The following is a 55432-nucleotide window of genomic DNA, read 5'->3' on the forward strand; positions in this document are numbered from 1 at the left end:
GCCGTCCGCCGCGGTCGAGCCGAACCACGCGAACAGCTCGTCCCAGCTCAACCCCATCGCACCGGTCGCGGCCATCCAGACGAACACAGGATGCGCCACCGTCCCGCCGGGCTCGTCGAGCACGACGTCCGCGACCAGCCACGCCCGCCACGGCTCGATGACGAACTCCCCTCCCGGGAAGCGGCGGCCCACCTGCCCGCTCGGGTCCTCCGCCACCGGTGCCTCAGACATGACGCCCCCGTCCGGCCCAGTAGGGCTCCCGCAGCGCGCGCTTGAGGATCTTCCCGGTCGGTGCTTTCGGCAACTCGTCGACGAAGTCCACCGAACGCGGCTTCTGGTAGCCGGCCAGGTGCCGGCGCGCCTGCTCGATGATGTCCTGCTCGGTCACGTCGCTGCCGGGCTTGACCACCACGACCGCTTTGACCGACTCTCCCCACTCGTCGTCCGGTACTCCGATGACGGCGCATTCGAGCACGGCGGGGTGCTGGGCGACGGCCTCCTCGACCTGGACGCTGAAGATGTTCTCGCCGCCGGAGATGATCATGTCCTTCGCGCGGTCCACGATGAAGATGTAGCGGTGCTCGTCCCAGGTGGCCACATCCCCGGTCCACATCCACCCGTTGCGCAGCGTCTGCGCGGTGAGGTCGGGCCGGTTCCAGTAGCCGAGCATGTTCGCCTCGGACCGCACGATGATCTCGCCGGGCGTCCGCCCGTCCTGCGGGACGTCGCGCCCGTCGTCGTCGACGACGCGCACGGAGGTGCCGAACCCCTCGCGGCCGCAGGACCGCAGCCGCTCCGGCCGGTTTCCCGCGAGGGCGTCCACGTGGTCCTCCTGGGAGAGGAAGCACATCGTCGAGCCCTCGGTCTGCCCGTAGCCCTGGATCAGGGTGCAGGGGAACGAGTCCAGGGACTGGCGGACGATGCTCGACGGCATCGGACCGCCGCCGTACTGGATGTTGCGCAGGCTGGACAGGTCGTACCGGTCGAAGCCCTCGACGGCCATCATCCAGTTCAGCATCGTGGTGATGCCCAGGAACGCCGACACCCGTTCGGCCTCGATGACCTCCAGCGCCTGCTTCGGTTCGAAGTTCACCAGCACCAAGGGGCATCCGTGCTTGAGGTAGTTCATCGCCAGCACGACCGGGATGTGGTACATCTGCCCGGTCAGCATGTACACGTCGGTGGGCACGATGCGCTCGGCGACGGTCTGGTTGAGCATCCCGGCCGCGGCGCTGCGGTGGGAGTGCAGGGCGCCCTTGGACTGCCCGGTGGTCCCACCGGTGTAGAGGATGAAGAACGGATCGTCGTCGCCCACCTGCGACGACCACTCGGGTTCGTCGTCCGAAGCGGCGTCCATCAGCCGTTCCAGGCTGCCATCGCCGTCGGCGCCGAACTCCAGCCAGTGCGGGATGTCGACGTGCCGCTGGAGCTCCGCGACCGCGCCCGCCCACTCGGGCGAGCTGATGACCGCGCTGGGACGCGCGTCCCCGACGATGGCCACCAGCTCCGGGCTCGCCAGCCGCCAGTTCAGCGGCTGCAGCACCAGCCCCGCCCGGCCTGCGGCGAAGTACAGCGCCTGGTACTCGGCGCTGTTGCGCGAGAGCACCGCGACGCGGTCACCCGGCTTCAACCCCAGGTCGACGAGACCGTTGGCCAACCGCCGCACCATCGAGTCCAGTTCCCACCAGGTGAGCCGGCGGTCGTTCGGGACGTCGAACACGGCGTGCTGACCGGGGCACAACGCAGCCCACTTGGCAGGTATGAGTCCCTGGTTCACGCTTCCGCTCCTCGTCGCATCGGTCATCACCTCAGTACGGGAGATCGAGCTGGACGTGGCGCTTGCTGAACCGCCACGCACCGCCGTCGTGCACGAGCCGGTCCTCGTACCGCGCGGTCGACAGAACGGTCAGCTTCGCGCCTTCGACGGAGATGAGCGTCAGGTAGGACTCGACGGACACCGCGGCCGCGTCGGCCGCGCGGATCACCGCGTTGGTGACGATGTGACGCCGCTGGTCCGTCTGCGAGGCCAGGGAATCCCGCATGAGCTTCACGATCGCGTCCCGGCCTTCGAAAGGTCCTACGAGATCGCCGTCCTGGACGCGCAGGCTCATCACGGCGTCCTGCGTGAAGCAGTCCGCCATCGTGCTCATGTCGTTCTCGTCGTAGGCGATCGCGTACTTGTTGAGCACGTCCTCGATCGCTCCGCGGTCCGGAGCGCCGCCATCCGCCACAGCACCTGCCTCCATGGGCGCCGGCGACACCGTCCCGCCGAGCGCCTCGACCAGCGGGATCGGGTCGAAGTACTCCGCGAACCGGGCGATCCTGTCGCCCCGGACGGTCACCCGCGCGACGTAGTTGTTGCGATAGGCGGCACCGGTCGCCTTGAACGACGAGTCCGAGCGGTACTCGGCGACGTACTCCCCGTCCTCGTCCAAGGCCCAGATCCGGTAGTCGGAGAAGTTCAGCGGCGTCGCCATCTGCGGGAGGGCCTGGTAGAAGTCGTCGATCGCGGCCCGGCCCTCGATCGTGCGCGGGATGCCGTCCGGGGCGTAGGGGATGTCCAGCCGGCCGTCGACGTGGAACAGCGGTGCGATGTCGTCGACGGCGAGCGAACCAACAGCGTCCAAATAGGACTTGATCAGCTCTTTCCCTCGGTCCGTGGTGCTCATGCGTCGAATCCGTCCAGTTCGGGCGGGATCAGGGCGGAGATCACCCGCGATGCGATGCGCCAGCCGTCCGGCGTCGCGACGTAGCGGTCCTCGTTGAGAGCCACCGCCTTGAACTTGGCTCCGCTGTTCGTCTGCCCCTCGGAGAACACGTAGTTGGTCCCGTGCGCGCGATCATCCGAGTCGAACTCGATCACGTGGTTGGTGATGATGTGGAACTGGCTGGCGATCGCTTCGGCGTCGCGCTCGAAGAACCCGCGGATCTGCTCGTGGCCCTCGAAGCGCTCAAGGCCGACGGCGGTGGCGTCCCAGACGGCGTCCTCGGTGAACGCGGACAGCGCTTCCTCGGGATCGAGCCGGTCCAGACCGCGCGCATAGCGATGCGTCGCCTGGACGATCTGCAGTTCGGCGGCCGTCGTGGCGGAAATCTGCGTGCTGGTCATATGCTCTCGTTTCCGGACTGGCGAGTCCTGGCTGACGTGTCGAGCTTCGGCGCTCGGCGGCGCGATCCTTGGGGAGCGGCCGACCGAAGTCGCGCGAAGCGACCATCGGCCGACCCGAGCACTGCGCCCTCAGTCGTAGACGATCACGCCGCGAATGTTCTTCCCCTCACGGAGGTCCTGGAACGCGGTGTTGATGTCCTCCAGGGAGTAGGTGCGCGTCACGAGTTCGTCCAGCTTGAGCTCGCCCCTGCGGTAGAGGTCGGCGATGAGCGGGATGTCGTTGCGCGAATTGGTGCTTCCGTACAGCGTTCCCTGCAACCGCTTGCCGGACATGGCGAAGGTGAACAGGTCGATCTCCACGTTCCGCTGGGTCACCGGCGCCGCTGCGGTCAGGACCACCGTGCCGCCGCGTCGGGTCATCGCCTGCGCGGGTTCGATGAGCGACCCGTGCGCGACGCCCACCGTGATCAGGACCCGGTCGGCGCCCTGCCCGTTGGTCATCTCCGAGACCAGCTCCGCGGCCTGCTCGGCGGTTTCGGCCGTGTGCGTCGCTCCGAACTCGGGGGCCCGTTGGCGTTTGTACGCCACGGGATCCACGGCGATGATGTTCTTGGCACCCCGGTGACGAGCACCCTGAACGGCGTTCATGCCGACACCGCCGACGCCGAAGATCACCACGGTGTCCCCGAGCTGCATGTCGGCGGCGTAGGCCGACGAGCCCCAGCCGGTCGGCACGCCGCACCCGATGAGCGCCGCCTTGTCCAGCGGGATGTCCTCGTCGATCTTCACCAGGGCGTCCACCGGGACGGTCACGTACGGCGCGAACGTTCCCAGGTAGGACATCGCCCCGACACCCTTGCCCCTGGCGTGGATGCGATGGGTGCCGTCGGGTGAGGTGCCGCCCAGCACGCCCGCGCCGAGGGCGCACATGTTCGAGCGTCCGCTGACGCACATGGTGCACCGGCCGCACGAAGGCAGGAACGAGCACACCACGTGGTCACCCACCTCCAGCCCTTCCGCGCCGGGCCCGATCTCGGTCACCACACCGGCCCCCTCGTGCCCGCCGAGGATCGGCGCCCAGGGCAGCGGGATGTCGCCGGTGTCCAGGTGGTCGTCGCTGTGGCAGATGCCGGAGGCGGCCAGCTTGACCGTGGCCTCCCGCGCCTTCGGCGGATCGAGTTCGATCTCCTCCACCGACCAGCCCGAGCCGGTTCCCGGCTCCCACAAGAGCGCGCCTTGGGTCTTCATGTCGTGTCTCCTCGTGCCGAAGGGATGAGCGACGCCGACGTCCGCGCGGACGGCAGCGGAAAGAAGCGGGATTCAGCTGATCGAGTCGAGGGCGGTGTCGCCCGCCGTCTGCAGCGCGAGACCTTCGTACCCGTTGGCGGCGACCTCGTCGCACTTCTCGCGGTAGGCCCCCACACCCCCGATGTAGGGCATGAAGACGCGCGGCTTGCCGGGCACGTTCGCGCCCATGTACCAGGAGTCCGTCTTGGTGAACAACGTCGCCTCACCGCACTCCTGCACGTGATCCGACCACTGCTTCTCAGCGGATTCGGTCGGTTCCACCACGGCGAGCTCCTGCTGCGACATGTGCGAGAGCAGGTCGCTGATCCAGTCCACGTGCTGCTCGATCGACACGATCATGTTGCTCAGCACCGACGGGCTGCCGGGGCCGGTGATGGTGAACAGGTTGGGGAATCCGGCCGTGGTCAACCCGAGGTAGGTGCTCGGCCCCTCAGCCCACTTGTCCCGCAGGGCGAGTCCGTCCCTGCCCACGACGTCGATCGACAGCAACGCACCGGTCATCGCGTCGAAGCCGGTCGCGAAGACGATGCTGTCGAACTCGTACTCCTCCTCGGTGGTGCGCACGCCGTTCTCGGTGATCTCCACGAGCGGGGTCGCCCGAAGATCCACCAGGTCGACGTGGTCGCGGTTGAACGTGTCGTAGTAGCCCGTGTCCAAGCACGGCCGCTTCGTCCCGAAGGCATAACCCTGGGGGCAGAGGATCTCCGCCTTCTCGGGGTCGCGCACCATCTCCCGGATCTTGCCGCGCACGAACTCGGCCGCGGTGTCGTTCGCCCGCTCGTCGACCAGCAGGTCCGTGTACGCCTGCAGAACACCGGTCAGGTTGCCCCGGTTCCACCGCTGCGTGTACTTGGCACGGCGTTCGTCGTCATCGACCTCGAGGGCCGACTGGGTGGGCTCTTCCACCGCGATGCCGAAACCCGACATCCGCGCCTCTTCCCGGACCTGCGGGTACTCGGACTTGATCCGCGAGACCAGGTCCTGGTCGATGGGGCCGTTGAAGGTCGGGAGGCTGAAGTTGGCGGTGCGCTGGAAGACGGTGAGCGCGTCCGCTCGCTCGGCCAGGATCGGGATCGCCTGAATCCCCGACGATCCGGTGCCGATCACCGCGACCCGCTGACCGCTGAAGTCCACGCGCTCCTCGGGCCAGTGCGAGGTGTGGTACCAGTTGCCGGTGTAGTTCTCGATCCCGGGGATCTCGGGCAACTTCGGCTTGGACAGGCACCCCACCGCCATGATGCAGTACCGCGCGGACACCTCATCGCCCTGATCGGTGCGCACGGTCCAGCGGGACGACTCCTCGTCGAAGCGGGCTCCGGTCACCTTGGTGTTCAGCACGATGTCCTTGCGCAGATCGTGGCGATCGGCGACATGGCTGATGTAGGCGTGGATCTCGGGCTGACCGGGGTACTTCTCGGTCCACTCCCACTCCTGCTCCAGCTCCCGGTCGAAGGAGTAGGAGTAGTGCATGCTCTCCACGTCGCAGCGGGCGCCCGGGTACTTGTTCCAGTACCAGGTCCCGCCCACGTCGCCACCGGCCTCGACGACCTTGGCGCTCATCCCGAGCCGGCGGAGCCTGTAGAGCATGTACAGACCGGAGAAACCGGCACCGACCACGACGGCGTCGAGTTGCGCGGGAATGTTCCTCTTGTCGTTCATAAGATCCCGTCCTCGCAGAATTTCGGTTCATCCGTTGGGAGTTCTCGGGGCCGTCATCGGGGCGCAACCCGGTAAGCGCTCCATCCACGCGGATGGACGCTGCGAATTGCTTTGCTGCGCTTGTGCGTTCAGCTGATCGCGCGGAGCCGTTCGTCGATCTCGTCCACGACGTAACCGATTCCCTGTTCGCTGCCGGGCAGCAGGTTCACCATGGTGAAGAAGCCGTGCATCTGGCCCGGGAACTGCCGCTGGGACACGCGCACGCCGGCGCTCGCCAGCGCCTCCGCGTAGGCCTGGCCCTCGTCGCGGAGCACGTCGTGCTCGGCGGTCACGACCACGGCGGGCGGCAGGCCGGTGAGATCGAGTGCGCGCGCCGGGGAGGCGTCCGGGTGCTCCCGAGTTCCCGCGGGGGCGTAGTGGTTCCAGAACCAGATCATGCTGTCCCGGCTGAGCATGAGCTGGTTCTCCGGGTCGATGTAGGACGCGGTGTCGAAATCGCAGTCCGTCACCGGGTACACCAGCACCTGCTGGGCGAGCGGGAGCTCGCTGTCGCGCGCCTTCCTGCTCATGATGGCCGCCAGGTTCCCGCCGGCGCTGTCTCCCGCCACGATCAGCGGAACCCGCTTACCGCAGATCTCCTCGACGTGGCGGTCGACCCAGACCAGCGCGTCCCAGGCGTCCTCGACGGCGGCCGGGTGCGGGTGTTCCGGTGCCAGCCGGTAGTCGACCAGCACCACGGCGCAGTCCGTGCGGACGGCGAGCTGCCTGCCCAGCGTTTCGAACTCGTCGATCGCGCCGATCACCCAACCGCCGCCGTGGTAGTAGACGACCGTTCCACGGGGCTCGTCGTGGGGCACCAAGATCCGCACCGGGATGTCGCGGCCCTCAGCGGGGACCTGGATCAGTTCGCTCCGGGCTACTTCAGGGCCCTCACCGAACATGTCCTTGAGCATGGCCGTCATACCGCGCGCCTGCTCCGGTTCCATCTCGTGCAGCGGAGGCAGTCCCGTCTCGGCCATCTGGGCGAGGAATCCGGATGTTGCTTCATCAAGAGCCATGGCGGACCTCTTCGCGTGGAGGAAAGGGGAATTCTGCGAGTGGCGTCGAAATCGGATCTCCGACGAGCTCACCCGTACTGGATCAACTTCGTTTCGAGGTAGGCGGAAAGACCTTCGACGTTGCCTTCACGGCCGAGTCCGGACTGCTTGTAACCGCCGAACGGCTGCACCACGCACATGCCCCACGTGTTGACCGAGATCTGCCCCGTCCGCACGCGGCGCGCGACCTGCTCGGCCAAGGCCGTGTCCGACGCGTACACCGCGCCGGAGAGCCCGTAGTCCGAGTCGTTGGCGATGGCGACGGCCTCGTCAACGCTGTCGAACGGGATGACGCAGATGACCGGGCCGAAGATCTCCTCGCGTGCGATGCGCATGTCGTTGCGGACATCGGCGAAGACGGTCGGCTGGACGTAGTAGCCGCGGTCGAGTCCTTCGGGACGGCCACCGCCGGTGACCAGCCTCGCCCCTTCCTCGACGCCGATGCGGATGTAGTTCTCCACCCGGTCCCGCTGCCGCTCGGCGGCGAGGGGGCCCAGCACCGTCCCTTCTGCCAGGGGGTCGCCGACCGGAAGACCTTCCAGCATCGGCACCATCTCGTCGAGCAGTTCCTGCTGCCGCTCGCGCGGCACGAGGATCCGGGTGAGCGCGGCGCAGACCTGGCCGGAGTGCCCGATCCCGGCAGGCACGAGGGTGGGCAGCACCTCGCTCAGCGGGATGTCGTCGGCGATGATGCCCGCCGACTTGCCGCCCAGTTCCAGGGTCACCCGGGCGACCCGTTCGCCGCACAGGCTCATGATCCGCTTGCCCGCGGCCGTGCTGCCGGTGAAGGCGACCTTGTCCACGTCGGGGTGACTCACGAGGTGCTCGCCGACCTCCCGCCCGGCGGGCAGCACGCTGACGACTCCCTCGGGCAGGCCCGCAGCCTCCAGTGCCTCGGCGAGCATCATGACGCTGACCGGCCCCTCGGGCGCGGGCTTGAGCACCACCGAGCATCCGGCGGCGAGGGCCGGGCCGATCTTCAGCGACGCGGTGGCCACCGGCCCGTTCCACGGGATGATCGTGGCCACGACGCCGACCGGTTCCCGGACGAGCCTGCCACGCCCCTCGGCCCACTCGCGCTCCTCCTCGAACACGGCGCGCTCGTGCAGGGTGGACACGTCGCCCCACATCTTCAGGGCGTTCTGGTGGAAGGCTTCGCTCACCGCCGCCGGAGCTCCGATCTCCGCGGTGAAGGCCTCGGCCATGTCGGCGAACCGCTTCTCGACCTCCTCGCCGACGCGAGCGAGGACCTCGCCGCGCTCCGCCGGAGTCATGCGCGGCCACGGCCCCTCGTCGAACGCCTTCCGCGCGGCGGCGACCGCCGCGTCGACATCCGCTTCGAGCGCCTCGGGGACGGTCGCGACGACCTCTTCGGTGCTGGGCGACACGACCTCGATGACGCGGTCGCTGGACGGGTTCACCCAGCGCCCGCCGATGAACAGCTTCGAGTAGTTCTTGAGCGGGGTGCCGACGGCCACGGTTGTGGACATGTGCTCTCTCCTGGGGGTCTCGCTCAACCGACCGCGGCCGTGTCGACCGCACGGGGTTCTTCACTCGTGGTGGGCCAGTCGGCCGGCCGCTCGCGGGGCGGGAGGACTCCCTCACTCCCGGCTCCGGCGGTGATCGTGGTGGTCGACATCCGCCTCACTCCTGTTCTCCACGTTGAAAACAGCTGGAACACGCGGCGATGACCGGATCCGCGAGCCGGGTGCGACTCACCTCGGGCGTGACGGCCAACACAGCCACCTTGGCCCGCGATGTGACCGAAGTCAATACCGTTCATTATATTCATAGTCATTGTTTTGAGGACGCTTGAGTTCCGCTCGCGCACCGCCGCGACCTCGAAGATCAGGCGGCACCCGACCGACGCTCCCGCAACACCGGGAACGTCGGGAGATCAGGCTTCGACAGCCTTGACAGGGGCATAATTCAATATAATGATCTGCAAGATTTCAGGGAGCGTGGATGGAGACGGCGTCGAGGCCGCGAGCGCCTCATCCGATGAAAGGGCAGATCCATGATCATCGACGCGCACACGCACGTCTGGCCCGACGCGATCGCTGAGCGGGCGCTGACCGCCAACCGCCTGCCGGGGTTGCAGGCGGTCGGCAACGGCAAAGCGAGCTCGCTGGCGACCGAGATGGAGACCAAGGGCGTCGATCACAGCATCGCTCTCGGGGTCGCCGGGGCCGCGAAGAACGTCGACCGCACCAACGAGTTCATCGCCTCGCTGGACGGCGAGACCTTCACCCCGTTCGGCACCGTGCACGTCGATCTGCCGGTCGAGGAGAACATGGCGAGCCTGCGCCGCCACGGCCTCCACGGCGTGAAGGTGCACCCCCTGTTCCAGAACTACGGGCTGATGAACGAGCGGCTGTGGGAGCTCTTCGAGGCCTTCGGGGACGAGATCGGCGTGATCGTGCACGTCGGCGCGGGAGGCAGCGGAGCGGTGAACGAGCTGAGCACGCCGCGCATGCTGCGCGAGATCGTGCGCACCTTCCCGCGGCTGCGGCTGGTGGCGTGCCACTTCGGCGGCTACCACATGCTGGCGGAAGCCGAGCAGGAGCTGCGCGGACTGGACGTCGTGCTGGAGACCTCGTGGCCCCCGGCCCTCAGCGAGGTCGACCCCACGACGGTACGACGCCTGATCACCCAGCACGGGACCGAGCGGATCGTGTTCGGCTCGGACTGGCCCATGACCGATCCCGCGAAGGAGATCGCGGCCATCCGCGCGCTGAACCTCGGCGACGACGCGGAGTCCGCGGTGCTGGGCGGCAACCTCGCCCGCGTCCTCCGGCTCGACGTGTAGGCGCCGGTCCGGTCGGGGTCGGGCACGCCCGGCCCCAGGTCGACCGGCGGCTAGCGCCAGTCGACGACCTCGTTCATGAGCTGCGGCTCACGCTTGGCGATGGTCTTGGCGTACTCGCTCATGTGCTCGCGCATGAGCTGTTCGGCCACCTCGGGCTCACCGGAGATGATCGCTTCGGCGATGTCGGCGTGGACACGACGCACCGGGTCGCGGCGGCGGGCGACGTACACACCGGACGCGCGCTCGGTGAAGAGGTCCTTCAACGCCCGCGCGAACAGGCTCAGCAGGCCGTTGCCCGACATCGACAACACCTTCGCGTGGAAGGCGTTGCTCGCCGTGAGCCACTCGTCGTCGGTCTTCGCGGCGAAGCCGCGCTCGACGATCTCGCGCAGCTCCTCGTCGTCGGAAGCATCGTGCCGTTCCGCGGCGAGCCGGGCGACGAGCGGCTCCAGGATGAGCCTGGCCTCGACCAGCTCGCTGAACTCGATGCCCTGCACCTGGAAGAAGAGCGTGGCCATCCGGCCGAACTCGCGGCTGTCCACTTCCGACACGACCGGGCCGCCGCCGGGCCCCGGCTTCATGCGGATGAGTCCGTGCACCTCCAGGACGCGCAGCGCCTCCCGCAGGGACGCCCGCGCCACCTGGAAGCGCTGGAGCATCACGCTCTCGGACTCCAGCATGTCGCCTGGCGAGAGCTTGCGCTGCGCGATGTCGCGCACGATTTCACGCGCGATGATGGACGACACCTTCTCGCCACGGCGTTCCCACGCTACGCTGACCGATTCACTCATAATGGTTCGCAGCATACCGGCCGGAGGGCGCGGAGTTCACATGACCGTCCACGTGTCCGCTCCGCTCATGTGGGCCCGGAACTCGGCATCGCTGCCGGCCTCGTCGCTCCGGGCGTTTCGCAGGTGTTCGCGCACGAGGTCGTCGTAGACGGGGCGGGACACGCTGCGCAGCACACCGGTCACCACGTGTTCGAGGTCCTGGCTCGACACGCGGCTGAGCGCATAAGCGTATTCCGGGTCATCGCTGACCGCATCGTGCACGAGGAGCTCGTGCCGCTCGACATCGGCCGTGGGCCGCACGCGCAGCCCGAAGCCGTCGCGGATCACGCAGTGCTCACCGTCGGCGCCGAAGACGATGGGCTCGCCGTGGACGAGCGGGATCAGCCGGTTCGGCGCCTCGTCCTTCGCGCGGAGCAGGTCGAACGAACCGTCGTTGAAGATCGGACAATCCTGCAGGATCTCCACCAGCGCCGTACCCCGGTGCGCGGCCGCCTGGCGCAGCACGTCGGCCAGTCCTCTGCGGTCCGAGTCCAACGCCCGGGCCACGAAGGACGCCTCCGCTCCCAGCGCCAGCGACAGCGGGCTCAGCGGTGAGTCGAGGGAGCCTCCCGGGGTGCTCTTGGTGATCTTGCCGGTCTCGGAGGTCGGCGAGTACTGGCCCTTGGTCAGCCCATAGATCCGGTTGTTGAACAGCAAGATCTTCAGGTTCACGTTGCGGCGCAGCGCGTGGATCAGGTGGTTGCCGCCGATCGACAACGCGTCGCCGTCACCGGTCACCACCCAGACGGACAGATCGGGCCGCGAGACCGACAACCCGGTGGCGATCGCCGGAGCACGTCCGTGGATCGAGTGCATCCCGTAGGTTTCGAGGTAGTACGGGAAACGCGACGAACAACCGATACCTGACACGAAAACGATGTTCTCGCGCCGCAATCCGAGTTCCGGCAGCAGTCCGCGCACCGTGGCGAGGATCGGGTAGTCACCGCAACCGGGACACCACCGCACCTCCGATGCCGACGTGAAGTCCTTCGCCGTGAGTCCCAGGTCGATACCGGCCGCAGTGGTCACTTCGCGGTGTCCTCTCCTCGCGCCGCAGCGACCGCCGCGGCCATCTTGTTCCGCTCGGTGGCGGCCATCGTGCCGGCTTCGACCTCGAGCAGGACTTCTTCCAGCTCCTCAGCGAGGAACGCCTGCCCGGCGACCTTCGTCACCGGCTGCGCGTCGACGAGGTAGCGAGCGCGCAACAGCATCGACAGCTGCCCGAGGTTCATCTCCGGCACGACCACTCGCTCGTAGCTCCGCAACACCTCGCCGAGGTTCGCGGGCAGCGGGTTCAGGTGGCGCAGATGCGCTTGAGCGATCGGCACGCCCCGGTCCCGCACCCTGCGGCACGCCGCGCCGATCGGTCCGTACGAACTCCCCCAGCCCACGACGAGCGTGCGGGCACATCCGCCGGGGTCGTCGACGACAACGTCCGGCACATCGACGCGGTCGAGCTTGGCCTGCCGCAACCGGACCATCAGGTCGTGGTTGTCCGGGTCGTACGAGATCGCGCCGTCCTGGTGCGACTTCTCCAGCCCGCCGATGCGGTGCTCCAGCCCCGGGGTGCCCGGCACCGCCCAGGGACGCGCGAGCGTGTCCGGATCCCGCCGGTACGGAGCGAAGGCCTCCGCACCGGCTTCGGCGTACGCGGGTTCGATCCGGGGAAGGTCGTCGAGTTCCGGGATCCGCCAGGGCTCCGAGCCGTTGGCGATCGCGCCGTCGGAGAGCAGCAGCACCGGCGTCCGGTAGGTCACGGCGATCCGCGCGGCCTCGACGGCCGCGCCGAAGCAGTCCGCGGGTGATCTCGGCGCGACCACCGGAACCGGCGATTCGCCGTTGCGGCCGAACAGGGCCTGCAACAGGTCGGCCTGCTCGGTCTTGGTCGGCAGCCCGGTGGACGGCCCGCCCCGCTGCACGTCGACGACGAGCAATGGCAGTTCGGTCATCACCGCCAGCCCGATCGTCTCGCTCTTGAGCGCCAGTCCCGGGCCCGACGTGGTCGTCACGCCCAAGGCCCCGCCGAAGGCCGCGCCCAGCGCTGCGCCGATCCCGGCGATCTCGTCCTCGGCCTGGAACGTCGTCACCCCGAACCGCGTGAGCGTGCTCAGCTCGTGCAGGATGTCGCTGGCCGGCGTGATCGGATAGCTGCCGAGGAACACCGGCAGCCCGGCGCGCCGACCCGCCGCCACCAGCCCCTGTGACAGGGCCACGTTCCCCGTCACCTGCCGGTACGTGCCCGCCGGCAGCCGCGCGGGAGCGATCTCGATGGTGGAGGCGAAGGCCTCGGTGGTCTCGCCGTAGTTCCAGCCCGCGCGGAAGGCCAGCACGTTCGCCTCGCCGATGTCCGGTTTGCGCGCGAACTTCTCGCGCAGGAACCGCTCGGTGCCCTCCGTCGGCCGCTGGTACATCCAGCACAGCAGACCGAGCGCGAACATGTTCTTGGCCCGAGCCGCGTCGCGCTTTCCCACCCCGGCCGGCTCGACCGCACCTCGGGTGAGCGTTGACATGGGCACTTCGTGCACCACCAACCCGGTGAGCTCGGCCAGCGGATCACCCTCGTAACCGGCCTTGGTCAGGTTCCGCTTGGTGAACTCGTCGGTGTTGACCAGCAGCACGCCTCCGGCGCGGAGGTCTCCGACGTTCGCCTTCAGCGCCGCCGGGTTCATCACCACGAGCACGTCCGGACGGTCTCCGGGCGTGAGGATGTCGTAGTCGGCGAAGTGGATCTGGAAGCTCGAGACACCGGGCAGCGTTCCCTGCGGGGCCCGGATCTCGGCCGGGAAGTTCGGCTGCGTGGCCAGGTCGTTGCCGAAGGCCGCGGCCTCGGCGGTGAAGCGGTCACCGGCCAGTTGCATCCCGTCCCCGGAGTCACCGGCGAAGCGGACGACGGCCCGTTTCGGCGCAGTCACCGGGTCACGCCCTTCACCAGCTGCTTGGCCAGGGAGTCGAGGATGACCTCGGTGGACCCCTCGTAGATCCGCATCGGACGCGCCTCCCGGTAGAGCCGCTCGATCTTGCTGCCCTGGACGAGGCCGAACCTGCCCATCGTCTGGACCGACCGGTCGACCACGCGTCCGGCGATCTCGGTCGCACCCACCTTCGCCATGGACGACAGGTGCAGGTTGGCCAGCGGGTCGCGTGCCGCGGCCTCCGCGGCGCGGTAGGTCAGCGCGCGGGCCATCTCGATCTCGGTCCATGAGGTCGCCAGGCTGCCGGGCACGGAGCCCAGCCGGGCCAGGTTCACGCCGAACTGCTCGCGTCCCGCGGCGTGCCGGACGGCTTCCTCCAGCGCGGCGGTGGCGAGTCCGACCGCTGCGCCCGCGACCGAGACCCGGAAGGTCGCCAGCGTCGAGAGCACCAGGGTGAACCCCTTCCCCGGCGCTCCGAGCCGGTGGCTCTCCGGGACGCGGACCTCGTCGAGCACCACGTCGCCGAGCACGTGCGGTGCGATGATCTGGTGCGGCTTGGCCACCGAAACCCCGTGGGCGGTGGCGGGCACCAGCACCAGCGAGTAGCTCTCGCCCTCGCGTGCCAGCACGCAGTAGAAGTCCGCGTCCCCGGCGTTGGTGATGAACGACTTCCGCCCGTTGAGGACGAGATCGCCGTCGCGAGCGACGAGCGTCGTCGACAACGCCTTGAGGTCCGAACCCACGTCAGGTTCCGTCAGGGCCAGCGCGGCGATGGCTTCCAGCCGGCCGACCGCCGGGAGCCACTCGTCGCGCACCGCGTCACTGCCCCCCGCGCTGATCGCGTAGCTGCCGATGCCCTGCATGCCCAGCAGCGAGTCGAGGTGGGCGCTCTCGGCCGCGAAGGCCTCCCGCGCCAAGGTGACGGCGAGCGAATCGACCCGCTCGTAGCGGCCCCCGAACTGCGCCGGAACCATGATCGAGCCGATGCCGCTGGCGGCGAGGCGCTTGCGCATCTCCGGGTCGATGTCGCCGGCTTCGTCGGCCCGCTCGGCGATGTCGCGCACGGACGCCGCGAACTCACGGGCTTCCCGTTGCAGCGCAAGGTACTTCTCCGACAGCTCGAAAAGCCGTCCGTCCTCCGCGTCAGCCACCGCAGCTCCTTCAACTTCCGGCATATTTATGATTACCATAACAAGGAATTGTCCCGCGTCAACTAACGCCGAGGTGACCTCATGACCTTCGATCCGACCAGTGCGTTCGACCTCAGCGGCCGCGTGGCGATGGTGACCGGCGGCAGCCGCGGGCTGGGCAAGGCCATCGCCCTGGGGCTGGCCCGAGCGGGCGCCGACGTCATCATCTCCAGCCGCAAGCAGCAAGCCTGCGAGGAAGCCGCCTCCGAAGTGGAGCGCGAAACGGGCCGCAGGGCGTACCCGATCAGCGCCCACGTCGGCCGGTGGGACCGGCTGGACGCACTCGTCGACGACGTCTACCAGCGGGTCGGGCGCGTCGACGTGCTGGTCAACAACGCGGGCATGTCACCGCTCTACGACCGCGTCGACGGCATCACCGAGGAGCTGTTCGACAAGGTGATCGCGGTCAACCTCAAGGGACCGTTCCGGCTCTCCGCCCTGGTGGGCAGCAGGATGGCCGAGAGCACCGGAGGGTCGATCATCAACATCAGCAGCGCGGCCGCCACCCGCCCGCGGCCCTCGGTGCTCCCCTACGCCGCGGCCAAGGCCGGCCTGAACGCGATCACCACGGGCTTCGCGCACACCTTCGGCCCTTCGGTGCGCTGCAACGCCATCATGGCCGGAACCTTCCACACCGACGTCAGCGCGTCCTGGGACCCCGCCGAGTTCGCCACCCGAGCCCAGCGCTTCGCCCTGCAACGCGGCGGCCGACCGGACGAGATCGTGGGCATGGCGGTGTACTTGGCCTCCGACGCGTCCAGCTACACCACCGGCGCGGTGCTCGCCGTCGACGGCGGACAGCCGTAGACCCACCGGCCGGGCCCACCCCAGGGCGGGCCCGGACGGGAGCCGTTTCAGAACCGGCCGGTCACGCTGAAGCGTCTTCGCGACCGGTGATCACACCCCCGGCGACGAGTTCCCCCAGCTCGTCGCCGGAGAGCCCGAGCCCCGCCCCCAGCACCTCGTGAGTGTGCTCGCCGATGCGGGGCACGCCGTCGTAGGCCGGCCCCTCGTAACCGGCGAGGTGCAGCACCGGACCGGGCGTCATGACCGAATCCCAGCCGCCGGGACCGGTGATGCCCACGAGCGTGCGCTCCAGGAAGTGCGGATCGGCGACGATGTCGGAGGCGTCGTTGACGGGCGCGCACACCACTTCGTGCTCCTCGAGCACGGCGAGAGCCGCATCCCTGGACAACGACTCGACCCAGTCGCTGACGTACTTCTGCAGCAGATCGTTGTGCTCCAGCCGTGCCGGCCCGGTGGCGAACCTCGGATCCTCGATCATGTCCGGCTGCCCCATCGCGGTGAACAGCCTGGTCGCGATCACCTGGTTCGACGCGGCGATCGACAGGAACTTCCCGTCCGCCGACTGGTAGATGCCGCGGGGGGACGCGGCACCGGTGGCGTTGCCGATGCGACCCTGCACCTCGCCGAGCCCCGTGTACTTCAGCACCATGTCGCCGACGATGAACAGCAGCGGCTCGTACAGCGCGACGTCCACCACCTCGCCCTTGCCGGTGCGCTCCCTGCGGAACAACGACATCGCCGTGCCCATCGCCGCCGAGATGCCCGCGATGGAGTCCGCGAACCCGAACGGGGGCGAGGTCGGAGGGTGCTCGGGCCAGCCGTTGATGTGGGCGAACCCGCTGGACGTCTCCGCGACGGTGCCGAAGCCGGGCCGATTCCGGTACGGCCCGGTCTGCCCGAAGCCCGAGATCCTGGTGAGGACCAGGCTCGGGTTCTGCTCGCTGAGCACGTCGTACCCGAGCCCCCAGCCCTCCAGCCGCCCCGGCCGGAACGACTCGACGACGACGTCCACCTCGGCGGCCAAGCGGCGCACCAGATCCCGGCCGCCCTGCTGGCGGAGGTCGATGCCCACGGAGCGCTTGCCGCTGTTGAGGCGGCCGAACCCGAGCGACAGGCCGTCCTTCTGCGGCACCCACTGGCGCGCGTAATCACCGTTCACCGGGTCTTCCGCTTTGATGACCTCGGCGCCGAAATCCCGCAGCATCCTCCCGGCGGTCGGCGCGGCGTAGCCCGCACCGAGTTCGAGCACGCGCACACCGGCCAGCGGCGCGTCACCGGCTTCAGCCATGACCCCTCCCCTTCGATCGCCCGCTCACTGCACGCGCCACTGGACGTGCCTGGGCTCCAGGTACTCGTGGATGCCCCACTCGCCGATCTCCCGGCCGACACCCGAACGGCCGGATCCGCCGAACGGCGCGTCCGGCCGCATCGCACCCCCGCCGTTGATCCACACGGTTCCGGCTCGCAACCGCTCGGCGACGCGCCGGCCCTCGTCGAGGTCCGGTGTCCAGACGTTGGCCGCCAGCCCGTAGGCGGTGTCGTTGGCCAGGTCGATGGCCTCCTCGGCGTCCCGGAACGGGACCACGACCGCCACCGGGCCGAAGATCTCCTGCTGCACGGCGCGCGCGGTGTGCGGCAGCCCGCCCAGCAGCACGGGGTTGATGAAGTAGCCCTTGTCGGGCACCGGCTGGTCGACCGACAGCAGGACCCGGCCGCCCTCGTCGAGCGAGCCGTCGACGAAGCTCTGCACCCGGTCGCGGTGCTCGGGCCGGATCATCGGCCCGATGTTCGTCTTCGGGTCCCACGGGTCGCCGACGTGCATCTGGTCGAACGCGCCGGTGCTCGCGGCAAGGAACCGGTCGTAGAGATCGTCGTGCACCAGCAGCCGGGCCAGCGCGGCGCACCCCTGGCCTCCGTTGCGGGACCAGCGCAGGTGCATCTCCTCCGCGAAGGATTCGACCTCGCAGCCGGGCAGCACGATGCTGGCCGACTTCCCGCCGAGTTCGAGCGTCACGCCGCTGAGGTTCGCGGCCGCCTGCTCCATGATCTTCGCGCCGACCGCGTCGGACCCGGTGAAGGAGACCTTGTCCACCCCCGGGTGGGAGGACAGCCGCCGCCCCACCTCGGCATCACCGACGATCACGTTGAACACGCCGTCGGGCAGGTCCGCCTCGCGGCTGAGCTCACCGAGCAGCAGGGTGGTCAGCGGCGTGCGCGGTGACGGCAGCAGCACCACCGTGCAGCCCGCGGCCAGCGCGGCGCCGAACTTGAAGATCGCCAGGTTGAGCGGGTAGTTGTAGCCGGTGATCGCGGCGACGACGCCCACCGGGTAGTGGGAGACCTCGCTCATGGTCGGCACCGGCTGGTCGTAGCCCCCGAGGTGCACCGTGCGGTCCTTCTTGGCCGCCTCCGCCTGCCAGCGGAGGTGCCCCAGGCCCATCTTGACCTGGAGCCCTTCGGCCAGCGACACCGGTGTGCCGACCTCGTTGACGATCGACGCGAGCAGTTCGTCGACGCGCGCCTCCAGCACATCGGCCAGCCGGTGGATGGCCGCCGAGCGCTCATCCGGCCGGAGGGCGGCCCAGCCGCCGAAGGCGTCCCGCGCGGCGCGCACCGCCTGGTCGACCTGCTCGGAGGAAGCACCGCCGACTTCGGCCAGGACCTGCTCCGTGGCCGGGTTGACGACCTCCCAGCGCTGCCCGGCCGGCTGCACCGGCTTGTTGGCGATGGTCAGCGTGCGCACTCCGGGCACGTAGTCGCGCATCGACTCAGGTGTCTTGGTCATCGGGCGCCCTCTTCTTCCTGTTTCTTCGCCATCAAGCCGACTCGGTGCAGCAGGCAGACGAGCGTGTCGTCCTGGTTGAAACCGCGATGCTCGAACCACACGATCCCGGAGTCGTCGCGGCTGGTGGACTCCCGCTTGTCCAGGATCGTCGTCTCCGCGCGCAAGGTGTCACCGTGGAACACCGGGTGCGGGAACTCGATCTTGTCGTAGCCGAGGTTGCCGAGGGTGGTTCCCATCGTCAGCTCCGGCACGTGGAACGCCCCGATCAGCGCCACCGTGAACAGGCTGTTGACCACCCTGGCCCCGTGCACGCTCTTCTTGGCGAATTCCTCGTCGAGGTGCAGCGGCTGCAGGTTCATCGTCAGCGAGGTGAACATGACGTTGTCCATCTCGGTGACCGTGCGGGTGAACGGATGTGCGTACTCCGCACCGATCTCGAACTCCTCGAAGTACAGACCGCGCATGTCATTCCCCGTTTCCCGCGATGGCTTCGGCCCGCGTCAGCCATTCCACCGCCTTGTCGTAGTGCGCTTTGTCGATGTGCAGGCCGCGATAGCGCAGCGCCCCCGTGCCCTCGGCGCGGGCCTTCTCGTACGCCTCGACGAGCCCCCGGTGGAACTCGATGTCCTCAGTGGCCGGTGAGAACACCTCGTTGATCGCGGCCACGTGGCTCGGGTGGATCGCGATCATCCCGCGGAAGCCGAGTTGCCTGCCGCGCGCGGCGAACTCCCGCAGGCCGTCCAGGTTCGCGAGGTCCTCCCACAACCCGGTCAGCGCGTGGATCCCGGCTTCCCGGCACGCCAGGAGAATCCGGCTGCGGTGGTACAGCGTCTCGGTCCCCTCGGGGGTCCACTCGTACCCGACGGCCTTGGCGATGTCCGCGTGCTCAGCGGTCGGGCCGATCATGGCCCCGACCCGCGGGGACGCGGTCGCGATCTCCAGGCAGCCGTGGATCGCCCGGACCGTTTCGACCGGCACGATGTACTCCAGACCGGAAACCCCGTTGCGCTCCTCGAAGTGGTCGAGCAGCGCGTCGTAGCGCAGCACGTCGGTGCTCCGCTCGATCTTCGGCGCGAAGACACCGGTCAGGCCGGGAACGACGACCTCCTCGAGGTCACCACCGGTGAGCCGGGTGTCCAGCGGGTTGACCCGCACGAACAGACCGACCTCGCTCCCCGACTCCCGGACCCGCCGGATGGAACCGGCGACCGCCTCCCGCGCGGCGACCTTCTCCCCGGAGGGCACGGAATCCTCCAGGTCGAGCACGATCGCGTCCGCGTTGGCGCGCAACGCCTTGTCCACCCACGTCGTGCGGTGACCCGGGAGGAACAGCACGGAACGGTAAGGACGCATCAGTAGCTCCTCGGCAGGCCGAGCACGTGCTCAGCCACGTAGTTGAGCACCATCTCCTGGCTGATCGGCGCGATGCGCATCAGCCGCGCCTCCCGGAAGTACCGCTCGATGTGGTACTCCTTCGAATAGCCGTACCCACCGTGCGCGCTCAGGGCCGCGTCCGCTGCGAAGAAGCCGGCCTCCGCGGCCAGGAACTTCGCCTCGTTCGCGTCCTTGCCGCTGGGCTGGTCGTTGTCGATCAGCCACGCCGCCCGCTGGCACACCAGGTCCGCGGCGTCGAGCTGGACCAGCGCACGCGCGAGCGGATGCGAGATCGCCTGGTTCTGCCCGATGGGGCGGCCGAACACCGTGCGGTCCTTCGCGTAGGTGGTCGCGCGGCGCAACGCTGCGCGTCCGATGCCGATCGAGGCGTTGGCCGAGATGACGCGTTCGGCGTTGAGCCCGGCGAGGATCGCGCGGAAGCCGTCGCCGACCTCGCCGATCACATCCGATTCGGGGACGAACAGCTCGTCGATGAACAGCTCGTTGGTGTCCACGGCGTTGCGCCCCAGCTTCGGGATCTTGCGCACCGTCACGCGTTCGCGGTCCATCGGCGCGAAGAACAGCGTCATCCCGTCCGTCCGCTTCGGACTGTCCTCACGCGGGGACGTCCGGCACAGGATGATGAGCCGTTCCGCCTCCTGGGCCTTGGTGATCCAGACCTTCTTCCCGGAGATCGACCAGCCTCCTTCGACCTTCTTCGCGAACGTCGAGATCGTCGAGGTGTCGGTTCCGGCGTCCGGTTCGGTGACCGCGAACGAGACGTGCAGATCGCCCTCGACGAGCCGTGGGAGGAACCTCTTCTTCAGGTCCGCGCTGCCGTGCCTGATGATCGACTCGAACCCGAAGATCCCGATGTGGACCGAGCTGCACCCGTTCATCCCCGCGCCCGAGGCCGCGATCTCCTGCTCGACGATCGCGGCCTCGGTGACGCCCAGGCCACCGCCGCCGTACTCGGCGGGCACGGTCAGACCGAGCCAGCCGCCGTCCACCACGGCTTTGTAGAAGTCCCAGGGGAATTCCTCGTCCCGGTCGTGCTGGGCCCAGTAGTCGTCGGGGAATCCGGCGCACAGCGCGCGCACGGCCTCCCGGATGTCCGAATGCGTCGTGTCAGCGCTGAAGTCCATGTGCCTTCTCCTGGCGGTCGAACGTGTCCGGGGAGATCCCCTCCTCGCGCAGCACCGCCTTGCGCACCTTCTCCGAAGGCGTTTTCGGCAGCGCATCGACGAACCGGACGAAGCGGGGGATGGCGAACTCGGGAATGCGGCCCTTGCACCAGTCGATGACCTCGCCGGGATCGACGGGTTCGGTGGCGACGATGGCGGCGAGAACCTCGTCCTCGCCGGCTTCGACCTCGGCCGGAACACCGATCACCGCGCACTCGGCGACCGCCGGGTGCCCCAGGATCGCCTGCTCCACCTCGTAGGAGCTGATGTTCTCCCCGCGTCGGCGCAGCGCGTCCTTGTAGCGGTCGACGAAGTAGAACCACCCGTCGGCGTCCTTCCGCAACGCGTCACCGGTGTGGAACCACAGGTTTCGCCACGCCTCGACGGTCTTCTCGGGCATCCCGTAGTAGCCCATGCTGCACGTCCACGGGTGCTTCGGCCGCACCACGAGCTCACCGATCTCACCGACCGGCACCTCCTGGTCGGTTTCCGGGTCGACCAGCCGGATGTCGAACCAGTCCGCGGCCTGCAGACCGGCCGCGCCGGGCGGGCGCTCGACGGCGTACGGCGACATGATCGGTGCGCAGGTCTCGGTGAGCCCGAACGCGTCGACGAACGCCTCGATGCCGTAGCGCTCCTGGAAGTCCGCCACGATCGAACTCGCGGTGGGTGCGGCGTAGACGCACCGGAGCTGGTTGTCCCGGTCGTCCGGCCGCGGCGGCTGCTTCCACGCGAAATCCATCATGACGCCGACGAAGTTGGTCACCGTCACGCCGGACTCGCGCACCTGGTCGATCCACCGGCTGGCGCTGAACTTCGGCCGCACCACGGCGCCGGCACCGGCGACCAGGGCCGGGTACACCGCCATGAACTGGGCGTTCCCGTGGAACAGCGGCGTCGTGGTCAGGTAGGTGTCCTCCGGGGTGAGCCGGGTCAGGGACACGACGATCTGCGCGAAGAAGTACAGCTGCGCGTGCGGCATCGCCACGCCCTTGGACGGGCCCGTGGTGCCGGAGGTGAAGAAGATGGCGCCGAGGTCCTGGGGCCGGGGCGCCGGGAGCTCCAGCTCCGGCCCTTCTTCGAGGTCGTCCCACAGATCGGCGGCCCAGCCGGCGCGCCGCAGCACCTCCACGGCTTCCTGCCCGCGACCGCTGTCGATCACCCAGAAGTGCTCGATGCCCCGTGCGTGCTCGGCGATCGCGACGAACCTCTCGGCGAAGGTGTCGTCGATGACCGCCCATCGCGCCCCGACGGTGATCACCTGGTGTCGCAGGAACTCGCCTTCGTAGTTGGTGTTGATCGGTACTTCGACCAGCCCTCCCACGGCGGCGGCGAACCAGCTGCGCACCAGCCGCGACGAGTTCGCGGCCATGATGACCAGCCGATCACCGGCCTCCGCGCCGGTCTTGATCAGCGAGCCGGAGACCCGTTGCGCCGAGGACAGCATCTCGGCGTAAGTCCAACGCAGCCCTTCCTCCGGCGTCATCAGGAAGGTCGCGTCCGGCCGCTCCTGGGCGTGGTGCCGCAGGACGGTGCTGAGCGTCCAGTCCGCCGGATCGGCGAACGTGGGAACGAGATCGCGGTAAACCCGGGTCATGCTCGGCCTCCACAGTGGTCGCTACTTCGCCGTCAATCCGCCGTCGACCGGGATGGTGACGCCGGTGACGTAGCTCGCGTCATCGCTGAGCAGGAAGGCGATCACCGCCGCGACCTCCTCGGGTTCCGCGCCCCGGCCGAGCGGGATCCCACCGACGAAGTCCTTGGTCAGCTCGGAGACGTCGGCTCCGGCCTCCCGGCCGAAGAACTGGGCCAGCATCGGGGTGTGCACGGTGCCGGGGCACACCACGTTGGCGCGCACCCCGTCCGGCGCGCCGTTGAGCGCCAACGACCGCGCGAACGGCACGAGCGCTCCCTTGGTCAACGAGTAGATCGGGCTGAACGGCGAGCCCACCAGCGCGGAGGTCGACGAGGTCATCGTGATCGAACCGGTGCCGCCGGCCGCCTTGAGCAGGTCGAAGCCGAGCGTGCAGGTGTAGTAGGCGCTCTTGACGTTGACATCGACGTTGGTGGCCCACTGCTCGTCGGACACCTCGAGTCCGGCGGGGCCGGGCATGCCGACCTGCGCGTGCAGCGCGTGCAGCACACCGCGCTCGTCGCGAATGCGGTCGAACAGGGCGCGCAAGCTGTCGTTGTCGGTCGCGTCGACCTGCTGCGCGACCGCGCTGCCCCCAGCGGCCACGATCTCCTTGGCCACCCCCTCGGCGGCGTCGGCACCGAGGTCGGCGACGTAGACGTGAGCGCCTTCGTCGGCCAGGCGCAGCGAGATGGCCCGGCCCATGCCGGATCCACCGCCGACGACGGCGGCGGTGCGGTTTTCGAAGCGACGTGTCATGAGTGTTTCCCTTCGCGTCGGATTGGTCAGCGGCGCTGGTCGAAGGAGCGGCCGAGCATTTCGGAGACGATTCGGATGCGTTGCATCGCCGGAGTGCCTCCGGCCAGCGCCCACCCGTGCGAGTCGCGGTGCAGCCTCTCGAGGCCGAACTCCTCGGTGTAGCCGTTCCCGCCGTGCAGCTGCATGGCGAGATCGGTGACGCGCTTGGCCATCTCGTTCGCGGTGCACTTGGCCAGCGACACGTCGAGCGAGTTCGGCAGGTTCTCGCCGACACCGGCTGCCGCGCGCTGGATGAGCAAGCGGGCCGCCTCGACCTGCAGCAGCATGTCCGCCAGCGTCATCTGGACGTTCTGGAACTCCACGAGCGGCTTGCCGAACTGGTCGCGTTCCTGCACGTAGCGCTTGGTCCGGTCGAGCGCCGCCTGCCCCAGCGCGAGGCTCATCGTGGCGTTTCCCAGGCGTTCGATGGAGAACGCGCCGAAGAGCTCGCGGAAGCGCCCCGGACCGATCACCAGGTTCTCCGCGGGAACCTCGACGTCGTCGAAGCGGATGTCGGCAGACGGGATGCCGCGGAAGCCCATCAGCCGTTCGCGCTCACCGAAGCTCACGCCGGGGCGGTCGGCTTCGACGATCACCGCACCGATGGCCTTCGACCCGGGTGCGTCGTTCATGCGCGCGTAGACGAGGTAGTGATCTGCTTCGCCACCGTTGGAGATCCACCGCTTGGAACCGTTGACCACGACCTTGTCGCCCTCGACGACGGCCTTGGTCTTCATGTCGGTGGCGGCCGAGCCCGCGTCCGGCTCCGAGATCGCGACCGCCAGCGTCGCCTCCCCGCTGATGATCGCTGGCAGGAAGCGCTCGCGCTGCTGCTCGCTGCCGAGCCTCGCGACGACCTGCGCCGGCCCCGTGTTGGACTCGAAGACCTGGAACGCCGCGGGACGGCATTCCTTGGCCAGCTCCTCGATGACGGTCAACGCGTGCTGCAGCGGTGCACCCCCGCCACCGTGCCGTTCCGGGAGCGCGATGCCGAGCAGTCCCAGCTCCCCCAGGTAGCGCCGCTCCTCGTGGGGAAAAGCGGTCCGCTCGCGGTCCCATTCCTCCGCGCGCGGCGCGTAGCGCTCCGCGGCGAGTTTGGCCGCGACCTCCTTCAGGGCGCGCTGTTCGTCGGCGTCGATTGCGGATCCCACTGGCCCACCACCCTCATTTTATCGTAATCATCATAATAGTCTTACCGGCAGCGCGGTCAAGCTTGCTCCTCCGATCAGCCCCGTGCAAGATGCAGTTGTCTCTGCTTATCATCATCATGGTTTAGGGAGGAAACAATGGGCCGGGCAGTGATCGTCGACGCGGTCCGCTCCCCGATGGGGCGCGGCAGGTCCACCGGCGCGCTCGCCGGGCTGCATCCGGTGGACCTGCTCGCGCAGGTCCTCAGCCGGCTCGTGGCCCGCAACGACCTCGACCCCGGGCTGATCGACGACGTGCTCGTCGGCTGCGTCGGCCAGGTCGGCGAGCAGTCCGCCACCCCCGGTCGCCAGGCGGTGCTGGCGGCGGGATTTCCCACGCACGTCCCCTCCGTGACGATCGAGCGCAAGTGCGGCTCGGGCCAGCAGGCCATCGACTTCGCGGTTCAGGGCGTCCAGGCCGGCGCCTACGACATCGCCATCGCCGCAGGCGTGGAGTCGATGAGCAGGGTGCCGATGGGGTCCGCGCGCGGCGACGCCGATCCGCACGGACCGGAGGTGCGCGCTCGGTTCCCCGGGCTCGTTCCCCAAGGCATCTCCGCCGAGCTCGTGGCCGCGAAGTGGAAGCTCAGCCGATCCGAGCTCGACGAGTACGCTGCCCGCTCGCACGAACGCGCCGCCGCCACGCCCGTCGCCGAGGAATTAGTGCCGGTCAAGACGCCGGACGGCACTGCGGTCGCCGCCGACGAAACCATCCGCGAAGGCACCACCCCGGAGCGGCTCGGGCAGCTGGCCCCCGCGTTCGCGCGAGAGCCCTACCTGGATCGCTTCCCCGACCTGGACTGGATGATCACAGCCGGAAACTCATCGCAGATCACCGACGGTGCCAGCGCGCTGCTGGTGATGTCCGAGGAACGCGCCGTCGCACTGGGCCTGCGACCTCGCGCGGCAGTCGTGGCCTCGGCGGTGGTCGGTGACGACCCGACGCTGATGCTCACGGGCCCGATCCCCGCCACGCACGCCGTGCACGCGCGATCCGGGCTGTCACCCGGCGACATCGCCGCCTTCGAGGTGAACGAAGCCTTCGCCTCGGTTCCGCTCGCCTGGCAGCGGGAGTTCGAGGTGCCCGACGAACGGCTCAACCCCTGCGGTGGCGCGATCGCCCTGGGACACCCGCTCGGCGCATCCGGCTGCCGACTGATGACGACGTTGATCAACCACCTGGAGCGCACCGGCGGCCGCTACGGCCTCCAGACCATGTGCGAAGCCGGCGGCATGGCCAACGCCGCGATCGTCGAGAACCTGTCCGCGTAGCGCGCGGCGCCGCTGGAAAACGCACGGGAACAACGTGTGAGAACGGAGAGAAATGAAGCTGGACAACGCGACAGCAGTCGTCACCGGAGGCGCCTCCGGCCTCGGCCTGGCCACCGCGCGCCGGTTCGTCGAACGGGGCGTCCCCACGGTCATCATCGATCTGCCCACCTCCGACGGAGAACGAGTCGCGAAGGAACTGGGCGATTCGGCCCGATTCGGCCCCGCCGACGTCGCCGATGCCGACGCCGTGAGCAGGGCGCTCGACCTGGCCGAAGGCCCGATCCGAGCGCTCGTGCACTGCGCGGGCCGCGGCGGAACGGTGCGCGTCGTCGAACGGGACGGCCAACCGGGATCGCTGGAGTCCTACGAGTCCATCGTGCGCACGAACTTGATCGGCTCGTTCAACGTGCTCCGGCTGACCGCCGCCCGGATGGTGACCAACGAGCCGGTCGACGGCGAGCGCGGAGCCTGCGTGCTCACCGCCTCGGTCGCGGCGTGGGAGGGCCAGATCGGGCAGATCCCGTACGCCTCGGCGAAGTCCGGGGTGGTGGGCATGACTCTCGTAGCGGCCCGCGACCTCGCGCGGAAGCTGGTCCGCGTGTGCTCCATCGCTCCGGGCACCTTCGACACCCCCATCCTGGCCCGTTTCTCCGACGAGATCCGCGACGGGCTGGCGAAGCAAACACCGCACCCGCAGCGCTTGGGGGACCCGGACGAGTTCGCCGCGCTCGCCCACCACATCATCGACAACCCGATGCTCAACGGAGAGACGGTCCGCCTCGACGGTGCGATCCGGATGCCGCCGAAATGAGGAGAGCAGCGTGACCGAATCCAGCACTTCCACAACGAGCGATGCCGAGTCCGGCGTGACCGAGCCGGTCGTCCTGACCGAGAACATCGACGGCGTTCTGGTGATCACGATCAACCGGCCTCAGGCCCGCAACGCCATCAACACCGCGACCGCCACGGCGATCGCCGCCGCGATGGACGAGTTGGACAGCAGGGACGACCTGGCCGCCGGCGTGATCACCGGCGCAGGGCAGAGCTTCTGCGCGGGTATGGACCTCAAGGCGTTCCTCGCCGGGGAGCGGCCGTCGCTACCCGGCCGCGGTTTCGCCGGGATCGTGCAGCAGCCACCCACCAAGCCGCTGGTGGCGGCCGTCGAGGGCCACGCCATCGCGGGCGGCTTCGAGATCGTCCTGGCCTGCGATCTCATCGTGGCCTCCGACGAGGCGAAGTTCGGACTGCCCGAGGTCAAGCGCGGCCTCGTGGCGGCGGGTGGCGGGCTGCTCAAACTGCCCGAACGCGTGCCCTACCACGTGGCGGTCGAGTGGGCGCTGACCGGCGAACTCGTCTCGGCGCGGGCGGCGCACGACGTCTCCCTGGTCAACCGGCTCACCCCACCCGGCCAGGCCCGGGCGACGGCGGTGGAACTGGCGCGGACGATCGCGGGCAACGGCCCGCTCGCGGTCCGCGCCACCAAGGAGATCATCAACGCCGCCCGCGACTGGCCGTCGGACGAGGCGTTCGACCGCCAGCAGGCGATCAGCGAGCCGGTGCGCAGCTCGGAGGACGCCCGCGAAGGTGCTCTGGCGTTCAAGGAGAAGCGTTTGCCGGTCTGGAAGGGCCGCTGACCGGCGGGGAGATCGACGGACGCGGGAACCAGCGCGCGCCGCACCGGTCCCCGCGTCCGCCCCGGTGGCCCGCACATCCCGCACCACCGAGCCGAACGACCGGCCTCACTGCGGCGGGGGGAAGTTCGGCTTGCGCTTCTCCAGGAAGGCCGCAGCGCCTTCGGTCATGTCGGGGCTGCCCACCGCCTGGACGAGCATGCCCAGGCCCGCGCTGAACGAATCGCGGGCAGCGTTCCACCAGACGTTCGAGCTGACCTTGGTGATCTCCAGGTAACGGGGGCTCAGCGCGGCCAGCTCACCGCACCACTCGGTGACGGTCTGCTCCAGCAGGTCGTCCTCGACCACGGCATTCACCAAGCCCATCCGCTCCGCCTGCTCGGCGGTGTAGCGGCGGCAGAACAGCGACAGCTCCTTCGCGCGCTTCTCACCGATCTGCAGGCCCATCACGTTGGTGGCCCCGGTCACCGGCGAACTGCCGACTCGCGGCCCGGTCTGCCCGAAGGTCGCCGAACGGGCGGCGATGGCCACGTCGCACGCGACGACCAGCTCGTTGCCCCCGCCGGCCGCGGCTCCGTTCACCGCGGCGATGACCGGCCTGGGGCACTGCCGCACGGCGTCCAACATCCGCAGGGTCGACTGGTAGAGCTGGCGCATCTCCCCCACCGTCGGCGTGCTCAGCTGCTGCAGCGAACCGCCGGCGCAGAAGCTGCCGCCGGACCCCGTGATGACCACCGCGCGCGCCGAGGCAGCGCCCTCCAGCGCCTCCACGACGGCTGCGGACATCTCGGGATCGAACGCGTTGCGCCGCTCGGGCCGGTTCAACCGGATCCACACGGTCTCACCGGCACCACGCTCCACGAGGACGTCGCTCATCGGTCTCCTCCACACCCACCCGGGGACATTTCCTTATAATGATAATCCTTGTATTCGCGATCTCCAAGGACGCCCGGGAGGGGCACCGCCGACCGAGCGAGCGCGCCGCGAGCCGCTCAGGGGTCAACCCGCGGGCGCGCAGCTCGCCCGCCGTCATTTCAGGGTGATCGCCCGCTCCGGGCACGCATCCGCACCGTCGCGAGCAGCGTTTACCAGAGCGCCGTCGACCTCCTCGGTGATCGGATAGGCGTGCCCGTCCTCGTCCCGGAGCGCGAACACTTCGGGCGAGGTCATCTGACACAGCCCGTGCCCCTGGCATTGGTTGGCGTCGACCTGAACTCGCATGAATCCTCCTCGACCGACTCGGCTCGCATCGTTGACAGCCGACCCATCTAGTATAACCATTATCATGCCAAAGCGAAGGGGTGGAGAGACGCGAAAGCATGGCAGGTCGGCGGCCTCTCCGGAAGCCGTCGCGAACTGGGACCGCACTCACGACGACCCGCGCCACGCCCTTCTCTCCCCGAGTTCACACTCGGGGACCGCACGTCCAGCTACGTCATGACCTCGGCGGGCCTCGCCGCACTGCGCCGACGCCCGCAGAAGGAGCCAACATGGGTTTGCAGAAGTCCGCCCGCTTCCCCGCTCACCAGGGCGTTCCGCCGATGGGCAACGGTTCATGAACAGGATCGTCGTCGCCGGCGGAGGCCTGGCAGCCGCCCGGGTGTGCGAACAGGTCCGCGCGAAGGGGCACGACGGCGAGCTGCTGGTGCTCTGCGCCGAACCCTCCCCGCCCTACGACCGGCCACCGCTGACCAAGGCCGCACTCCTGGAGGAGCGTGACACGACCCTGCGCACCGACTTCGAGCTGCTCGAAGCCGATCTCCGGCTGGGCGTCGCTGCGACCGGCCTCGCCCCGGATCGGGACGTGGTGCGGACACCAGAGGGCGAGGTTCCGTTCAGCACCCTGGTCATCGCGACGGGCGCGGCACCCATCTCGCTGCCCGGATCGGGCCCGCAGCACGTCGTGCGCACCGCGCAGGACGCGGCACGGCTCCGCTCCGGACTGCGCCCGGGCGCCCACGTCGTGCTCGCAGGTGCGAGCTGGATCGGCGGGGAGGTCGCGACGGCGGCGCTCCGGCTGGGGTGCCGCGTGACCTGCGTGGAACCGGGGCCGGCACCGCTGGCCGCCGCGCTCGGCGACGAGGTCGGCGCACAGTTCCTGCCCTGGTGGTCCGACGTGGACCTGCGCCTCGGGGTGAGCATCATCGAGGTGACCGCCACCGGCGTGCGGCTCGGCGACGGGTCGCACCTCACGGCGGACGTCGTGGTGGCAGGTATCGGAGTGCGCCCGCAGACCGACTGGCTTACCGGCTCCGGAATCGAGGTCGACCGCGGCGTGGTGGTCGACGAGCACCTGCGCACCACCAGGCCGAACGTGTACGCGGTGGGCGATGTCGCCGCCCGGTGGTCGCGGCGGTGGAACAAGCGCCTGCGCGTCGAGCACTGGGACGACGCGCGAACCAGCCCCGACGTCGCCGCAGCGATGATCCTGGGCGGCCACGGCGGCCCGGAACCGTTGCCGGTGCACGACCCGGTTCCCTACTTCTGGAGCGACCAGTTCGGGCACAAGATCCAGTACGTCGGCCAGCACGGCGCCGAGGACGCGGTCGTGATCCGCGGCCGGGGTTCGGCGAAGTGGGGAGCGGCCTGGCTCACACCGGACGGCACGCTCAACGCCCACCTCAGCGTCGATCAACCCAAGCAGATGATCCACGCCAGAGCGGCGATCGATGGCGGCGCGAAACCGACCCCGGAATCGCTGGCCGACCCGGATGCCTCGATCTGAGCACGTGATCATGAACTGCGCCTGCGTGCTGGACCGGTGGCGGAGGTTCCTCCCGGGATCCGGGCCATGACGCAGCACAGCACGCGGGGTCCTCGAGAGCACTCTCGAGGACCCCGCGTGGAATCGATGGCGGCAAGGTCAGCGAGCCAGGTACCCGCCATCCACGTGCAATTCCGAACCGGTCATGAACGAGGCATCGTCACTGGCGAGGAAGGCGATGGCGGCGGTGATCTCGGACGGCCGAGCCAGCCTGCCCATCGGCATCACCGAGACCATGCCCGCTTCGATCTCGGTTCCCTTCACGTTCTCGAGGATGGGGGTGTCCACGAACCCCGGATGCACCGAGTTCACCCGCACGCCGTCGCCGACCCAGCGCATGGCGGTGTTCTTCGTGAGCAGCCGGACAGCCCCCTTCGCTGCGTGGTAACCGGGCGAGGTGCCGAACCCGCCGCCCACGCCGTAGATCGAACTGACGTTGACCACGGAGCCGCACCGGGACGCCTTCAACTGCTCCGCAGCCGCCTTCATGCCCAGGAACACGCTGGTCTGCGTGACGGCGATCGTTCGCTCGTACTGCTCCTTCGTCGTCTCCTCGAGCGGGGCGACGTCCCCGATCCCGGCGTTGTTCACCAGGATGTCGAGCCCTCCGAACTCCGCGACGACGTGGTCGATCGCCTCCTGCCACGACTCCTCGGAGGCCACGTCGTGGTGCAGGAAAGCGGCCCGGGATCCCGACTCCCTGAGCCCGGCCGCGACTCCCTCGCCGGCAGCGTCCTGGATGTCGGTGACGAGCACCGCCGCGCCTTCCTCCGCGAAACGCTCAGCGGTCGCCCTGCCGATGCCGCTCGCGGCACCGGTGACGAGGGCGACTCTGCCCTGAAGTCTGTCCACCATGGGCTCCTTGAAAAGGTTGGGAGTGTGGGCCGTGTTCAGGTGAGGGACTCAACCCGCACCACCGCTGAGGTCCTGCCACTAGCACCGCCAAGCAACGCAACCCTTAAACAGCCCCTAGGCCGCCTTGATGACCTGGGAGAAGGACATCTGGAACGCGTCTGGCGTGGTGAAGTTCGCGATGTCGGCCGAGGCGGCTTCTCCCTCCGGCGACTGCAGGGCCGCCAGGGCGTCTTCCTTGCTGTCGAAGTCCAGGACCGCGACCAGGAAGTGCGCGGGCTTCGATCCGTCCGGAAGTTCGGTCACGCCCCATTCGTAGTTCTTCAGCTTCGGCAGTTTGGTCGCCAGAACCGCGTGCACCTCGCGGTAGTGCTTCAGGAACTCCTCGGGGTCGGACGGGTGGTCGTAAATCGCCGTGAGCCGATACATCGATTCGCCTTTCTACCTGGGGGATTTGCGCAGCGACCATCCCGCAGCGCCTCGAGAACCCGCAGCGCCGGGCATATCAGTCCACATTGGATGAACGTGGCGCCGGACAGGAGAACCGCGGGGCGTGACTTGCAACCAGGATCACCCGAGCCGTGGCAAGAGTCAAGATATTCCTGATATTCATAGTCACTGATTGCTTCCGAGGGCGCGGTCCTCGCAACATTCCGGAACTGCGCTCGCCGCTCTCGGCCGAGCGCAAGCGAGGCTGTTCGCTCCAGAAACGAGTTGATCATTGCCCTCGAGAGGGTCGGAAGCGAACGATCTTCACCCGGCAGAATGACACCTGTGCGTGCCAAGCGGGCGCCGCCGTTACGGTTGCCCAGTGGCTATGCCGAGCTCAGCCATGCCGCACGGTGTGGCATGGCAGCTGATCCTGGAGCAAGCTGCGGCTCCGGTCGCGGCGCTCGATCTGCAGGCCCGGGTCATCTACGCCAACCCCGCGGCCTGCGAGCTCCTCGGCTACGACCTCGCGGACGTGCTGCACCGCTCGGCGGGGGACTTCACACATCCAGATGACTCACCGGTCGACGACGACATGATCAGCAGCCTGATCACCGGTGACGTGGAGAAGCTGACCCAGGAGCGGCGCGGCGTGCGGTCCGACGGCACAGCCATCTGGGTCCTGGTCGACTTCGCTCTCATCCGCGACTCCGCAGGCGTGCCGCAGTTCGTCCTCGTGCAGTACCAGGACATCACCGAACGCCGCACAGCCGAGCGGCGCTGGCGCAACACCTTCGCCAACGCCCCCATCGGCATGGCCATGCTCGACCTCACCGGCCGCTGGCTCGAGGTCAACGACAAGCTCTGCGACATGATCGGCTACACCCGCGACGAAATGCTGGACATGCGCTTCACCGACCTCACCTATCCCAACGACACCTCCGGAGTGGACCTCCTCGCCGAACTGGCCGCAGGCCACATCGACACCGCCAGCACCGAAAAGCGCTACCGGCACAAGAACGGATACCCCATCTGGGCCCTCATCCGCATCAACCTCGTCCGAGGAGCCGACGACGAGCCCGCCTACCTCGTCGCCCAGTACGAAACCATCGGCGACGAGGAGATGCGCGACAGCCACATCGCGCACATGGCCTTGCACGACCCGCTCACCGGCCTGGCCAACCGAGCCCTGCTCATGGACCGGCTCAACCACGAGCTCCACTCACTCCCCCAGCGCGGCGGCGTCCTCGCAGTGCTGCTGGCCGACGTCGACGGACTCAAACCCGTCAACGACCGCTACGGCCACGCCGCCGGCGACCAACTCCTCACCACCACCGCCGACGAACTCCTCAACGCCGTCCGCCCAGGAGACACCGTGGCCCGCCTCGGCGGCGACGAATTCGTGGTCGTCTCCAACAAGCCGGACATCAACGCGTCCAGGGCATTCCGCGACGAAGTATCACGACGCCTGAACACCGACCTCATCGTCGCCGGCCACGAAATCACACTCACCGCCAGCATCGGGCTCGCTGCCACCACCAGCGCTACCACCCCGGCCGCCGACCTGCTCCACGCGGCCGACCTCGACATGTACAACCGCAAAGCCGCCAACCCCCGCCACCAGCATCACTCCGGCGGCAGATGAACGAGTCCACTCCCCGACCCCGCCCGGGCAACTCACGATGACGTCATCGCCCTCCTCGGCCGTTCCGGCTCCGCCAATCCCCGTCCATCGAGATGGCGGCGCGGAAGGGTCAGGATCAGGCACATCCCGATCAGTGCCGGGACGACGAAGGCGTAGAAGCTCCACTGGAAGGGCAGCTCGGCGCCGATGATCAGGCCACCCATGATCGGGCCGATGATCCCGCCGATCCGAGCGACGGTCATGATCGCTCCCATCGCGGTGGCCCGTACTGCGGCCGGAAACCAAATCGCGACGAAGCCGTTGAGGATGACCGAGGTTCCGTTGGCTCCCACACCAGCCAGGAACACCGCGACGTACAGGATGACGATCTGCGGGCTCACGCTCATGACGAGAAGCGCGAGCACTCCGATGCCGAAGCCCCAGAACGCGATGCGGCGCGGACCGAAGCGGTCGGCGAACCACGACATGACCGTGGCACCGACGATGGCCCCGACGCTCATCGTGGCGAGGAAGCTCAGCGCGGAACCGAGCGGGTACCCGGCCGTCCGCATGATCTGAGGTAGCCAGGTGTTCAGCCCGTAGATGAACAGCTGCCCGATGAGGGTCGTCAGAGCGAACACGCCCGCCACGAAGAGCAGCGGCCGGCGGCCCAGGTCACGCAGCCTCACCCGTCGGGCGTCCCGGTCGACGCCCTCAGTCGGTTCGGGCAGGCCGTAGCGCTCGGCCACCTCGCGGGCCTCCCTCAACCGGCCCTTGGCCGCCAGGAAGCCGACGGACTCGGGCATGGCGAAGTGGACGACGGGCAGCAGCACGATCGCGGCGGCGCCCCCGAGGGCGAACATCACCCGGAAGCCGAAAGGCTCGATCAGCATCAAGGCGAGGAGCGAGGCCGCGATCGTCCCCACCGAGAAGCCGGAACTGACCAGAGCGTTGAACAGGTTGCGCCGGTCCCGTGGCGCGAACTCCACCGTGAGGGCGAGAGCGGTGGGCAGCAGGCCACCGAGCCCGATCCCGCAGAAGAGCCGGAAGAGCCCGAACAGCTCCGGGCTCGGCGCCAGAGCGCAGGCGAGCATCCAGATCGAGAACCAGGCGATGCTGAACATCAGCATCTTCCTGCGCCCCAGGACATCCGTTGCGAACCCGCAGATCAGCGTACCGACCAGCATCCCCATGAAGGCGTAGCTGGCGATCACACCCGCCTGGGCGGCCTCCAGCCTCCACGGCTCGTATTCGAGCAACGACGGGATCGTCGTCGCGAAAACCGACAGGTCGTACCCGTCGAAGATGACTGCGACACAGCAGATGACGGCGACCGTCGTTCCACTGCGCCGACCGGCAGGTGGCCGCGCCTCGCTCATCCGGTCCTCCTTGACCGTCGAGTCATCGCGCCCCCGGAAAGCCTGGAGGCGAGAGAAATCATGGGACTGACGACATTCGATGTGCAGTCAGCTTCCGCCGATCCCCTGAGCGGCCCAGCCGCCGTCGATCGGCACGACCACGCCGGTGACGTAGGAGGAGAGCGAAGTGCCGAGGAAGTAGGCCAGCTCGGCGACCTCGGCCGGCTGCCCGAACCGCTTCATCGGAATGCGGTCGAGGAAGTCATCCTCGTTGATCACTCCACGACGCAGGAATTCGGTGGACAGCTCAGTCACCACCGAACCCGGGGCAACCCCGTTGACCCGGATGCCCCGAGGCGCCCACTCGGCGGCGAGGCCGCGCACGAGTCCCGCCACGCCGGCCTTGGCCGCACCGTAGGCGGCACGGCCAGGAAACCCGAACAGCCCGTTCAGCGACGACATCATGACCAGCGCTCCGCCCTCGGGCATGCGAGCGGCAGCCTGCTGGGCGCCGACCATGGCGCCGGTCAGGTGCACACGCAGCATGGCGTCCCAGTCCGCGGCGGGATAGTCCGCCGACGGGCCTGCCTTGGCGTGACCGGCGTTCACGACGAACGCGCCGAGGCCGCTCGGCGTCGCACTGGCGAGCTCACACGCTCGGCCGACGTCCTCCGACGAGGCGGCGTCACCTCCCACGACGCGGTGTCCAGCGCCCGGCCAGGACCCGGCGGTCGCGGCGAGCCGATCGGCGTCGAGGTCCAGGCCGACCACGGGGTGGCCGGACTCCGCGAAGCGCTGGGCGATTGCCGCGCCGATCCCCTGCGCGGCACCGGTGACGACGACGGCTGCGGGCTCAGACATCGGCCACCCACCGGAGGGTCTGCTGCATCGCGATCGCCTTCTCCCGGAGTCGCAGCTGGTGTTCCGTCGTGGACCGGGACGTACCGGCACTCGCCGAAGATGACCCGGGCGTCCGTCGCGATGCGCGAGACGCTGTGGAAGCAGGCGACCAACGCGAGCCCGCGCGGTTCCGCCGCAGGACCGTCTGCCCACTCGTCGTCACCGATCCTCCAGTGGTCTCCACATCATCGGGTTCTCGGCACCAGCATGATCTCGGGCCCGCCGAAGCACAAGAGCTTTGCTTGGAATCATCATAATAGATTTGAGATGAGAGCCGTCATCCTGAACGACGAGTGCGTGACGGTCGACGAGAACTGGCTTCGCGCCAACCGCCTCGAAAAGCTGTGCAACTCGACCTGCGGCTGAGTCCAGGACGTCACCGAACGCCGTTCAGACGTCGCGGTAGGGCGCGGGATTGAGCAGGCCGCAGCACGGCGGTGTCGCCGCGTCGGCCGGGCCGCGCCCCGGCCTTCCCAGACCCGCGCGCTCCACAGCGCTTCGAACGCCTGAACCTCATCGGGAGCCCAGGCTCGATGCGCGGGCCTTGAGTTGCGGTGCAAGGGCGAGGGATTCGCACTCCTCACCATTGATGAGGCGGATCAGGGTGCGAGCGGCTTCGAAACCCATCTCCCACATGGGAGAGCGAACCGAGCTCAGCGGCACGGCGAGTTCGGCCGCCAGGGGCACGTCGTTGAAACCGACCACCGCCACGTCATCTCCGGCACGCAGGCCCGCATCCCGGATCGCGCCCAGCGCACCGATCGCGGCGAAGTCGTTGACGGCGAACAGCGCGGTCGGTCGCGGATCGAGCTGCAGGAGGATCTCAGCGGCTTCCCGACCTCCGCACACGTCGAACCGCGACTCCAGCACGTGCGTCTCCGGGAGGCCGACGCCCTGCTCCGCGCAGACGTCCCGGAAACCCCGGGTTCGCTCGACCCCGGTCGAGGCGTAGGGCTCGCCGGCGATCACGGCGAGATGGCGATGCCCGAGCTCGATGAGGTGCTCGGCCGCCAGCCTGCCGCCGAGCCGGTCGTCGCAGGTGACCGAGAGGACTCCGGGCAATCGCCGCGAGGTGAGCACGACATTGCTCCCGCGGTCGATCAGTTCGTGGACCAAGCCCGAATCGCTGCGCGCGTCGCCGAGGATCAATCCCCCCACCCTGGCGGCGAGCAAGGTCTCGACCCGCATCCGCTGCGTCTCGCGGTCGTCGCCGCTGTTGGCGACGACGGTCTGGTAGCCGGCTGCCGCGGAGCCGCTCTCGATACCTTCGTAGATCGTGGCCAGCACGATGTCGGTCAGCCGCGGGACGACCACGCCGAGCATGTTCGACCTACCGGTGCGCAGGCTGGCCGCCGCTGGGTTCGGGAGATAACCCAGTTCCCTGGCCACCGCGCGGACGCGCTCGGCCGTCTTGCGTCCCACCCCATCACCACCGCGAATGGCCCGGGAGACGGTGGTGGCGTGCACCCCAGCGGCCTCAGCGATGTCGGCGAGCGTCGGGGGCCGCGAGGGACTCTCCCCCGACCCGCTCGGGTCCGGCATCCCGAAGTCGGCAATCCCACCACTCACTGTCGTCTCGCTCCCCTTCGCAACGGCGCTGTTCAAGGTCATTGTTGCTCATCGACTGCCGAGCAGCCCCGGGTCGGTTCCGTTACGGCTCCATTTCTCCCTTGACTGCGCGCTGGGTCACACGCATCATTCTACGCAATCGTTAGCGCAATCGTTAGCGGAGGAACTGTGCAGCATCTCGCCCTGCTCGGTACGGGTGGCACCATCGCCACCCGCAGCACCCCGTACGGCCGCCGGGTCGAAGTGGGGGCCGCCGAGCTGCTCGGAGCCGCGAAGGACGTCTGGGCCCTCACCGAGTTCGACATCGACGCCCGGGACCTGACCGGCGTCACCAGCTTCGCCGCGACGATCCCGGATGTGCTCGCGCTGGTGGAGGCCGTTCGGACCGCGGCCGCCGGGGCCGACGGTGTGGTGGTGACGCACGGAACCGATTCGCTCGAGGAGACGGCCTTCCTGCTCGCACTGGCACACACCGGTCCGCAACCGGTGGTGCTCACCGGCGCGCAGCGCCCGTTCGACGACCCCGCACCGGACGGCCCGCGCAACCTCGCCGCGGCGCTGCGCTGGGCGGCGGAGCCGAACGCACGGGGAACCGGAGTCACCGTCGCCTTCGGCAACGAGGTCTTGCCGGCCGTAGGTGTGCGCAAAACTCACGCCCTCGCGCTCCAGGCGTTCTCCGCGCCGGGCCGATCACCGATCGGCCACGTCGACGAGGCGGGCGTGCGCGTGCAGGGGGCAACGCCCCGCGTACCGCTGCTGCCACCTGGCACCACCGATCTCCCCAGGGTGGACATCGCCGGGCAGTACCTCGGCGCTGACACTTCGTGGCTGCACCACGCGGTCGCCAACGGCATGCGCGGTCTGGTGGTGGCCGGCTTCGGCTCCGGCAACACCACACCCGAGACCACGCAGGCCTGTCTGCGACTGCTGTCGGACGGCATTCCCGTGCTGATCACGAGCCGTACCGGCGCAGGGCCTGTCGCCGGCCTCTACGCCGGAGGCAGTGCCGATCTCGCGGCGGCAGGCGCGGTGTTCGCCGGCGACCTCTCGCCTTGGCAGGCCCGCCTGCTGCTGGCGGCCGCGCTCTCGGGCGACGAGCAGCCCGATCAAGTCGCACGGCGATGTCTGACCTGGCTGCGAGAGGCCCGCGTGGTGTCCACAACGGCCGTCGGCAGCTGAACGCAATCCGATCACGAACGGAAGGGAAAGTGAGCGTCATGGCCAAGGAAATCCTCGTGGCGTACGGGGTCGACGTCGATGCGGTCGGCGGTTGGCTCGGGTCCTACGGCGGCGAAGACTCGCCCTGCGACATCTCGCGCGGCCTGTTCGCGGGCGAGGTCGCCGTCCCGCGAATGCTGGAGCTGTTTCGCCGCACCGGCCTTCCCACGACCTGGTTCTGGCCGGGGCACTCCATCGAGACCTTCCCGGAGCAGTTCGACGCGTGCGTGCAGGCCGGTCACGAGATCGGCGTCCACGGCTACAGCCACGAGAACCCGATCGCGATGAGCCGCGAGCAGGAGTCCGACATCCTGGACCACTGCATCGACCTGATCGAGAAGCGGGCCGGCCGCCGCCCCACCGGCTACGTCGCGCCGTGGTGGGAGTTCTCCCCGGTGACCAACGAGCTGCTGCTCGAGCGCGGGATCAAGTACGACCACTCGCTCATGCACCGGGACTTCGAGCCGTACTACGTCCGGGTCGGTGATTCCTGGTCCAAGATCGACTACGACCAGTCGGCGGCGACCTGGATGAAGCCGCTCGAGCGCGGGCACCAGACGAGCCTGGTCGAAATCCCGGCCTCCTGGTACCTCGACGACCTGCCCCCGATGATGTTCGTCAAGGCCAGCCCCAACAGCCACGGCTTCGTCAGCCCGCGTGATCTCGAAGTCATGTGGCGGGACCAGTTCGACTGGGTCTACCGGGAATCCGACTACGCGGTGTTCACGATGACCGTGCATCCGGACGTCTCCGGGCGCCCGCAGAACCTGCTCATGCACGAGCGCCTCATCGACCACATCGGAAACCACGAAGGCGTCCGCTGGGTCACCTTCGACGAGATCGCCGACGACTTCCTCCGTCGCAACCCGCGCCGCTGAATTCGCCTCCGCGGAGGCGACAACCTCCCGGCCCCCGTCGCCTCCACGATCCCCCTCGCACACCGCGGCTCCCGCCATCCGCCGCGTCACCCCACACGGAGTCCTGCCATGTCCGAAAAACCCGACGTCCTGCCGCCCGGCGGCGCACCGCTGAGCGCCCGAATGATTCGAAGAGTTTCGCTGGTCTGCTTCTTTGCCTGGGTGTTCAGCGTCTTCGACCACACGCTGTTCGGGACCCTGCTCCCCGAGATCGCCATCGACTTCGGTTGGAGCTCCGCTGAGAGCACCGCAGTGGCCACCTGGGTCACCGCTGGAACCTTCATCGTCTCGCTCGCGGTCGGCCCGATGCTCGACCGCCTGGGCCGCAAACCCGCCCTGATGATCACCACCGCAGGCGCCGCCTTGACCTCCGGGGTCAGCTCGATCGCGGGCGGAAAGGTCGCCATGGTCCTGGTCCGGTCGTTCTCCGGGCTCGGATACTCCGAAGAAGTCGTGAACAGCGTCTACCTCAACGAGGTCTACGGCCGCAAGGGCAAGCGGGGCCTCATGTACAGCTTCGTCCAAAGTGGATGGCCGGTGGGGGCGTTGCTCGGTGCCGCGCTCACGGCGGCATTCCTCCCCGCGATCGGCTGGCGCGGTGTGTTCCTGTTCGCCACGTTCCCGGCGATCGTGATCGTCCTGCTGGCCTGGCGACTGCCGGAATCACCGGTATTCGTGAACATGCGGCACGTGCGGAAGCTCCGCCGTGAGGGACGCTCGGACGAGGCCGATCGGGTGGCGGCCGCGGCGGGCATTGAGGACGAGCGCGCAGGCACCGTGCGCGATGTTTTCGCACCAGGGTTGCGCATGCACACCGTCTGCCTGTCGGCGGCGTGGTTGCTGAACTGGATGGCCATCCAGGTCTTCTCCGTGCTGGGCACCACAGTGCTCACCGAAGCCAAGGGCGTGTCGTTCGACAACGCCTTGCTGGTTCTGATCTTGGCCAACGCCGCGGGATTCACCGGTTATCTCTTCCACGGCTACCTCGGTGACCGCATCGGACGACGTACCACGATCATCGTCGGTTGGCTGATCGGTGGCGTGGTGATGACGGTGATGCTGTTCGGCCCGGTTGCCGCCGTCATCCCGCTCTACGCCTTGGGCCTGTTCTTCCTCACCGGCCCGTACGCCGCGCTGCTGTTCTACATGGGCGAGTCATTTCCCGCCCACGTCCGCGGCATCGGCCCCAACACCGCCCACATCATGGGCCCGGTCGGCGCGATCGTCGGCTCCGCGGTGCTTTCGGCCCTCGTCGGCACCGGGTACTCGATGACGTTCGCGGCCTTCTGCGCCGGCTCGCTGGGCCTCATCGGCTCCAGCATCGCGATGTTGGGCACCCGCAAGGTCGACCAGGGGTCTCCCCACGAATCAGCTGCGCCGCTGACCACCACCACGACCTGAGGAGAAGCCACATGAGCTCCGTCGCGAACTCGACCACCCGTGATGACGGCCTCGCCGGCAAGGTCGCGGTGATCACCGGTGGCGCGAGCGGAATCGGTCGCGCCCTCGCGCTGGCCTATGCCCGCGCCGGTGTCACCAGCGTCCTCGGCTACCACCCGGGAGACCCGCACGACCCCACCGCTGCGGTCACCGATGTTGAATCCGCGGGAGGCCGAGCGCTCGCCGTCGCCGCGGACGTCACCGATCCGACAGCGGTGCGCACCCTCGTCGAGGCGGCGATCGGCGAGTTCGGCAGGCTCGACATCGCCGTCGCCAACGCCGGCATCTTGCGCCGGGCCCCGATCTCCGCGATGACCGACGACCGCTGGGACGACATGCTCAGCGTCGACCTCACCGGAGTCCTTCGACTGCTGCGCTCCGCGGCGGAGAAGATGCACGACGGGGGCGCGATGGTCGCCGTGTCCTCAATCGCCGGCGGCGTCTACGGCTGGGGCGACCACGCCCACTACGCGGCGGCCAAATCCGGTGTGCTGGGCCTGATCCGCTCGGTGAGCGTGGAACTGGCGCCACGCGGGATCCGCGCCAACGCGGTCATCCCCGGACTCATCGAAACACCGCAATCGCTCGACGCGGACAACTCGCTCGGACCCGACGGACTCGCCGAGGCCGGGCGAAGCATCCCGACCGGGCGCGTCGGCCGCGCCGACGAGGTGGCGCGGGCGATCCGGTTCCTCACCTCCGAGGACGCCTCCTACATCACCGGCCAACAAGTCATCGTCGACGGCGGGCTCACCGTCCGCTTCCCCGACTGATCCACGAAAAGGAGGACCGCGATGACCACCTCCACCGGATCGCTGGTCGGACGCCATTGCATGATCACCGGCGCCGCCAGCGGGATCGGCGCAGCGATCGCCACCGCTTTCGCCCGAGCCGGCGCCACTCTCGCGCTCGCCGACCTGGACGCGGACCGCCTGGGGCGGACGGCGTCCGATCTCGCCGGCACGCGGCACGTGCTCGACCTCACCACCCCCGACGCGGTGCAGGCGCTGATCGACACCGAGATCGAACAGGCCGGCCGGATCGACGTCCTGGTGAACTGCGCCGGGATCCTCACCGAGGTACCGCTGGTCGACATGGACGTGGCGACCTGGCAACGCATGATCGACGTCGACCTCACCTCCGTATTCCTCACCTGCCGCGCGGTGGTCCCGCACATGCTCCACGCCGGGGGCGGCCGGATCATCAACATCGCCTCGCAGCTGGGCCAGAAGGGCGGATCGGGACTCACCCACTACAGCGCCGCCAAAGCCGGCGTCATCGGCTTCACCAAAGCACTGGCCAGAGAAGTCTCCGCGCGCGGCGTGCTGGTCAACGCGATCGCTCCCGGGCCGATCACCACACCGTTGATCGACGGCCTGAGCCCTGACTGGAAGCAGGCGAAGGAGGCCGAACTGCCCCTCGGCCGATTCGGACTCCCCGAAGAAGTCGCCCCCACTGCCGTCCTGCTCGCTTCCCACCCGGGCGGCAACCTCTACACCGGTCAAACATTGGGCCCCAACAGCGGCGACGTGATGGTGTAGGCGATGTGCGGGACCTGTGGGAGCACGCAGGCCGGATGGCCGGAGCGCATCGCACCGCTGCAGCCCGGGGCGGCCGAGCGGCGCGCCCGGGCGTTGACAGCGCTGCTCCGCTCGCACGGTCGCAGTGCCGCCCGCCGGGTCGCGGTCATGACGTGGCCCGGCGGCGGCGTGCGCTGGAAAAGCCCGGACGGATGGTGCTTCGCACCATCGCTGTCGGAAGCGATACGCACTCTGACTCGGCGCTACGGGCCGTTGGTGCCGACCCCGGGGCCGGTCTCACCCCGCCCAGAGGAACGAGGCCTGCCCTTCTCGGTCCCCCGCGAAGCCGCCGCCGTCTGGTGCGCCGCAGCTGTTGAGGCAGGCTGGACGCGGCTGCACGCCTGCACCTTGAAGCTCCACGATCGAACCATCGTCTTGGACGCCCACCGAGCGCACTTGCACAGGCTGCCCAACGCCAACCCCAGTCTGCGAACGCCCTACGAGTCATCGGAACTGCTGGCGCACTGGGCAACCGCGCTGCACGAGTTCCGGATCACCGAGTAGCCCGACGCGTCACCGAACGGTTCACCAGCAACAGCCCACTCGCGGAGCACCCCCTGCGCCTGGGCAGCGTGCGTCCGCCCACAACGCGCTAAAAGCCCCGCGCTCAGGCGGGAGAGACACTCGCCGCTGCGAGAACGGCGGTCAGCAAACCGGGGAAGCGCATCTCCAACTCATCCGCGCGCAGTTCGCTGTACCGGGACGTGCCCTCTTCGAACTGGGCGATGATGCCGCTCTCGCGAAGCACTTTGAAGTGGTGCGCGGAGGTCCAAACGTCAGAGCGCTGCGGAATGATCCGGCACGTAGTCGTAGCGCTCGCGAGGTGGTCGGCGAAGTTCGGTCGACGGCGGCGTAGCGGGCAGCTCGAAGCAGCACCTGCGCGAACCTCCCGTGCCCACGGCGCCCCACCACCAGCAGGTCGCCTAGTCCAGCAGCGCCCGAACGGCATCCTGCCGCACGACCCGCCGCTCCACCGGAATTCCGGTGTCCAATTCCGCACACGTCTCATCGACCGCTTTCCGCAACTCCCGCTCCCCGACTGTGAGGACGCGCTACTCCTCCGGCATCATCAACGCGACGTCGATCAGCGCAGGGACTCCGCACGCGAACACCGCCACGACACGTCCTCCGCACCCTTCGGCATAGCCCAAAGCCCACCGCAGCGCCGCCCGAGAACCTGCCGATCCGTCCACGCCGACGACGATCCGTCGCTTGCTGCCTTCCATAGCTCCGCCCGGGGCCTCAGAGCAGGGTCCCGCTATCCCTCTACCCGTCGTAGGACTTGATCGCAGCACGGCACCCCCCGTCCGCCACCGGAGAGTCACTTGGGACCGCGAGACGTTCCCAGACCAGCCGATCTCACCGCACCGGTCGCTTCCACACGGTTCGAGGCCGCTCACGCGTGTGCGGAGCGTGGCGCAAGATGTGAAGCGGCACTGCCCACCCACCCCACATCTCGTCACCCCTCCGCCGGATTCAGGCTCTGCGGCTGCCGAGCGCTTGTCCCATGCTGGACGCGAAGCCGTCGTCACGAGGAGGGACACCATGGGCAACTTGCTTCCTCGCCCCGCTCGGGGCCTGCCGGATCTCTTGCGCATGCTGGAGAGCGAATGGCCGTTCGGCGAACGGCACTCGATGCGGATCGAAGCGTTCACCGAGGAAGGCAGTTTCGTGGTTCGCTGCGAACTTCCCGGCGTCGATCCTGACGACATCCACATCAACGTCGAGGGCGACCAGCTCAGGGTCGAAGCCGAGCGCAGGCAGGAAGAACGAGCGGAATCGCACAGCGAGTTCTACTACGGCTCCTACAGCCGCACGATGCTGCTGCCCTCGGGCTGCGACGTCGAGAGCATCAAGGCCGACTACGACAACGGCATCGTGACCATCCACATGCCTCGCAGAGAAACACCGGAGGCCAAGGAAATACCCGTCGCACGCAAAGGCAAGTAGCTCCGCGATCCCACACCCGCGCGGCAGGTCGAGGCGTGGTGAGAGTCATTCGACTCTGCTGATGACCCAGCTCCTCGGCGAAGCTGGTTGACAGCAGCGCCGGATACGGGAGCTTGATCATGCGCGCGGCTCAAGAGGATCGCACGTCAGCTCAGTTCCGATGATCCCGAATTCTCCCACAGGATGACGACATCTCAACCGATCACGAAGGTGATGCGGTGGATGACCTTGTGGCGGGCACTGGGCGTGCTGGCGGTGCTGTTCGCCGTCCTGTGCTTGATCCTCGGCCAGGGAAAGGAATTCTTCGTCGCGGCCCTCACCGCCGCCCTGCTGCTGACCTACGCGTCATGGCACGAGCGCAACCGGTCGCCGTGAGGCCCTCTTGCGATCCGTTTCGGCAATGATCGCGCGTCAGGGCAAGGACTTTCACGTAGTCAGGAGGCGCGCACCACGAGCACCGCACACGGCGCGCAGTGCAGGAGAGCACGGCTGGTCGACCCGATCAGCATCCCGGTGATCCCGCCGCGCCCGCGGCTGCCCACCACGATCAGCTGCGCCCGCGCACCGTGTTCGACCAGGAAGCGAACCGGTCGATCGCGCGCAACGACACGTTCCACCGAGACGTCCGGGTACTGCGCTGCCCATCCCGCCAGCCGCTCCGCCAGCACGCGCTGCTGGTCGACCCTGATCGCTTCCCAGTCAGCAGCACCTGGTGCGAACCACTCATCGACCGCCACGTCGCTCCACACGTGCACGGCGACGAGCGGCGCTCCGCGCAACGACGCCTCCTCGTAGGCCGCCGCGAGCGCGGGTTCACCCACCCTCGACCCGTCAACACCCACGATGACCGGCCCGGTTCGCGCGTCCTCTCGACCGGGCGAGTCGGGGACGACCACCACCGGACAGCGAGACCGCATCGCGACCAGCTCCGCCGTCGACCCCAGCGCCAACCGCACCCCGGTGACCTCGTTGAGCCCTCGCGTACCGACGACGAGCCGCTCTGCCTCTTGGGACTCGCTGAGCAGCACCTCTCCCGGCATCCCACGCCGGAGCACCTGCTCGATCTCCACACCGTCGGCAGCGGCACGCGCAGCGGTCACCGCCTCGGAGAGCCAACGGGGTCGCTCGGCCTTGATCTCGTCCAAGCCCGGTCCAGCGGGTTCCGGAGCCTGGGGAACAGCGCAGACCAGCCGCAGCGAACGCCGGTGCAGCCGGGCGTCCACAGCCGCCCAGCGCACGGCTTCCAGCGCAGGCTCGGAGCCATCCACTCCCACGACTTCCCGCATGCCGACACCTCGTCCCCGCGCACGTACACGCCGACCGTACGGCGGCACGCTGACGCCGCAACCGCGTGCGGGCGACAGACCGCTCTACCGATGGCCCCAACGCGCATCCCGCCGATCGCACCTGACCGCGAGATCGAGCAGCTCACCTGCGTGCTTGCAGGATCCTCCACGCTGCGGCCACGGCCGAATCCGCTTCTCCCCCGGTGTCCACCTCAACCGCTTCCGGCCACGCGGCGAATCGGCCCGCCATCCGGTCGGCGACATCGGCCGTCGCGTCCGAGACGTCATTCACGCGGGCGGCGAGGCGAGCCGCCGCAACGTCCCGGGGCGCGTCGCACCTGAGCTCGGTGATCGCAGCGCGTCCTTCGCGCGCGAGTGCTCGGGCCGCCTCTCGTTCATCGGCGTTGCTCCAGCTCGCGTCCAGGATGACGCTCTCGCCGTACTCGATCAACTGGCTGCACCGCGAGAACATCTCGCCGTAGGTGTCGTGAACCTGAGCGCTGTCGTACAAGCCCCTGCCGTAGCCCGCTCCGGGGTCGAGGCCGGCAGCACGCGGCATCTCCCTGCGGATCTGGTCCGTCCTCAGCAGCACCCCTCCCATCCGGTCTGCGAGCGCGCCCGCCACCGTGGACTTGCCCACGCCGGGCAAGCCACCCACGACGACCAGCCGCACCTGACCTGAGCGCAGGTGTTCCAGTGCCATCCCCGCGAGTTTCCGCGCCTCGTCGGCCGCAGCCGCCACGCCCTGCTCGTGACGCAAGCAGGCGACCTTGGACCGCACGAAGGCGCGGTAGGCGATGTAGTGGTCGGCGAGCGAGCGAGGGACCTGAGCGCCCGATAGTTCCGCATACCAGCCGAGGAACTCCCGTCCCAGCTCCGCCGCACCGAGACGTTCGAGGTCCATCGCCAGGAAGGCCGCGTCGTCGAGACCGTCCACGTAGCGCAGCGCGTCGTCGAATTCCAGGCAGTCCAGCGCACGTGGTCCGTCGGGCAAGCAGAAGACGTCCTCCGCCTGAAGATCACCGTGGCCGTCCACCACGTACCCCCGGCGCAGGCGGTCCCCGAGCAACCGCGCACGGCCATCGACGTAGTCCAACGCCCGCCAGACGATGTCCTCGAACGTGTCGCGGCCGAGAACATTCCCCACGAACGGCTCCGCCCCGGTGAAGTTGTCGACCCATCGCCTGCGCAACGCGGCCGGCTCGCCGGCTGATTCGACTTCCGGGCCCCGCTTCGCGGTGCTGTGGAACGACACCAACTTCCGGGCGAGCTGCTGGAGGTCCGAGCGCACGTCCACGCCGCGCTCCACCAACGTCGCCAGCCGGCGGTCCGGAGGCATTCGCCTCATGACCACGAGCCAGTCACAACTCCGGCCCTCACCATCGAGCACCTCCGACAGGTCGAGGTACACGTCCGGCGCCAGGCGCCGGTTGAGCTCCACCTCCCGGACGCACGCCGCTCGGCGGGACTCGACGCTGGTGAAGTTCAGGAACCCGAAATCCACCGGCTTCTTGACCTTGTACGCCCGGTCGCCGATGAACACGACCACGGCCGTGTGGCTTTCCGCCACGGCCGCGGCTTCGGGTGGTTCACGTCTGGCTACCGAAACGCCCTCCACCACTCGTGGCGTGCTGGTCAGATCCATGACGTCCCCTCCTCCGGCCAAGCAGTCGGCTACGCGCTGGCTCGCTCATCACGCGCGGACGTGCCGACGGGCTTCAGCGCGCAACGATCACCGGGCAGGGCGAATGCTGCAGCAATTGCTGGCTCGTCGATCCGAGCAGCAAACCGGTTGCGCCGGGTGATGCGCTCTGCCCTGGTCCACTTCTCGCACTCACCGTCCTGGGCCTGTTCGCCGACCGGTCCACTGCTGAACAACCCGACTTCGCGCCCGACCAGTTCTCGGCGACTCAGCAGCCGACGCGCCTCACACAACCAACGTCCCATGCAGACGGCGCTCCCCAGAACGACGATGTCGTAGTGCCCGTCCGCGCGCATGTCCAGCGGCCGGCCGCCGATGAGGCCGGACGTTTTCTCATCACCGCTGGGGTTACCGGCCTCGCGCTCGCTCGCCGAGCACCTGAAGACGGCGTTGATATTCCTCTTCGTCGATCTCACCCCGCGCGAACCGATCGGCCAGCAAACGCTCCGCACTGCTTGTCGAATCCGGTGACCTGCCGTGGTCGGCCGTTCGCGACAGATACCTGACCAAGGCGATGATGCCGAGAATGATCACCGCCAAGAACAGGACCGTGCTCGCAGTCATGAACGCGAACCCCCACACGCTCATCCCACCATCTCCGAACATCATGGCAACCTCCTCAACCAGGCGTTTGCCTGGCAACAGCTCAGGTCTGCATATGCGACGACTGAACTTTTGATTGGGTACCACGTCGGAGGCACGGCAAGCTCACAGCTTCGGCCGGATTCCCTTCCGAAGCACGGCCTTTCCCGCCGATATCCCTCCAGCGAGAAACCCAACCGGGCGTCGTCAGACCCGCACTGGTTGAGCAAGAGGGCATTGGCCCGCATCGACGTCGACCAAGTAGAGGGCCTGCTCGCCACCCTGTACGGCTTGCACACCGTGCTACGCCTGCACTTCACCCAGGAAGAGCAAAACTACTTCGCGCTGGCGGACACCGACCAGGTCCCTGAGTCCGGAATCACCGCGCCACGCCCGGTGAGGCACGGCGCACCGGTGTGAACCGCAACTGCCGCAGGGAGCCGGCACCATGGGGTGTGCTGGCTGTCAACGCAACTTCCCGCCCGCGGCCTGAGGGGCTTTCGATTCGTGCCTCTCGTTCTCCACGGGATCCCGCTTGAGGTAGTCCTCCAAATCGAACATGTTTCCCTGCGCGCGATCGGCGACGTGGAGCATCGTGTTCATCTGCGCGATTTCGTCGACCTGTTCGGACAGGAACCAGCGCACGAACTGCTCGCCGAGGTAATCTCCCTCCTCACGCAGGACTCGAGACAACGTCGTGACTTCATCGGTCGCGACGCGTTCCTGCTCAACGGCGAGCGAGATCAGCTCGCGAGGGTCCGAGAACTCGTTGCGGACCGCCTCAACGCTGGGGACTTCCACCGCAACGCTGTTGTCGATCATGTACTGCACGATCCGCATCGCGTGATCGCGCTTGCGCAGCGACTGCCGGTAGAAGTACGACGCCAGACGCGGGAGATCCCGCTGGTCGAACCACACCGCGCAGGCCAGGTACTGCTGCGATGTCCTGAGCCCGCTTCCCACCTGCTCTTCCATCAGGTTCTGGGCCTGGGAGGTGCGAGGCGAAATCGTCTTCACAACTGCATCCATGGCAAAGAACGCTACGGCCGGGCGGCCATGAGCGCGACCGGGCGCCAAACCGGTGAAGCCTCACAGCACACGCGGCTCGCGGGCTGCGGCGCAGCACCGATTGAGCGACGCTTGCGAGAGCCCGAGCACCGGAGGTTGATCGCGATGTCGACGGTCCACGACGACGGGGTCGTCGTCGGATTCGATGCTTCCGCAGAATCGCGGACGGCAGTGCGGTGGGCGGCGCTCGAAGCCACGACACGCGGGCGGCCGCTGGAGGTCGTTCACGCGATACCCATCCCGCTCGAGGAGTTGACGCGCATACACCTGCCCAGCGAATCCGTTTCGTTAGAACCGCTGCGCAGCGCCGCGCAGCGGGTGCTGGCGGACATCGCTGCCGAATGCCGTCGCGAACACCCCGGTCTCGACGTGCGGACGCGGGCACGCATGGGCGACCCGGCAAGCATCTTGCGCGACGCAGCTACGAACGCGTGCGTCCTCGTGCTGGGCCCGCCCAGGACCGGCCGGGCGCATCATCTCCTGCTCGGCTCGACCGCCGGCGACCTGGTGCGCTCGGCGCCGGCTCCGGTCGTCATCGTGCGCGGCCACCGCTGGTCCGACTCCACCGGACCTCCCGCAGGGATCGAACGGGTCGTCGTGGGCATCGATGGCTCCGCATGCAGCGCGCGGGCAGCGGGATTCGCCTACGACCTCGCGTTCCGCCACGACGCGGAACTCACCGCACTGCTGGCCATCGCAGAGCAAGCACCGGATCCGCTGCCACCGAACCGCGGATGGACCCTCGCCTCCGATGTCATCGACGCTCAGCGCCGCGTCTTGGCCGAGTCCGTGGCGGGATGCGCCGAGCGGTACCCGGACGTCGTAGCGCACCAAGAGCTGATCACCACCGAAGGTCCCACCGATGCGCTGCTCACCGCTGCGGTCGATGCCGATCTCCTCGTGGTCGGCAGCCGCGGGCGCGGTGCCCTCCGCTCGACCTTGCTCGGTTCGGTCAGCCACGCCGTAGTGCACTACGCAACCTGCCCCGTAGCGGTCATCAGGTGAACCTGCGAGGTCTGGTCGTCGCCTTCCGGCCATCGCCTTCACCCTCACCAGGATCCTCGCGCATCACCGGCGAGATCACCCGTTTCCTCACATCATCGTCATTCGGCCGTCGGGCGGACAACGACGACGGTGCACGGTGCGTGGGTGACGCAATGCCGACTCACCGACCCCAGCAGAGCGCCCACGAATCCGCCGTGCCCACGACTTCCGACGACCAGGAGATCCGCATGCTTCACCTGGTCCAGCAGGACACCCGCGGCATGACCGCGGACGACCTCTCTGCGGATGGGCACCGTTGTCGGCGAGGCCGCCGTGACCTCGTCGACGATCTCCCGAATCCCCTTCTCCGCGCGCATTCTCAACTCGTCATCGGACATCAGCGGTGGCATGGGTGTGGGCTCGGTGAAGTTCGGCGGTGCCCACGCCAGCACTCCGGTGATCTCCCCGCCGGTCTGTTCGGCGTAGCGCAGCGCCCACCGCAGTGCCGCTCGCGAGCCCGGCGAGCCGTCGACTCCGACGACGATTCGCGGTCCGTTTTCACTCATCACCCCGCCCATTTCCAGAAGTGTTCGGATCCGGGTCTACCGCTCAGCCACGAGACCGGCCGTCATCACTGGGCACGGCCTCCGACCTGTTCGCACGACTACGCCGCCTGCTCGGCGGCAGTCCGGACGGTGGCTCGCATGATGGCCCTGACGAACGGCTTGACCACGACCCAGTACAGCTTGAAGATTCGATGTGTGATCGGGTCGTTGAGAACGGTGCGGATGTCGTAGGTCACCAGGCTGCTGCTTCGCCCGTACGGCCGGACCGACAACGAAGAGAAGATCTTGCCCCGGCCCGGTTTTCCGTACTCGGTGAACTGCTCTGCCTCGACTTGCTCCCATCGCACGATCGGAGTCCAGAACCGGCCCGCCGCCCCGAAGATGACCTCTCTTCCGGGTTGCTCGCCCAGAAGAACCCAGTCGCCGCTCGCGACGAGATCGTCGAAGGTCAGCCTGGTCGGCTGCCTCGGTGGGCCCCGCCTCATCAAGCGCTCGGGCAAACCTCGCACCCACATGGCCACGTCCGCCGTGGATGACCGGATCGTGAGCAGGTCCAGGTTCCGGAGCGCGGAATACATCGCGTCCGGCGCCTTGTTGACCACGAGGTGTTCGACGGCGTCGAAATCGCTCTCGGCGGCGAAATCGTCGATCGTCACGGACCACCCGGTGACCTGCCACGACGTCGAGTCCGCAGTGGTATCCGTCTCCGCTGTCACGTCGGTCTCCCGGGTTTTCTCGTTCATCGGGACTCCTCCTCGCTAGAGCGTTCGGTTCGCCGACGGCGTCACCGCGTGTGCACCACACCTCGGGTACCACGGCCACCAACGGTCTATACGCACGAGCGCAGGGGTCCTGCCTCGAACGCTGCTGTCACAGCCCCATCGCGCGCACCTCGGGTCCCATTTCCTCCAGGGCTACACGCAATTCCGGACTCCCGGATCAGGGGATCTTCGAGTCCGCACATTTCCAAACGGATTCGAGCATCGGTGAATTGGTGAATTCACCATGGTGCACGCGCTCGCGCATCGCGGAACGGCCTGGCACGGCGAATACCCTTGCGCGCAGGCGGGTAACCACCGGTCACGCCTCGCTCAGTGGTCGCGGGAGGCGCGGGAGCCGACATGGTCGTTACGAACATCGATCCTCGACGCTACCGCGGAGTGGTGTTCGACATGGACGGCGTGATCACCGATACCGCCGCCGTGCACTCTGCGGCGTGGAAACGCCTGTTCGACCAGTACTTGGCGGAGCGCCCCCACGCCTCGAACGAAGATCACCAGCCGTTCCGACGAGCCGATTACGCCGACTACGTCGACGGCAAGCGGCGGATCGACGGAGTCCTGGACTTCCTCGGTTCACGTGGCATCGCGGTACCGCGCGGCGATGCCGAAGACGTCGCCGGCCTCGAAACCGCCCACGGTCTCGGCAAGCTCAAGGACCACTACTTCCTCGATGCACTCGCCACGTCGGGTGCCCTGCTGTTCGACGACGCGGTAGCGCTGATCGGGGCCCTGCGCGAACACGGCGTTCGAACAGCCATCATCTCCGCCAGCCGGAACTGCCGGCGGGTCCTCCGGCGCGCAGGTGCGGCGCAGCTGTTCGACGTCCGAGTCGACGGCGTGCTCGCCGATCGGCTCAACTTGCCCGGCAAGCCCGAACCGGCGATCTTCCTCGAAGCAGCGCGCCGCCTCGACACGCCGGCCTCGGCGTGCGTGGTCGTCGAGGACGCCAAAGCCGGAGTCCAGGCGGCCAAGGCCGGATCCTTCGCCCGCGTCATCGGAGTTGCCCGCACCGGTCCGCCGAGCCGATTGCTGCAAGCAGGTGCCGACGTGGTCGTGTCCACGCTCCGCGACGTTTCCGTCACGACCTCGGCCGATCGGCGTCTGTCCGAGGTGGCCGACGCCAACCGATGCTGGGACGAGATCGCCCTGCGGCTGCGAGATCGCCGCCTCGTGCTGGTGCTGGACTTCGACGGGACCCTCGCTCCGATCCGCGAGGACCCCACCGAAGTCGTCATGCCCGCGCGCACGCGAGACGTCCTGCAGCAGCTCTCCCGGCGCAGCCCGGTAGCGGTGCTCAGCGGCCGGGATCTTGACGACGTGCGCCGCCGAGTTCACCTCGACGACCTCTGGTACGCGGGCAGCCACGGGTTCGAACTGGCGAGCCCCGACGGTGCCTTGATCGCGCACGACGTCGGCGATTCGGCGCTGCTCGGCCTCGACGAAGCCGAACGGTACCTGCGCGAGGAGCTGAAGCTCATTCCAGGTTCGCGTGTCGACCGCAAGCGTTTCGCCCTCGCGGTGCACTACCGCAACGTCCGGCCGGATTCCACCGACGACGTGCTGTCCGCGGTTGACCGCATCGGTCGCACGTTGCCCGGGCTCCGCCTTGCGCACGGACGTCGGGTGATCGAGCTGCTGCCGGACGTCGACTGGAACAAGGGCAGAGCCTTGCGCTGGCTGCTGGAGCACATGGGGTTGGCGGGCGCCGGCGCGGTGCCCGTCTTCGCCGGAGACGACTACACCGACGAAGACGCCCTGCGCGAGATCCACGAGGACGGCATCGGCGTGGTCGTGCGCAGCGCCGAGCACGGCGACCGCCTGACTTGGGCCCACTACGGGGTCGACGACCCGAGCTCCCTCACCGGGTTGCTGGCCCGCTTCGTCGCACTCGCGGCCAACCACGACCGCTCCTGAACAGTGAATGGAGCGGCGAAGCGCGTAGGGCCGGCGCACCACGCCGTCCCCGCGGCGGGTTACCCGGACAGGTCCTTCGACCTCGCGTGGCGGTGCTCGCCACGGGTATGCCTAGAGCGTTGGACTCGTGTCGCTGGTGGTGAGGAGCCGGACGAACAGACCTTCGGAACCAGAGCGGACGAAGGCATTGCCGCGTCATCGGCGACGGGGACCGGGCATCGCTCAGTTTCGCAGCGCAAGCCGATTGGGAGACCGACATGACGACACCGGACCAACCCATCGTCGTGGGAATCGACGGTTCGGAGGACGCCGTGCACGCGGCCAACTGGGCCGTGGCCGAGGCGGACCACCGCGGGGCAGCTCTGCTGCTCGTGATCGTCAACGACGACCCGGCCCGCGCGTCCCACGCCGAGAGCGCGGTGCACAAGGCCGCCGCCAAGTGCCGGGCCATGGCCCCCCACCTCGCGGTGGACGTCGAGATCGCGCAAGGAAGGCCGGTCGAGGAACTCCTGCGGCACAGCCGGAAGGCGCAGCTGATGGTTCTCGGCGGACGCGGGCACGGCGGTTTCGCGGACGCTCTGCTCGGTGGGGTGAGCTCCGCCGTGGCCACCCACGGCTCGTGTCCGGTCGTCGTGGTCCGACGGGGCGTGCCGACGACTGTCGGGCCGGTGGCGGTCGGTGTCGACGGCTCTGAATCCAGCTCTGCGGCCTTGCGGTTCGCGTTCGAAGAGGCCCGACGCGCCGGTGCCGAGTTGCTCGTGAGGGAGGTGTGGCACGAAGGGGATTTGCTCGCCGGACCGCTGTCACCCGACGAGCGTGACCGCGTGCAGCGGGACGTCGAGCAGTCGCTCGCCGAGCAAGTCTCCGCCTTGCACGAGCAGTTCCCGGACGTCCGCACCCGGCAGCTGGCACAGCGCGGCCACCCCGTGGCGGCGCTGACCGACGTGGGCCGTGACGCGCAGCTGCTCGTCGTCGGGCACCGCGGGCGTGGCGGATTCGACGGGGTGTTCCTGGGTTCGGTCGCCGACGGCGTCCTGCACCACGCGCCCTGCCCGATCGCGGTCGTCCGCAGCTCGGATGACACAGCCACGTGATGAATTCGCGCGAACCCGGCCGATGATCTGCCTCGCCGGCGGTGCATGCCCGCGCGGATTAGTCGACCGGCTCAGCCGAGGACCGGATCACCGGCCTCGTGCGCCGTTTCCGGACCAACCTCCCCGAGGTCGAATCCGCTGGGGATGATCAGGACCGGGCACCGCGCGTTGTGAATGCAGCGCAACGCGGTGCTGCCCAGTACCGCGTTGCCAACGCGACCATGCCCCCGGTCGCCGAGGACGAGCATCGCGGCGTGCGCCGACCTCTCGGCCAGGACCTCTCCATTTCGTCATCGTCTAACCGGAAGCTAGACATACCCGTCGTAGAGGCGAACCCGTTCTCACGCTCCAACCACTCCGTTTCGGACCTCATGCTGTCTGGCCGGGGCGCACGACGACCACTGGACACTCGGCGTGATGCAGCACCGCGTGGGCTACCGAGCCCAGGAGCAGTCGCTCGAATCCGCCCATTCCGCGATGTCCCACGATCAGCACATGTGCGTGCGAAGCAGCTGACACCAGCTCTTCAACCGGGTGTCCGAACCGCACCGCCCCGCGGACCACAACATCCGGGTGGCTCTCGCGCCACCGTTCGAGCTGCGCGGCCAGCTCGCGCTGCGCGTCGTCCAGGCTGAACCGAACGGCCCCCGGCGGCGCATCATGCCGGGAATGCCCGCCGCTTTCCGGCCGCCAGGCATAGATCGCTACGAGATCCGCCCGCCGCTTTCCGGCCGCCAGGCATAGATCGCTACGAGATCCGCCTGCCGTGCGGTGGCAGCATCGAACGCGAACTGCAGTGCCGACCGACTCGACGGCGAGCCGTCCACGCCGACGACGACCGGGCCGACCGAGAAGCTCGTGCGGCGATCACGAATGACCGCGACGGGGCACCGGGCACGCATCGCCACCGCCGGTGCTCACCGAACCGAGCACCACCTCGGCGAGGTTTCCGCGGCCACGTGATCCGACCACGAGCAGGCGTGCCTCCGCGGAGCACTGGATCAGCTCCTCGGTCGGACTCCCGTGTTCGATCTCTTCGACGACCTCGACCTGGGGATGCTTCTTGCGGCAGTGCTCTGCCGCGTTCGAGAGCTACTCCCGGCTCTCCTCGTCCTGCGCCGAATCGTTGCCGACAGCCAGGAGCCGCACCGGAGCATGCCGGAGGTCGGCCTCCTCAGCCGCCCACACCGCAGCGGTCAACGACGGCTCGGACCCATCGACCCCCACCAACACCGGCAGATCCTGCTTCGCCGTCATCTCGCCCCACT

General features: G+C 68.6%; 59 protein-coding genes and 1 pseudogene (1 of these 60 only partly in view). 19 read left to right on the top strand and 41 right to left on the bottom strand.

Translation table 11 applies throughout. The features are described 5' to 3' along the window. The 9 genes from AB0J91_RS01300 to AB0J91_RS01340 form a co-directional block, all read right to left on the bottom strand. Positions 1–231 carry the 5' portion of a hypothetical protein gene (locus AB0J91_RS01300; RefSeq protein ID WP_363862810.1) on the bottom strand. The gene continues 216 nt to the left of window position 1, outside the view, so 231 of the gene's 447 nt are visible here — the first part of the coding sequence; it begins with the start codon at positions 229–231; its stop codon lies off the left edge, out of view. Next, entirely contained in the window at positions 224–1777 is a 1554-nt protein-coding gene (locus AB0J91_RS01305; protein WP_363862813.1) for an AMP-binding protein, read from the bottom strand. The genes AB0J91_RS01300 and AB0J91_RS01305 overlap by 8 nt, the downstream gene beginning before the upstream one ends. A gap of 31 nt (positions 1778–1808) precedes the next feature. After that, positions 1809–2669 (bottom strand): nuclear transport factor 2 family protein, encoded by an 861-nt coding sequence (locus AB0J91_RS01310; protein ID WP_363862816.1) that lies wholly within the window; start codon positions 2667–2669, stop codon positions 1809–1811. Continuing rightward, positions 2666–3109, bottom strand: coding sequence for a nuclear transport factor 2 family protein (locus AB0J91_RS01315; RefSeq protein WP_363862819.1), 444 nt, complete (start codon positions 3107–3109; stop codon positions 2666–2668). Before AB0J91_RS01315 ends, AB0J91_RS01310 begins: the two co-directional genes overlap by 4 nt. Before the next feature lie 129 nt (positions 3110–3238). Next, positions 3239–4357 carry an NDMA-dependent alcohol dehydrogenase gene (locus tag AB0J91_RS01320; protein ID WP_363862822.1) on the bottom strand — a complete coding sequence of 373 codons (1119 nt, stop codon included), beginning with the start codon at positions 4355–4357 and terminating at the stop codon, positions 3239–3241. A 72-nt stretch (positions 4358–4429) separates the two neighbouring features. Further along, positions 4430–6076, bottom strand: a complete 1647-nt coding sequence (locus tag AB0J91_RS01325; protein WP_363862825.1) for an NAD(P)/FAD-dependent oxidoreductase — start codon at positions 6074–6076, stop codon at positions 4430–4432. A gap of 128 nt (positions 6077–6204) precedes the next feature. Continuing rightward, on the bottom strand, positions 6205–7134 hold the full coding sequence (locus tag AB0J91_RS01330; RefSeq protein ID WP_363862828.1) for an alpha/beta hydrolase: 930 nt from the start codon (positions 7132–7134) through the stop codon (positions 6205–6207). Positions 7135–7202: 68 nt separating this feature from the next. Next, positions 7203–8663 carry an aldehyde dehydrogenase gene (locus AB0J91_RS01335; protein WP_363862831.1) on the bottom strand — a complete coding sequence of 487 codons (1461 nt, stop codon included), beginning with the start codon at positions 8661–8663 and terminating at the stop codon, positions 7203–7205. 23 nt (positions 8664–8686) lie between these two features. Further along, positions 8687–8812 carry a hypothetical protein gene (locus AB0J91_RS01340; protein WP_363862834.1) on the bottom strand — a complete coding sequence of 42 codons (126 nt, stop codon included), beginning with the start codon at positions 8810–8812 and terminating at the stop codon, positions 8687–8689. A 378-nt stretch (positions 8813–9190) separates the two neighbouring features. Here AB0J91_RS01340 and AB0J91_RS01345 point away from each other — a divergent pair, with 378 nt between their 5' ends. Beyond that, positions 9191–9982: an amidohydrolase family protein gene (locus tag AB0J91_RS01345; protein ID WP_363862837.1), complete on the top strand. Its 792-nt coding sequence runs from the start codon at positions 9191–9193 to the stop codon at positions 9980–9982. Positions 9983–10032: 50 nt separating this feature from the next. Here AB0J91_RS01345 and AB0J91_RS01350 read toward each other — a convergent pair whose 3' ends face one another. The 4 genes from AB0J91_RS01350 to AB0J91_RS01365 form a co-directional block, all read right to left on the bottom strand. Further along, positions 10033–10728, bottom strand: coding sequence for an FCD domain-containing protein (locus tag AB0J91_RS01350; protein ID WP_363787864.1), 696 nt, complete (start codon positions 10726–10728; stop codon positions 10033–10035). Positions 10729–10809: 81 nt separating this feature from the next. Then, positions 10810–11841: a 2-oxoacid:ferredoxin oxidoreductase subunit beta gene (locus AB0J91_RS01355; protein ID WP_363862840.1), complete on the bottom strand. Its 1032-nt coding sequence runs from the start codon at positions 11839–11841 to the stop codon at positions 10810–10812. Then, complete coding sequence (locus AB0J91_RS01360; protein ID WP_363862843.1) at positions 11838–13724, bottom strand: 2-oxoacid:acceptor oxidoreductase subunit alpha; 1887 nt, start codon at positions 13722–13724, stop codon at positions 11838–11840. Before AB0J91_RS01360 ends, AB0J91_RS01355 begins: the two co-directional genes overlap by 4 nt. After that, entirely contained in the window at positions 13721–14875 is a 1155-nt protein-coding gene (locus AB0J91_RS01365; RefSeq protein ID WP_363862847.1) for an acyl-CoA dehydrogenase family protein, read from the bottom strand. Before AB0J91_RS01365 ends, AB0J91_RS01360 begins: the two co-directional genes overlap by 4 nt. Positions 14876–14956: 81 nt before the next feature. Between AB0J91_RS01365 and AB0J91_RS01370 the strand changes: the two genes are divergently transcribed. Then, positions 14957–15721 (top strand): SDR family oxidoreductase, encoded by a 765-nt coding sequence (locus AB0J91_RS01370; protein ID WP_363862850.1) that lies wholly within the window; start codon positions 14957–14959, stop codon positions 15719–15721. 61 nt (positions 15722–15782) lie between these two features. Here the strand turns inward: AB0J91_RS01370 and AB0J91_RS01375 are convergent, their stop codons facing one another. Genes AB0J91_RS01375 through AB0J91_RS01410 form a run of 8 tightly spaced genes read right to left on the bottom strand, consistent with a single transcriptional unit; the run spans position 15783 to position 24646 of the window. Next, positions 15783–17009 (bottom strand): CaiB/BaiF CoA-transferase family protein, encoded by a 1227-nt coding sequence (locus AB0J91_RS01375; protein ID WP_363862853.1) that lies wholly within the window; start codon positions 17007–17009, stop codon positions 15783–15785. A gap of 24 nt (positions 17010–17033) precedes the next feature. Next, positions 17034–18506, bottom strand: coding sequence for an aldehyde dehydrogenase family protein (locus AB0J91_RS01380; RefSeq protein ID WP_363862856.1), 1473 nt, complete (start codon positions 18504–18506; stop codon positions 17034–17036). Beyond that, the gene (locus AB0J91_RS01385) at positions 18503–18970 is read right to left on the bottom strand and encodes a MaoC family dehydratase (protein WP_363862858.1); all 468 of its coding nucleotides are present in this window, start codon (positions 18968–18970) and stop codon (positions 18503–18505) included. Before AB0J91_RS01385 ends, AB0J91_RS01380 begins: the two co-directional genes overlap by 4 nt. A 1-nt stretch (position 18971) precedes the next feature. Further along, the gene (locus AB0J91_RS01390) at positions 18972–19859 is read right to left on the bottom strand and encodes a CoA ester lyase (protein ID WP_363862861.1); all 888 of its coding nucleotides are present in this window, start codon (positions 19857–19859) and stop codon (positions 18972–18974) included. Beyond that, a complete protein-coding gene (locus AB0J91_RS01395; RefSeq protein ID WP_363862864.1) occupies positions 19859–21025 on the bottom strand; it encodes an acyl-CoA dehydrogenase family protein in 1167 nt (388 codons plus the stop codon). The genes AB0J91_RS01390 and AB0J91_RS01395 overlap by 1 nt, the downstream gene beginning before the upstream one ends. After that, positions 21009–22661, bottom strand: coding sequence for an AMP-binding protein (locus AB0J91_RS01400; RefSeq protein ID WP_363862867.1), 1653 nt, complete (start codon positions 22659–22661; stop codon positions 21009–21011). The genes AB0J91_RS01395 and AB0J91_RS01400 overlap by 17 nt, the downstream gene beginning before the upstream one ends. A gap of 21 nt (positions 22662–22682) precedes the next feature. Next, positions 22683–23456: an SDR family NAD(P)-dependent oxidoreductase gene (locus tag AB0J91_RS01405; protein ID WP_363862870.1), complete on the bottom strand. Its 774-nt coding sequence runs from the start codon at positions 23454–23456 to the stop codon at positions 22683–22685. A gap of 26 nt (positions 23457–23482) precedes the next feature. Further along, positions 23483–24646 (bottom strand): acyl-CoA dehydrogenase family protein, encoded by a 1164-nt coding sequence (locus AB0J91_RS01410; RefSeq protein ID WP_363862873.1) that lies wholly within the window; start codon positions 24644–24646, stop codon positions 23483–23485. 135 nt (positions 24647–24781) lie between these two features. Here AB0J91_RS01410 and AB0J91_RS01415 point away from each other — a divergent pair, with 135 nt between their 5' ends. From AB0J91_RS01415 to AB0J91_RS01425, 3 genes are read left to right on the top strand one after another with little or no spacing between them, the layout of a single operon-like run. Further along, on the top strand, positions 24782–25954 hold the full coding sequence (locus AB0J91_RS01415) for a thiolase family protein (protein ID WP_363862876.1): 1173 nt from the start codon (positions 24782–24784) through the stop codon (positions 25952–25954). Between the two features lie 52 nt (positions 25955–26006). After that, positions 26007–26765 carry an SDR family NAD(P)-dependent oxidoreductase gene (locus tag AB0J91_RS01420; protein ID WP_363787882.1) on the top strand — a complete coding sequence of 253 codons (759 nt, stop codon included), beginning with the start codon at positions 26007–26009 and terminating at the stop codon, positions 26763–26765. A gap of 55 nt (positions 26766–26820) precedes the next feature. Continuing rightward, positions 26821–27588: a crotonase/enoyl-CoA hydratase family protein gene (locus AB0J91_RS01425; RefSeq protein WP_363863010.1), complete on the top strand. Its 768-nt coding sequence runs from the start codon at positions 26821–26823 to the stop codon at positions 27586–27588. A 105-nt stretch (positions 27589–27693) separates the two neighbouring features. On the opposite strand, the gene AB0J91_RS01430 is transcribed toward AB0J91_RS01425, so the two are convergent. Beyond that, positions 27694–28461, bottom strand: coding sequence for an enoyl-CoA hydratase-related protein (locus AB0J91_RS01430; RefSeq protein WP_363862879.1), 768 nt, complete (start codon positions 28459–28461; stop codon positions 27694–27696). 153 nt (positions 28462–28614) lie between these two features. Further along, on the bottom strand, positions 28615–28806 hold the full coding sequence (locus AB0J91_RS01435; protein WP_363862882.1) for a ferredoxin: 192 nt from the start codon (positions 28804–28806) through the stop codon (positions 28615–28617). 334 nt (positions 28807–29140) lie between these two features. Between AB0J91_RS01435 and AB0J91_RS01440 the strand changes: the two genes are divergently transcribed. Further along, the gene (locus AB0J91_RS01440; protein WP_363862885.1) at positions 29141–30310 is read left to right on the top strand and encodes an FAD-dependent oxidoreductase; all 1170 of its coding nucleotides are present in this window, start codon (positions 29141–29143) and stop codon (positions 30308–30310) included. A 138-nt stretch (positions 30311–30448) separates the two neighbouring features. Here AB0J91_RS01440 and AB0J91_RS01445 read toward each other — a convergent pair whose 3' ends face one another. After that, positions 30449–31204 (bottom strand): glucose 1-dehydrogenase, encoded by a 756-nt coding sequence (locus AB0J91_RS01445; RefSeq protein ID WP_363862888.1) that lies wholly within the window; start codon positions 31202–31204, stop codon positions 30449–30451. A gap of 114 nt (positions 31205–31318) precedes the next feature. Beyond that, entirely contained in the window at positions 31319–31630 is a 312-nt protein-coding gene (locus AB0J91_RS01450; protein ID WP_363862891.1) for an EthD family reductase, read from the bottom strand. Positions 31631–32018: 388 nt separating this feature from the next. Between AB0J91_RS01450 and AB0J91_RS01455 the strand changes: the two genes are divergently transcribed. Beyond that, positions 32019–33275 carry a PAS domain S-box protein gene (locus tag AB0J91_RS01455; RefSeq protein WP_363863013.1) on the top strand — a complete coding sequence of 419 codons (1257 nt, stop codon included), beginning with the start codon at positions 32019–32021 and terminating at the stop codon, positions 33273–33275. 32 nt (positions 33276–33307) lie between these two features. Here the strand turns inward: AB0J91_RS01455 and AB0J91_RS01460 are convergent, their stop codons facing one another. From AB0J91_RS01460 to AB0J91_RS01470, 3 genes are all read right to left on the bottom strand, one after another. After that, positions 33308–34633 (bottom strand): aromatic acid/H+ symport family MFS transporter, encoded by a 1326-nt coding sequence (locus AB0J91_RS01460; RefSeq protein WP_363862894.1) that lies wholly within the window; start codon positions 34631–34633, stop codon positions 33308–33310. A gap of 87 nt (positions 34634–34720) precedes the next feature. Beyond that, positions 34721–35473 carry an SDR family oxidoreductase gene (locus AB0J91_RS01465; protein WP_363862897.1) on the bottom strand — a complete coding sequence of 251 codons (753 nt, stop codon included), beginning with the start codon at positions 35471–35473 and terminating at the stop codon, positions 34721–34723. Between the two features lie 552 nt (positions 35474–36025). Further along, positions 36026–37054: a LacI family DNA-binding transcriptional regulator gene (locus tag AB0J91_RS01470; RefSeq protein ID WP_363863016.1), complete on the bottom strand. Its 1029-nt coding sequence runs from the start codon at positions 37052–37054 to the stop codon at positions 36026–36028. A gap of 195 nt (positions 37055–37249) precedes the next feature. Here AB0J91_RS01470 and AB0J91_RS01475 point away from each other — a divergent pair, with 195 nt between their 5' ends. From AB0J91_RS01475 to AB0J91_RS01500, 6 genes are all read left to right on the top strand, one after another. Continuing rightward, on the top strand, positions 37250–38260 hold the full coding sequence (locus tag AB0J91_RS01475) for an asparaginase (RefSeq protein ID WP_363862900.1): 1011 nt from the start codon (positions 37250–37252) through the stop codon (positions 38258–38260). 38 nt (positions 38261–38298) lie between these two features. Further along, on the top strand, positions 38299–39177 hold the full coding sequence (locus AB0J91_RS01480; RefSeq protein WP_363862903.1) for a polysaccharide deacetylase: 879 nt from the start codon (positions 38299–38301) through the stop codon (positions 39175–39177). Positions 39178–39285: 108 nt separating this feature from the next. Beyond that, a complete protein-coding gene (locus AB0J91_RS01485; RefSeq protein ID WP_363862906.1) occupies positions 39286–40617 on the top strand; it encodes an MFS transporter in 1332 nt (443 codons plus the stop codon). An 11-nt stretch (positions 40618–40628) separates the two neighbouring features. After that, the gene (locus tag AB0J91_RS01490) at positions 40629–41429 is read left to right on the top strand and encodes an SDR family NAD(P)-dependent oxidoreductase (RefSeq protein ID WP_363862909.1); all 801 of its coding nucleotides are present in this window, start codon (positions 40629–40631) and stop codon (positions 41427–41429) included. A gap of 21 nt (positions 41430–41450) precedes the next feature. Beyond that, positions 41451–42197, top strand: coding sequence for an SDR family oxidoreductase (locus AB0J91_RS01495; RefSeq protein ID WP_363862912.1), 747 nt, complete (start codon positions 41451–41453; stop codon positions 42195–42197). Positions 42198–42200: 3 nt separating this feature from the next. Continuing rightward, on the top strand, positions 42201–42740 hold the full coding sequence (locus AB0J91_RS01500; RefSeq protein WP_363862915.1) for a hypothetical protein: 540 nt from the start codon (positions 42201–42203) through the stop codon (positions 42738–42740). A gap of 103 nt (positions 42741–42843) precedes the next feature. Here AB0J91_RS01500 and AB0J91_RS01505 read toward each other — a convergent pair whose 3' ends face one another. Continuing rightward, positions 42844–42984 carry a hypothetical protein gene (locus AB0J91_RS01505; protein ID WP_363862918.1) on the bottom strand — a complete coding sequence of 47 codons (141 nt, stop codon included), beginning with the start codon at positions 42982–42984 and terminating at the stop codon, positions 42844–42846. A gap of 304 nt (positions 42985–43288) precedes the next feature. Next, positions 43289–43834: a universal stress protein gene (locus AB0J91_RS01510; RefSeq protein WP_363862921.1), complete on the bottom strand. Its 546-nt coding sequence runs from the start codon at positions 43832–43834 to the stop codon at positions 43289–43291. Between AB0J91_RS01510 and AB0J91_RS01515 the strand changes: the two genes are divergently transcribed. Together AB0J91_RS01515 and AB0J91_RS01520 are read left to right on the top strand one after the other, a co-directional pair. Continuing rightward, entirely contained in the window at positions 43782–44186 is a 405-nt protein-coding gene (locus AB0J91_RS01515; RefSeq protein ID WP_363862924.1) for an Hsp20/alpha crystallin family protein, read from the top strand. The genes AB0J91_RS01510 and AB0J91_RS01515 overlap by 53 nt on opposite strands. A 138-nt stretch (positions 44187–44324) precedes the next feature. Beyond that, positions 44325–44561, top strand: a complete 237-nt coding sequence (locus tag AB0J91_RS01520) for a DUF3040 domain-containing protein (protein WP_363863019.1) — start codon at positions 44325–44327, stop codon at positions 44559–44561. Between the two features lie 59 nt (positions 44562–44620). Here the strand turns inward: AB0J91_RS01520 and AB0J91_RS01525 are convergent, their stop codons facing one another. From AB0J91_RS01525 to AB0J91_RS01540, 4 genes are all read right to left on the bottom strand, one after another. After that, entirely contained in the window at positions 44621–45472 is an 852-nt protein-coding gene (locus AB0J91_RS01525) for a universal stress protein (RefSeq protein ID WP_363862927.1), read from the bottom strand. 142 nt (positions 45473–45614) lie between these two features. Further along, positions 45615–47117: an AAA family ATPase gene (locus AB0J91_RS01530; protein WP_363862930.1), complete on the bottom strand. Its 1503-nt coding sequence runs from the start codon at positions 47115–47117 to the stop codon at positions 45615–45617. Positions 47118–47190: 73 nt separating this feature from the next. Beyond that, positions 47191–47340 (bottom strand): universal stress protein, encoded by a 150-nt coding sequence (locus AB0J91_RS01535; protein WP_363862933.1) that lies wholly within the window; start codon positions 47338–47340, stop codon positions 47191–47193. A 182-nt stretch (positions 47341–47522) separates the two neighbouring features. Next, positions 47523–47783: an SHOCT domain-containing protein gene (locus tag AB0J91_RS01540; protein WP_363862935.1), complete on the bottom strand. Its 261-nt coding sequence runs from the start codon at positions 47781–47783 to the stop codon at positions 47523–47525. Positions 47784–47978: 195 nt separating this feature from the next. Between AB0J91_RS01540 and AB0J91_RS01545 the strand changes: the two genes are divergently transcribed. After that, a complete protein-coding gene (locus AB0J91_RS01545; RefSeq protein WP_363862938.1) occupies positions 47979–48176 on the top strand; it encodes a hypothetical protein in 198 nt (65 codons plus the stop codon). A 45-nt stretch (positions 48177–48221) separates the two neighbouring features. Here the strand turns inward: AB0J91_RS01545 and AB0J91_RS01550 are convergent, their stop codons facing one another. Then, positions 48222–48785 carry a ferritin gene (locus AB0J91_RS01550; RefSeq protein WP_363862941.1) on the bottom strand — a complete coding sequence of 188 codons (564 nt, stop codon included), beginning with the start codon at positions 48783–48785 and terminating at the stop codon, positions 48222–48224. A 144-nt stretch (positions 48786–48929) separates the two neighbouring features. On the opposite strand from AB0J91_RS01550, the gene AB0J91_RS01555 reads away from it, so the two are divergent. Then, on the top strand, positions 48930–49829 hold the full coding sequence (locus tag AB0J91_RS01555; protein WP_363862944.1) for a universal stress protein: 900 nt from the start codon (positions 48930–48932) through the stop codon (positions 49827–49829). Positions 49830–49927: 98 nt separating this feature from the next. Here the strand turns inward: AB0J91_RS01555 and AB0J91_RS01560 are convergent, their stop codons facing one another. Then, positions 49928–50374, bottom strand: coding sequence for a universal stress protein (locus AB0J91_RS01560; protein ID WP_363862947.1), 447 nt, complete (start codon positions 50372–50374; stop codon positions 49928–49930). A 98-nt stretch (positions 50375–50472) separates the two neighbouring features. Beyond that, positions 50473–51117: a hypothetical protein gene (locus AB0J91_RS01565; protein WP_363862950.1), complete on the bottom strand. Its 645-nt coding sequence runs from the start codon at positions 51115–51117 to the stop codon at positions 50473–50475. A 378-nt stretch (positions 51118–51495) separates the two neighbouring features. Between AB0J91_RS01565 and otsB the strand changes: the two genes are divergently transcribed. Both otsB and AB0J91_RS01575 read left to right on the top strand, forming a co-directional pair. Then, positions 51496–53070: a trehalose-phosphatase gene (otsB, locus tag AB0J91_RS01570; protein WP_363862953.1), complete on the top strand. Its 1575-nt coding sequence runs from the start codon at positions 51496–51498 to the stop codon at positions 53068–53070. 257 nt (positions 53071–53327) lie between these two features. Beyond that, positions 53328–54164, top strand: coding sequence for a universal stress protein (locus AB0J91_RS01575; RefSeq protein WP_363862956.1), 837 nt, complete (start codon positions 53328–53330; stop codon positions 54162–54164). A 71-nt stretch (positions 54165–54235) separates the two neighbouring features. Here AB0J91_RS01575 and AB0J91_RS01580 read toward each other — a convergent pair whose 3' ends face one another. The 4 genes and pseudogenes from AB0J91_RS01580 to AB0J91_RS01595 all read right to left on the bottom strand — a co-directional run bounded on the left by AB0J91_RS01580 (position 54236) and on the right by AB0J91_RS01595 (position 55421). After that, positions 54236–54439, bottom strand: coding sequence for a universal stress protein (locus AB0J91_RS01580; protein ID WP_363863022.1), 204 nt, complete (start codon positions 54437–54439; stop codon positions 54236–54238). Positions 54440–54533: 94 nt separating this feature from the next. Next, complete coding sequence (locus AB0J91_RS01585) at positions 54534–54902, bottom strand: universal stress protein (RefSeq protein ID WP_363863025.1); 369 nt, start codon at positions 54900–54902, stop codon at positions 54534–54536. After that, the gene (locus AB0J91_RS01590; RefSeq protein WP_363863028.1) at positions 54869–55066 is read right to left on the bottom strand and encodes a universal stress protein; all 198 of its coding nucleotides are present in this window, start codon (positions 55064–55066) and stop codon (positions 54869–54871) included. Before AB0J91_RS01590 ends, AB0J91_RS01585 begins: the two co-directional genes overlap by 34 nt. After that, positions 55032–55421: pseudogene (locus AB0J91_RS01595) on the bottom strand (universal stress protein). Before AB0J91_RS01595 ends, AB0J91_RS01590 begins: the two are co-directional and overlap by 35 nt. Positions 55422–55432 lie beyond the last annotated feature (11 nt).

The organism is Saccharopolyspora sp. NPDC049357 (assembly GCF_040677225.1).
Lineage (GTDB): Bacteria > Actinomycetota > Actinomycetes > Mycobacteriales > Pseudonocardiaceae > Saccharopolyspora.

What these genes read in the sequence shown, in the direction of transcription:
- AB0J91_RS01440 (WP_363862885.1), top strand. Translation starts at nt 29,141, where the DNA reads ATGAACAGGATCGTCGTCGCCGGCGGAGGCCTGGCAGCCGCCCGGGTG.
- AB0J91_RS01340 (WP_363862834.1), bottom strand. Translation starts at nt 8,812, where the DNA reads ATGTCGACCACCACGATCACCGCCGGAGCCGGGAGTGAGGGAGTCCTC.
- AB0J91_RS01515 (WP_363862924.1), top strand. Translation starts at nt 43,782, where the DNA reads ATGGGCAACTTGCTTCCTCGCCCCGCTCGGGGCCTGCCGGATCTCTTG.
- AB0J91_RS01480 (WP_363862903.1), top strand. Translation starts at nt 38,299, where the DNA reads ATGGCCAAGGAAATCCTCGTGGCGTACGGGGTCGACGTCGATGCGGTC.
- AB0J91_RS01335 (WP_363862831.1), bottom strand. Translation starts at nt 8,663, where the DNA reads ATGTCCACAACCGTGGCCGTCGGCACCCCGCTCAAGAACTACTCGAAG.
- AB0J91_RS01550 (WP_363862941.1), bottom strand. Translation starts at nt 48,785, where the DNA reads ATGGATGCAGTTGTGAAGACGATTTCGCCTCGCACCTCCCAGGCCCAG.
- AB0J91_RS01325 (WP_363862825.1), bottom strand. Translation starts at nt 6,076, where the DNA reads ATGAACGACAAGAGGAACATTCCCGCGCAACTCGACGCCGTCGTGGTC.
- AB0J91_RS01385 (WP_363862858.1), bottom strand. Translation starts at nt 18,970, where the DNA reads ATGCGCGGTCTGTACTTCGAGGAGTTCGAGATCGGTGCGGAGTACGCA.
- AB0J91_RS01380 (WP_363862856.1), bottom strand. Translation starts at nt 18,506, where the DNA reads ATGACCAAGACACCTGAGTCGATGCGCGACTACGTGCCCGGAGTGCGC.
- AB0J91_RS01395 (WP_363862864.1), bottom strand. Translation starts at nt 21,025, where the DNA reads ATGGACTTCAGCGCTGACACGACGCATTCGGACATCCGGGAGGCCGTG.
- AB0J91_RS01435 (WP_363862882.1), bottom strand. Translation starts at nt 28,806, where the DNA reads ATGCGAGTTCAGGTCGACGCCAACCAATGCCAGGGGCACGGGCTGTGT.
- AB0J91_RS01455 (WP_363863013.1), top strand. Translation starts at nt 32,019, where the DNA reads ATGCCGAGCTCAGCCATGCCGCACGGTGTGGCATGGCAGCTGATCCTG.
- AB0J91_RS01345 (WP_363862837.1), top strand. Translation starts at nt 9,191, where the DNA reads ATGATCATCGACGCGCACACGCACGTCTGGCCCGACGCGATCGCTGAG.
- AB0J91_RS01450 (WP_363862891.1), bottom strand. Translation starts at nt 31,630, where the DNA reads ATGTATCGGCTCACGGCGATTTACGACCACCCGTCCGACCCCGAGGAG.
- AB0J91_RS01415 (WP_363862876.1), top strand. Translation starts at nt 24,782, where the DNA reads ATGGGCCGGGCAGTGATCGTCGACGCGGTCCGCTCCCCGATGGGGCGC.
- AB0J91_RS01530 (WP_363862930.1), bottom strand. Translation starts at nt 47,117, where the DNA reads ATGGATCTGACCAGCACGCCACGAGTGGTGGAGGGCGTTTCGGTAGCC.
- otsB (WP_363862953.1), top strand. Translation starts at nt 51,496, where the DNA reads ATGGTCGTTACGAACATCGATCCTCGACGCTACCGCGGAGTGGTGTTC.
- AB0J91_RS01555 (WP_363862944.1), top strand. Translation starts at nt 48,930, where the DNA reads ATGTCGACGGTCCACGACGACGGGGTCGTCGTCGGATTCGATGCTTCC.
- AB0J91_RS01405 (WP_363862870.1), bottom strand. Translation starts at nt 23,456, where the DNA reads ATGACACGTCGCTTCGAAAACCGCACCGCCGCCGTCGTCGGCGGTGGA.
- AB0J91_RS01510 (WP_363862921.1), bottom strand. Translation starts at nt 43,834, where the DNA reads ATGCGCAAGAGATCCGGCAGGCCCCGAGCGGGGCGAGGAAGCAAGTTG.
- AB0J91_RS01495 (WP_363862912.1), top strand. Translation starts at nt 41,451, where the DNA reads ATGACCACCTCCACCGGATCGCTGGTCGGACGCCATTGCATGATCACC.
- AB0J91_RS01460 (WP_363862894.1), bottom strand. Translation starts at nt 34,633, where the DNA reads ATGAGCGAGGCGCGGCCACCTGCCGGTCGGCGCAGTGGAACGACGGTC.
- AB0J91_RS01310 (WP_363862816.1), bottom strand. Translation starts at nt 2,669, where the DNA reads ATGAGCACCACGGACCGAGGGAAAGAGCTGATCAAGTCCTATTTGGAC.
- AB0J91_RS01465 (WP_363862897.1), bottom strand. Translation starts at nt 35,473, where the DNA reads ATGTCTGAGCCCGCAGCCGTCGTCGTCACCGGTGCCGCGCAGGGGATC.
- AB0J91_RS01560 (WP_363862947.1), bottom strand. Translation starts at nt 50,374, where the DNA reads ATGAGTGAAAACGGACCGCGAATCGTCGTCGGAGTCGACGGCTCGCCG.
- AB0J91_RS01390 (WP_363862861.1), bottom strand. Translation starts at nt 19,859, where the DNA reads ATGCGTCCTTACCGTTCCGTGCTGTTCCTCCCGGGTCACCGCACGACG.
- AB0J91_RS01445 (WP_363862888.1), bottom strand. Translation starts at nt 31,204, where the DNA reads ATGGTGGACAGACTTCAGGGCAGAGTCGCCCTCGTCACCGGTGCCGCG.
- AB0J91_RS01525 (WP_363862927.1), bottom strand. Translation starts at nt 45,472, where the DNA reads ATGCGGGAAGTCGTGGGAGTGGATGGCTCCGAGCCTGCGCTGGAAGCC.
- AB0J91_RS01470 (WP_363863016.1), bottom strand. Translation starts at nt 37,054, where the DNA reads ATGCCGGACCCGAGCGGGTCGGGGGAGAGTCCCTCGCGGCCCCCGACG.
- AB0J91_RS01320 (WP_363862822.1), bottom strand. Translation starts at nt 4,357, where the DNA reads ATGAAGACCCAAGGCGCGCTCTTGTGGGAGCCGGGAACCGGCTCGGGC.
- AB0J91_RS01590 (WP_363863028.1), bottom strand. Translation starts at nt 55,066, where the DNA reads ATGCGTGCCCGGTGCCCCGTCGCGGTCATTCGTGATCGCCGCACGAGC.
- AB0J91_RS01375 (WP_363862853.1), bottom strand. Translation starts at nt 17,009, where the DNA reads ATGGCTGAAGCCGGTGACGCGCCGCTGGCCGGTGTGCGCGTGCTCGAA.
- AB0J91_RS01430 (WP_363862879.1), bottom strand. Translation starts at nt 28,461, where the DNA reads ATGAGCGACGTCCTCGTGGAGCGTGGTGCCGGTGAGACCGTGTGGATC.
- AB0J91_RS01400 (WP_363862867.1), bottom strand. Translation starts at nt 22,661, where the DNA reads ATGACCCGGGTTTACCGCGATCTCGTTCCCACGTTCGCCGATCCGGCG.
- AB0J91_RS01330 (WP_363862828.1), bottom strand. Translation starts at nt 7,134, where the DNA reads ATGGCTCTTGATGAAGCAACATCCGGATTCCTCGCCCAGATGGCCGAG.
- AB0J91_RS01315 (WP_363862819.1), bottom strand. Translation starts at nt 3,109, where the DNA reads ATGACCAGCACGCAGATTTCCGCCACGACGGCCGCCGAACTGCAGATC.
- AB0J91_RS01500 (WP_363862915.1), top strand. Translation starts at nt 42,201, where the DNA reads ATGTGCGGGACCTGTGGGAGCACGCAGGCCGGATGGCCGGAGCGCATC.
- AB0J91_RS01575 (WP_363862956.1), top strand. Translation starts at nt 53,328, where the DNA reads ATGACGACACCGGACCAACCCATCGTCGTGGGAATCGACGGTTCGGAG.
- AB0J91_RS01490 (WP_363862909.1), top strand. Translation starts at nt 40,629, where the DNA reads ATGAGCTCCGTCGCGAACTCGACCACCCGTGATGACGGCCTCGCCGGC.
- AB0J91_RS01565 (WP_363862950.1), bottom strand. Translation starts at nt 51,117, where the DNA reads ATGAACGAGAAAACCCGGGAGACCGACGTGACAGCGGAGACGGATACC.
- AB0J91_RS01370 (WP_363862850.1), top strand. Translation starts at nt 14,957, where the DNA reads ATGACCTTCGATCCGACCAGTGCGTTCGACCTCAGCGGCCGCGTGGCG.
- AB0J91_RS01420 (WP_363787882.1), top strand. Translation starts at nt 26,007, where the DNA reads ATGAAGCTGGACAACGCGACAGCAGTCGTCACCGGAGGCGCCTCCGGC.
- AB0J91_RS01540 (WP_363862935.1), bottom strand. Translation starts at nt 47,783, where the DNA reads ATGATGTTCGGAGATGGTGGGATGAGCGTGTGGGGGTTCGCGTTCATG.
- AB0J91_RS01485 (WP_363862906.1), top strand. Translation starts at nt 39,286, where the DNA reads ATGTCCGAAAAACCCGACGTCCTGCCGCCCGGCGGCGCACCGCTGAGC.